This is a genomic window from Mucilaginibacter sp., assembly GCF_025362475.1.
Taxonomy (GTDB): domain Bacteria; phylum Bacteroidota; class Bacteroidia; order Sphingobacteriales; family Sphingobacteriaceae; genus Mucilaginibacter.
In genome coordinates, this window is sequence record NZ_JANYGH010000058.1 from 115,343 (window position 1) to 173,013 (window position 57,671).

At 42.3% G+C, this 57,671-nt stretch carries 34 protein-coding genes (2 of these 34 running past the window's edge); 10 read left to right on the top strand and 24 right to left on the bottom strand.

The features are described 5' to 3' along the window. The 3 genes from glpK to Q0R88_RS19230 all read left to right on the top strand — a co-directional run. Positions 1–558 carry the 3' end of a glycerol kinase GlpK gene (gene glpK, locus Q0R88_RS19220; RefSeq protein ID WP_295719265.1) on the top strand. 957 nt of this gene lie to the left of the window's left edge, so only the last 558 of its 1,515 coding nucleotides appear in the window; the start codon falls outside the window, past its left edge; the stop codon is at positions 556–558. A 32-nt stretch (positions 559–590) separates the two neighbouring features. Next, positions 591–1,319 (top strand): MIP/aquaporin family protein, encoded by a 729-nt coding sequence (locus tag Q0R88_RS19225; protein WP_295719268.1) that lies wholly within the window; start codon positions 591–593, stop codon positions 1,317–1,319. 217 nt (positions 1,320–1,536) lie between these two features. Further along, entirely contained in the window at positions 1,537–3,117 is a 1,581-nt protein-coding gene (locus Q0R88_RS19230) for a glycoside hydrolase (protein ID WP_295719270.1), read from the top strand. Positions 3,118–3,653: 536 nt separating this feature from the next. Here the strand turns inward: Q0R88_RS19230 and Q0R88_RS19235 are convergent. Beyond that, entirely contained in the window at positions 3,654–6,023 is a 2,370-nt protein-coding gene (locus tag Q0R88_RS19235) for an ABC transporter permease (protein ID WP_295719273.1), read from the bottom strand. Between the two features lie 344 nt (positions 6,024–6,367). Here Q0R88_RS19235 and Q0R88_RS19240 point away from each other — a divergent pair, with 344 nt between their 5' ends. From Q0R88_RS19240 to Q0R88_RS19250, 3 genes are all read left to right on the top strand, one after another. Continuing rightward, a complete protein-coding gene (locus Q0R88_RS19240) occupies positions 6,368–6,751 on the top strand; it encodes a LiaF domain-containing protein (RefSeq protein ID WP_295719275.1) in 384 nt (127 codons plus the stop codon). Between the two features lie 284 nt (positions 6,752–7,035). After that, a complete protein-coding gene (locus Q0R88_RS19245) occupies positions 7,036–8,598 on the top strand; it encodes a M20/M25/M40 family metallo-hydrolase (RefSeq protein ID WP_295719277.1) in 1,563 nt (520 codons plus the stop codon). Positions 8,599–8,742: 144 nt separating this feature from the next. Continuing rightward, on the top strand, positions 8,743–9,267 hold the full coding sequence (locus tag Q0R88_RS19250) for a hypothetical protein (protein ID WP_295719280.1): 525 nt from the start codon (positions 8,743–8,745) through the stop codon (positions 9,265–9,267). Between the two features lie 110 nt (positions 9,268–9,377). Here the strand turns inward: Q0R88_RS19250 and Q0R88_RS19255 are convergent, their stop codons facing one another. From Q0R88_RS19255 to Q0R88_RS19295, 9 genes are all read right to left on the bottom strand, one after another. Then, positions 9,378–11,672 carry a GH92 family glycosyl hydrolase gene (locus Q0R88_RS19255; protein WP_295719283.1) on the bottom strand — a complete coding sequence of 765 codons (2,295 nt, stop codon included), beginning with the start codon at positions 11,670–11,672 and terminating at the stop codon, positions 9,378–9,380. 135 nt (positions 11,673–11,807) lie between these two features. Further along, positions 11,808–12,665 (bottom strand): DNA-binding domain-containing protein, encoded by an 858-nt coding sequence (locus Q0R88_RS19260; protein ID WP_295719286.1) that lies wholly within the window; start codon positions 12,663–12,665, stop codon positions 11,808–11,810. Further along, positions 12,658–13,578, bottom strand: coding sequence for a DUF692 domain-containing protein (locus Q0R88_RS19265; protein WP_295719289.1), 921 nt, complete (start codon positions 13,576–13,578; stop codon positions 12,658–12,660). The genes Q0R88_RS19260 and Q0R88_RS19265 overlap by 8 nt, the downstream gene beginning before the upstream one ends. 14 nt (positions 13,579–13,592) lie before the next feature. Then, on the bottom strand, positions 13,593–15,692 hold the full coding sequence (locus tag Q0R88_RS19270; protein ID WP_295719291.1) for a ferritin-like domain-containing protein: 2,100 nt from the start codon (positions 15,690–15,692) through the stop codon (positions 13,593–13,595). Between the two features lie 27 nt (positions 15,693–15,719). Next, a complete protein-coding gene (locus Q0R88_RS19275; RefSeq protein WP_295719293.1) occupies positions 15,720–17,282 on the bottom strand; it encodes a hypothetical protein in 1,563 nt (520 codons plus the stop codon). Positions 17,283–17,330: 48 nt separating this feature from the next. Then, complete coding sequence (locus Q0R88_RS19280) at positions 17,331–17,981, bottom strand: hypothetical protein (RefSeq protein WP_295719294.1); 651 nt, start codon at positions 17,979–17,981, stop codon at positions 17,331–17,333. A gap of 160 nt (positions 17,982–18,141) precedes the next feature. Next, positions 18,142–19,050, bottom strand: a complete 909-nt coding sequence (locus Q0R88_RS19285; protein WP_295719296.1) for a PorP/SprF family type IX secretion system membrane protein — start codon at positions 19,048–19,050, stop codon at positions 18,142–18,144. Between the two features lie 367 nt (positions 19,051–19,417). Then, positions 19,418–26,557, bottom strand: coding sequence for a cadherin-like beta sandwich domain-containing protein (locus Q0R88_RS19290; protein ID WP_295719297.1), 7,140 nt, complete (start codon positions 26,555–26,557; stop codon positions 19,418–19,420). A gap of 234 nt (positions 26,558–26,791) precedes the next feature. Further along, on the bottom strand, positions 26,792–27,325 hold the full coding sequence (locus tag Q0R88_RS19295; protein WP_295719299.1) for a tail fiber protein: 534 nt from the start codon (positions 27,323–27,325) through the stop codon (positions 26,792–26,794). 453 nt (positions 27,326–27,778) lie between these two features. On the opposite strand from Q0R88_RS19295, the gene Q0R88_RS19300 reads away from it, so the two are divergent. From Q0R88_RS19300 to Q0R88_RS19315, 4 genes are read left to right on the top strand one after another with little or no spacing between them, the layout of a single operon-like run. Next, on the top strand, positions 27,779–28,375 hold the full coding sequence (locus tag Q0R88_RS19300) for a hypothetical protein (protein ID WP_295719301.1): 597 nt from the start codon (positions 27,779–27,781) through the stop codon (positions 28,373–28,375). Between the two features lie 14 nt (positions 28,376–28,389). After that, positions 28,390–29,046 carry a hypothetical protein gene (locus tag Q0R88_RS19305; RefSeq protein ID WP_295719303.1) on the top strand — a complete coding sequence of 219 codons (657 nt, stop codon included), beginning with the start codon at positions 28,390–28,392 and terminating at the stop codon, positions 29,044–29,046. Then, entirely contained in the window at positions 29,013–29,801 is a 789-nt protein-coding gene (locus tag Q0R88_RS19310; RefSeq protein ID WP_295719306.1) for an ATP-binding protein, read from the top strand. Before Q0R88_RS19305 ends, Q0R88_RS19310 begins: the two co-directional genes overlap by 34 nt. Positions 29,802–29,807: 6 nt before the next feature. Next, the gene (locus Q0R88_RS19315; RefSeq protein ID WP_295719308.1) at positions 29,808–30,461 is read left to right on the top strand and encodes a response regulator transcription factor; all 654 of its coding nucleotides are present in this window, start codon (positions 29,808–29,810) and stop codon (positions 30,459–30,461) included. A 139-nt stretch (positions 30,462–30,600) separates the two neighbouring features. Here Q0R88_RS19315 and Q0R88_RS19320 read toward each other — a convergent pair whose 3' ends face one another. The 14 genes from Q0R88_RS19320 to Q0R88_RS19385 all read right to left on the bottom strand — a co-directional run. Beyond that, positions 30,601–33,411 carry an outer membrane beta-barrel family protein gene (locus Q0R88_RS19320; RefSeq protein ID WP_295719311.1) on the bottom strand — a complete coding sequence of 937 codons (2,811 nt, stop codon included), beginning with the start codon at positions 33,409–33,411 and terminating at the stop codon, positions 30,601–30,603. A gap of 201 nt (positions 33,412–33,612) precedes the next feature. Beyond that, a complete protein-coding gene (locus tag Q0R88_RS19325) occupies positions 33,613–35,820 on the bottom strand; it encodes an alpha-galactosidase (protein WP_295719312.1) in 2,208 nt (735 codons plus the stop codon). Between the two features lie 13 nt (positions 35,821–35,833). Continuing rightward, positions 35,834–37,876 (bottom strand): alpha-galactosidase, encoded by a 2,043-nt coding sequence (locus Q0R88_RS19330; protein ID WP_295719313.1) that lies wholly within the window; start codon positions 37,874–37,876, stop codon positions 35,834–35,836. A 444-nt stretch (positions 37,877–38,320) separates the two neighbouring features. Then, positions 38,321–40,657 (bottom strand): glycoside hydrolase family 95 protein, encoded by a 2,337-nt coding sequence (locus Q0R88_RS19335; protein ID WP_295719315.1) that lies wholly within the window; start codon positions 40,655–40,657, stop codon positions 38,321–38,323. A gap of 9 nt (positions 40,658–40,666) precedes the next feature. Then, positions 40,667–41,980 carry an alpha-L-fucosidase gene (locus Q0R88_RS19340; protein ID WP_295719317.1) on the bottom strand — a complete coding sequence of 438 codons (1,314 nt, stop codon included), beginning with the start codon at positions 41,978–41,980 and terminating at the stop codon, positions 40,667–40,669. 27 nt (positions 41,981–42,007) lie between these two features. Beyond that, positions 42,008–43,945: an SGNH/GDSL hydrolase family protein gene (locus tag Q0R88_RS19345; protein ID WP_295719318.1), complete on the bottom strand. Its 1,938-nt coding sequence runs from the start codon at positions 43,943–43,945 to the stop codon at positions 42,008–42,010. A 379-nt stretch (positions 43,946–44,324) separates the two neighbouring features. Beyond that, the gene (locus Q0R88_RS19350) at positions 44,325–46,607 is read right to left on the bottom strand and encodes a glycoside hydrolase family 95 protein (RefSeq protein WP_295719320.1); all 2,283 of its coding nucleotides are present in this window, start codon (positions 46,605–46,607) and stop codon (positions 44,325–44,327) included. Positions 46,608–46,728: 121 nt separating this feature from the next. Then, entirely contained in the window at positions 46,729–47,889 is a 1,161-nt protein-coding gene (locus Q0R88_RS19355) for a glycoside hydrolase family protein (protein WP_295719322.1), read from the bottom strand. Between the two features lie 225 nt (positions 47,890–48,114). Further along, positions 48,115–49,326, bottom strand: coding sequence for a DUF4998 domain-containing protein (locus Q0R88_RS19360; RefSeq protein ID WP_295719325.1), 1,212 nt, complete (start codon positions 49,324–49,326; stop codon positions 48,115–48,117). A gap of 45 nt (positions 49,327–49,371) precedes the next feature. Continuing rightward, entirely contained in the window at positions 49,372–50,601 is a 1,230-nt protein-coding gene (locus Q0R88_RS19365; protein WP_295719327.1) for a DUF4959 domain-containing protein, read from the bottom strand. Between the two features lie 39 nt (positions 50,602–50,640). Continuing rightward, entirely contained in the window at positions 50,641–52,566 is a 1,926-nt protein-coding gene (locus Q0R88_RS19370) for a RagB/SusD family nutrient uptake outer membrane protein (RefSeq protein WP_295719328.1), read from the bottom strand. 26 nt (positions 52,567–52,592) lie between these two features. Next, positions 52,593–55,889, bottom strand: coding sequence for a TonB-dependent receptor (locus tag Q0R88_RS19375; protein ID WP_295719330.1), 3,297 nt, complete (start codon positions 55,887–55,889; stop codon positions 52,593–52,595). Positions 55,890–56,605: 716 nt separating this feature from the next. Next, complete coding sequence (locus Q0R88_RS19380) at positions 56,606–57,073, bottom strand: L-rhamnose mutarotase (protein ID WP_295719332.1); 468 nt, start codon at positions 57,071–57,073, stop codon at positions 56,606–56,608. Positions 57,074–57,084: 11 nt separating this feature from the next. Then, a protein-coding gene (locus tag Q0R88_RS19385) for a sodium:solute symporter (protein WP_295719334.1) crosses the window boundary here: on the bottom strand, positions 57,085–57,671 show its 3' portion. It continues 1,069 nt past the right edge of the window; only the last 587 of its 1,656 coding nucleotides appear in the window; its start codon lies off the right edge, out of view; it ends in the stop codon at positions 57,085–57,087.

Consider the following 57,671-nt stretch of genomic DNA (forward strand, 5'->3'; position numbering starts at 1 on the left):
ATTATTAAAACATCGGCAGATGTTGAACGGCTGGCCATGAGTGTTAAAGATACCGGTGGTGTATTTTTTGTACCTGCATTTGCCGGCTTAGGTGCCCCCTATTGGGACCCTGAAGCAAGGGGAACTATCGTTGGCCTTACACGGGGTACAACGGCCGGCCATTTGGCCCGGGCAGCGCTGGCTTCTATAGCATACCAAACTATGGATGTATTGAATGCCATGGAAGCGGATGCAGGCATGCAAATAAAAGAGTTACGTGTGGATGGCGGCGCAACGGCAAATGATTTACTGATGCAGTTTCAGGCTGATGTTTTAAGTTGCAAGGTTATAAGGCCAAGCATTGTTGAAACAACTGCATTGGGTGCTGCATACCTTGCCGGTTTAGCAGTTGGTTTTTGGAAGGATGTAGCCGAGATACAACAGCTTTGGCAATCTGAAAAGGAATTTACGCCCGGAGACGATCTGCAGGATATTAAAACAGATATTGAAGGGTGGAAAAGGGCTATCCATGCCGCGCAGAGCTGGTCTGATGCCGGGCAGGCAGTTCAAACGATCTAAGTAAATTATTCAAACCTATAAAATCTATTATCATGTCTCCATTTATTGCCGAGTTGCTTGGCACTATGTTACTTATACTTTTGGGCGATGGCGTAGTAGCCAACGTGGTATTAAAAGATACCAAGGGAAATAACAGCGGCTGGATAGTTATTACCACGGCCTGGGGGCTGGCCGTATTTGTTGGGGTTGTAGTCGCGGGGCCATATAGCGGCGCGCATCTTAACCCGGCGGTTACCATAGCATTGGCAATAGCCGGTAAATTTCCATGGGCAAATGTTCCGCTTTATATTGCTGCACAATTTTTAGGAGCGATGATAGGCTCATTCCTGGTGTGGGCTATGTATTATGATCATTTTAAACGCACAAATGAGCCTGGTGCTATACTTGCTGTATTTTGTACCGGTCCGGCGGTTCGTAACTATGTATCAAATATTACCAGCGAAATTATTGGCGCTTTTGTACTGCTGTTTACTATATTTTATATTTCGGGAGGCGAGATCACCCCTACTAAAACGCCCGTGGGCCTCGGCTCTGTTGGCGCTATACCGGTAGCTTTATTGGTTTGGGTTATAGGTTTATCACTGGGCGGCACAACGGGTTATGCTATTAACCCCTGCCGGGATCTGGGACCACGTTTTATGCATATGATATTACCTATCAAAAATAAAGGCACCAGCGACTGGGCCTACGCATGGATACCCGTTTTTGGCCCGATAGTAGGAGCATCTATAGCCGCGGGCTTATATTTACTGGTGAAGTAAAATAATTGCCTACACTTTTTTAAATTGTTATTTGCCTGACGAAGACTAATCAAAGTTAAAAAGTGGACGTCGAGCCGAATTTATTTCGGCATCCCACAGGATATTCACGCCTGTCAGGTTTGCGACTTAAAGCGACATAAAAAAGCATTTATTTTTATGTCGCTTTTTTATGTAAAAACGACATTTAAACTTTATTTTCATCCATTGAATAATCCGTATGAAAAACCTCTTCCTTAAATCAACACGCCTTTTCTTTTTCTTAAGTTTCCTGGCTACCAATGTAAAAGCCATCCAGGCGACCGACACCGTGTTCACTTTACATATCGATTTGAGCAAAACGGCACAGACGATCGATAATTTCGGAGCTTCTGGTTGTTGGTTTTCTGAAGGGATTGGTAAGTATTGGCCCGCCGAAAAAAAAGAAACTATTGCCCGGCTGCTATTCAGCAAACAAAAAGATAAACAGGGAAACCCGGAAGGGATAGGCCTATCCGCCTGGAGGTTTAATATAGGAGCCGGCACTACCGAACAGGGCGACAGCAGCGGTATAAAGGATTTCAGAAAAAGGACAGAATGCTTTTTAAGTCCTGCCGGCAGTTATGATTGGAACAAACAGGCTGGTTACCAATTCTTCCTGAAAAAAGCGCATGACTATGGTGTTGAAACCCTGATCGCTTTTTCAAACAGCCCACCGGTTCAATTTACACGCAACGGCCTTGGATATAAAACAGAAAAGGACTATACCAGTAATTTGCGGGCAGATGCGTATGATGCCTACGCGCAATTTTTAGCACAGGTAATTAAGCATTTTGATGGCGAGGGAATCCATTTCAACTATATCAGCCCGGTTAACGAGCCGCAATGGGACTGGGCACATGCATATAAAGACGCTGACCAGGAAGGCTCTCCCTGGAAGAATGAAGATATTTATAAAGTTGTAGAAAAGCTAAACCAGGCCTTAAACAAAGAACAAATCAGCAGTAATATTTTAATTAGCGAAGCAGGCATGTTAAGCTCTTTATACTCGGGTACCGAAAATCATTCAAGTCAGATTCAACATTTTTTTGACCCCAAAAGCCCGCTATCAGTCAACAAATTCAATCATGTGCCGGCAACCATTGCAGGCCATAGCTATTTTACCGAAAACAATGATAAAGCCTTGCTTACTACCCGCAGCCGCCTGGCAGATACTGCCAGCAAATACAAGGTTAACTTTTGGCAATCTGAATACAGCATGCTGGCCGATGGTTATAAAGAAGGAGCAAAAGGCAAAATAAGCGCCATAGATTGTGCTTTATTTTTGGCTAAAGTGATACATACCGACCTGACAACAGCCAACGCAACGGCCTGGCAGTTCTGGAACTCCTATGAGCCCGGCAATGCCGATTTTGATACCCGTTACTACCTTATCGCTTTAAATCCCAAACCCGATTTTAAAGACGGGGAATTTACGGCCACCAAAAATTTATGGGCTTTAGGACATTACAGTCTATTTATCCGCCCCGGTATGCAACGGGTTGCCATCAATACTCCTGACACAACAACAGGTAAGCATGATTTACTGATCTCTGCCTGGAAAGATAAAAACAATCAATTGGTAATTGTAGGCATTAATCATGGCACCAGGAATGCCCGGATCAGGCTCGCCTTAAAGGGCGACCGCATCAAATATAAAACAATTGTAACCTATTTAACAGACGGGGAGCAAGCTGATAATATGAAAGCATCGCCAGGCAAGAAATTTTCACCTGATGTTATCCTTCCAGCCCGTTCTATCTCTACATTAGTATTAAATTAAGGCTCAGGAGATAAGAATCAAATCATAAGAGGCTGTCTAAAAATAGATTGACTGCGCGTCAATTGCGAGTTGTAAAATTTCGCGAAACACTGAGGGGAGATGACGTTTTAAAAGGTTTGTCATCCTGAGTTGTAAAATTTCGTGAAACTCTAAAGGAGAAATAACGTAACAAAAATGGCTGTCATCCTGAGCCTGTCGAAGGATAGTGGGCAAAGGCCTCTCCGCGCGAGTCTTCGACAGGCTCAGACTGACAGGCCCACACGTCTCAAAATCCAATACGTCATGGGTAGGAACGAAGGATCTATTCGCCGGCTGTACAGGGCGAAGAAGCATGGCGAACAACAGATCCTTCACTGCGTTCAGGATGACAAAAAGTTTTTTTTTGCAACAACGTCATGGGTTGGCACGAAGCAACGACGCGCAGATATGTACTTCATTAGAAGTATGAAAAAATTAATAAATCAAATTTAGACAGCCTCCAAAACACATCTTTTTATTTCTTGATTCTTGATTCTTAACTCTTGATTCTCTTCCCCCTACTCGCTCCTTAAACTTTTTACAGGGTTGGTCATTGCTGCCTTAATGGCCTGGAAGCTTACAGTTAAAAGCGTTATTATGATGATAGATGAGCCTGCAATAAAAAACACCCCCACGCCCATGTTAATACGATAAACAAAGCCTTGCAGCCATTGGTTCATTCCCCACCATGCCAGGGGGAAAGCGATAACTACGGCGATACACACCAGCTTCAGGAAATCCTGGGTTAGCATAATGGTTATACTATTTACCGATGCGCCGATTACTTTACGGATGCCTATTTCTTTTTGCCGTTTTTGTGCCGTGAATGCTACCAATCCAAACAAACCAAGGCAGGAGATAAGAATAGCGAGGAAGGAGAAATATTTAGTTAAAGTTGAAACCCTTACTTCGGTTTCATATTGTTTTTGATAAGCCTGATCTAAAAAGCTATAAGTGAACGGGAAGCCCGGATTATAAGATTCATAAAGATGCTGTATCTGCCCGATGGTTTCTTTCTGCTGCGCTCCTTTAATCCTGATCATCATTTTAAAATATGGGCTGGCTCCCTGGGCAAGCAGTATAAACGATGGCCGTACCACTTCATGTAATGATTCAAAGTGAAAATCTTTTACCACCCCGATAACCTGGAAATTACCTCCTAAAACTTTAACAATTCTACCTATAGGATTTTGAAGATGCATAGCCTTTACAGCAGTTTCGTTTAATATAACCTTAGCGCCTTCGGTTCCATAGTTTTTTGAAAAAGCCCTGCCTGTGGCCATTTTCATGGCCATGGTTTCAATAAAATTATATCCGCCAAAAAAGCCTTCAAAATAAACATCTTTATTAGCTTCTTTGCCATCCCAGCTGAGGCCAGTAGTGCCAAAGTTGCGCCCTACAATATTATGCTGGGTAAAACTCGCATTTACAACGCCGGGAATTTTCTTTAATTCGGCAGCAAATACTTCCTCTGTACCGGCAAGTTTCCCTTCCGAATCAAACCTGATCATATTATCTTTATTATAACCCGGCGTAGTATTTTGGATAAACTGAATCTGCCTGTAAACTACCAGTACTGCAACAATCAGCATCACCGAAAGTGTGAATTGAAAAACTACAAGGCCCTTACGCGCAACCAGCTCTGCAAAAGATGAGTTAAGCTTTCCTTTCAATATCGCTAAAGGGTTAAATTTTGATAAGTATAAAGCCGGGTAACTGCCCGAAACCAGGCCGGTAAACAGCGTGATGCCAATTAAGATTTTGATCAGCTGAAAATCGAAATTCAATTTAATTTCCTTCCCGGTTAACTGGTTAAACTGCGGCAGTAATAACCAGGCAATGATAATTGCGAGTATCATGGTAAATACAGCCATCAGCAATGATTCTGACAGGAATTGGATGATTAGCTGGCTCCGGGCCGCACCTACCACCTTCTTAATCCCTACCTCCTTCATCCTGCCTGATGCCTTCGCTGTTGAAAGATTCATAAAATTGATACAGGCAATCAGCAGTATAAATATGGCTATAAGCGAAAACAGCTTAATATACTCATCCCTGCCGCCTACCCTTGCCCCATGATTAAAGGTGTTACGCAAATAATTCTCTGAAAACCGCATGGCAAAAGCCCGTCTTGTGGTATCGCCGCTATTCTTTGTGACCAGGTTGGTGATTTTTTTATTGAATGCATCCACATCTGTTCCTTTTTTCAGCATCACAAAATTATGCGGACCGCCATTACTCCAGGTTTTAACCCAACCCTGCACATCGGCCAGGTAATCAAACGATAATACAAAATCAAATTGCTGGGAAGAATGTATCGGCAATTTTTCAAACACACCCGAAACAGCAAACTCCTTATCGTGCTGAAATCTAATGGATTTACCTATCGCATTATCTACCGTATTAAAAAGCTTTTTTGCAAGCTCATCAGAAATAACTATATTGTTTTTAGCGGCAAGTACTTTCCCCCGTTCGCCCTGCAGCATTTTAAACGAAAAAATATTAAAATAGTCCTTACCTACATACTGCCCTGTAGCCTTAATGTTTTTATCGCCTACGGTAAGGGTAAATTTTTGCCACCAATCTGCAGGGGCAACTGCTGCCGCATATTCAACATCCTCCGGAGCCTGAACCTTTAAAAGGTCACTAACAAGCCCCGATGATTCATCGGTAAGCGATTGGCTTCCGCCACCTATGCGGGTCTCCATCACCTGGTAAACCTGGTTATCATGTTCAAAAAACTTATCGTAGCTTAACTCATCATGCACCCATAAATAAATCAATAAAGTACAGGCCAATCCTGCAGAAAGACCCATCATATTCAGAAAAGTAAATTGCTTATCTTTTTTCAGGTTGCGAAACGCTATCTTTAAGTAGTTCTTTATCATGGCTTTAGGATTAATAATTACAGCGAACATCAACTATAATTAAAAACCATGCCTCACATGTAAACATTTGATTATTAATAAATTAACATCAAAACCACATTTATCACTGTATCAAAAACGAACAGCATCCGTTCGTTTTCGTGAATGATAAATTCAGATAAAATTTACGTTTGCGGATATTGATATTTTTTAACTTTTATCGTGCTCTTAAGGCCCTGCAATATTTATGAATTATTTTCACCGACATAATCCCCGCATTTACCGACAACTTTAAACCTTCTGCGGGGATTAACTTTCTCCGGATAGGCAATTGCCTATTTTTGAATAACAATAAAGTCAAGAGTATGAATATTTTATCAGGAACCATCACACAAAATACGGACCATAGCCTCAACACTACAGCTATTTTCGGCGAGATAAAAAGAACAGTACTTTCAAAAGATTTTAAAGGTGGCATCGTCAGAAATGTATTCGGCAATACCGAGTTGGATTTCACCCAGGCCGACCTTACAGGTGTAGCCACTCTTGATATTTCACAGGCATTTGGCCAGGTAACCATAGCCATACCTATTGACTGGCGCGTTGAAACAGAAATTACGCACATTGCTTCGGAAATGGATGATGACCGGAGCTATTTAATCCGCACAGCAAAGTCAAATAAAGTATTAGTTCTTAAAGGCCTATCCGTATTTGCAGCTGTAGAAATAGTGAATTTCCTGGAAGAATAACCTGCACTTTACTAATTATAAATAAGTAAATCGTCATTGCGAGGTACGAAGCAATCTCCAAGCTATACAGAGCGGCTCTACAAGGCCGATCTACCTGTGTAGAGATTGCTTCGTACCTCGCAATGACGATCTTTTTCTCTATTTTTATACAGTCTCTAACAATCACGCCAACATTCTAATGTAAGTCGGGTTAAAACCCCTTTTACAATTCTGCTTTCTGTAACAATTATTCTACCTGCAACCTGTTTCAGCCAAACCTCCCTCCTTTTTTATAAATTAGGTTCATGAAACACATTAACCCAAATTTCAGTAATAGCATGTGGCGGAAAACAAGGCCATTTTTATTTGGCATGATGCTTTGCAGCGGCATCGCTAATGCACAATCAACAAATCCTATTATTAATAATATCATGACCGAGGAAACCAGCAACTCGCAGCTGGAAAAACTGGCGCATGAACTTTTTGATGGTATTGGCCCCCGTTTGGTAGGCACACCACAAATGAAACAGGCCAATGATTGGGCCGTAGCCAAATATAAAAGCTGGGATATCCAGGCTCATAACGAAAAATGGGGCGAATGGCGCGGCTGGGAACGTGGAGTTTCGCATATTGATATGATCTCTCCGCGGGTAAAATCATTGGAGGGCACCCAACTGGCCTGGAGCCCGGGCATGGGCAATAAAACCGTTACTGCCGAAGTAATTATTCTTGCTGACGTAACAGACTCTGTTGCTTTTCAACAATGGCTGCCAAAAGTAAAAGGTAAATTAGTGATGATTTCCATGTGCCAGCCAACCGGCAGGCCCGATTATAACTGGACGGAATTTGCCACTAAGGAATCATTCGATAAAATGAAGGCAGCCCGCACCGCTCAAACCGATGCCTGGAAAAAACGGATCAGCAAAACCGGTTTTACCAATAAAACATTGCCTGTTGCACTTGAAAATGCGGGTGCTGTAGGTATCATTACCAATAACTGGTCGGCAGGTTTTGGGGTTGATAAAATATTTGGAGCCAACACCAAAATAGTACCTACAGTTGATATCGCGCTGGAAGATTATGGCATGCTTTATCGCCTAACCGAATCAGGCAACAGCCCAAAGATCAGCATTCATTGCGAATCAAAAGAACTGGGTGTGGTACCTACCTTTAATACCATTGCCGAAATAAAAGGAACCGAAAAACCCGATGAATATGTAATGCTTTCGGCACACTTTGACTCATGGGATGGTGGCACTGGCGCTACAGATAACGGCACAGGTACTCTTACCATGATGGAGGCTATGCGTTTACTTAAAAAATATTATCCTCACCCAAAACGCACCATATTAGTAGGCCACTGGGGCAGCGAAGAAGAAGGATTGAATGGTTCACGGGCCTTTGTAGAGGATCACCCGGAGATAGTAAAAAACCTGCAGGCGCTGTTTAACCAGGATAACGGTACCGGCCGCGTTGTTAACTTAAGCGGACAAGGCTTTGTAGAAGCAAAAGATTATTTGGGCAGATGGCTTGCTGCCGTGCCCGATACACTTAAGAACAGAATCAAAACAACTTTCCCTGGCCAGCCGGGTGGTGGTGGGTCCGACTTTGCTTCATTTGTAGCAGTAGGCGCTCCTGGTTTTTCGTTAAGCTCGCTTAACTGGTCATATGGCTCATACACCTGGCATACCAACCGCGACACCTACGACAAAGTTGTATTTGATGACCTGCGGAACAACGCCATGGTGGCAGCTATTATGGCTTATATGGCCAGCGAGGATCCGGCTAAAACAACAAACACCAAAACTGAGGGGGTTAAATGGCCGGTTCAAACGATGTCAAACCGACACGGAGGATTGGATAAGTAACACCTATTGCTTTGTATTTTTGAAAGCCTTTCAGCAAATACTGAAAGGCTTTTTGGTTTATAAATATGCTGCCCGCAATCTATATTTAAACAAAACATTTTACGCTTTTGGCGCTTAATAGTTTATAAACCAATATCAAAAATCATGAAACACGCATTCATCTTCGGGACCACCATTTTCCTGAGTACACAACGCACGCTTACAGTAAATGATGACGACAAAAACACGGAGTTTTTAAAGATTTTATCTTTTTATAATGAAAGAAAAAACAATGAAAGCCTGGTGCTTAATATCGATGCAAACATCTCAACGTTAGACGGTCGTCCTTTAAGCATTGTAAGCAATACCGTTGCCGACAGGCCAGACATCCGTTTAGTGATCACCAAATCCCGTATTAAGGTGTACCAAACAGGCCAGGAAGAACCCGTACTTGATGTTTACCAGTTTGATGAACATGAATATGCCGGTTTATCAAGCCATATACTTAATGAAATACATGCCCAGAACCCAGATAGAGTGTTAACCATTAAAGGCAATTTTAAAGTTGGCAACACACATTTCCTGATAGAGAATGAGAAAATGTTTGTGGACACCAACGGATATGCCAATGGAGTAGTGAATGCACATCATGGTATTATACTTTCGCCTGCCAATCATGATTTTAATTAGTCAATAATAAAAACGAGCCTACACAAAATTGTATAGACTCGTTTTTTTGTTTTAAGCAGTTAATCCCGTAAAATTAAAGCCGGTGATTGAACGCCTTTTGCCTTCAGCATTTAATAACCCCAGCCAAGCGGTGCATCTGCAGGTTTAATACCCCAGGCTTTGTTAGGTTTTGATCCCATTACAAATTCAAGTTTGCCTCCGTTTACTATATCATTTTGGGTAATATAGGTTTTGGTATAGGTTTTACCGTTCAGTTTTAATGATTGAATATAGCCGTTTTGTTTACCTGCGTTTTTCACATCAACGGTAAAAAATTTGCCACCTGCCACACTGATCTGTGCGTGTTTTAAAACCGGCGAACCAATGGCATAAACACCATTTGCAGGGTTAACCGGGTAAAAGCCCATCGCACTAAAAATATACCATGATGACATCTGCCCGCAATCTTCATTGCCAGAGTAGCCCGATGATGAATTATTATACAATTCGTTTAAAACTTTAGCTACATACATTTGAGTTTTCCAGGGTTGGCCTGCATAATCATATAAATAGGCTACGTGATGGCTTGGCTCGTTACCATGGGCATACTGGCCTATAAAGCCAGATGCATTACCATTAACTTCACCGGGTTTATCTTTGGTGGAGAAAAACTGATCAAGCTTTTGGGCAAAAGCACTGTTACCGCCAACAAGATTTATAAGGCCGGATACGTTTTGAGGCACATACCAAAAATATTGCCATGCATTCCCTTCGGTATAGGGGCTGCCGCCGTTACCGCCATAGGCCAACGGATCAAAAGGTTCCATCCAGTTACCATCCTTCTTTTTGGCCTGGAAAAAGCCGGTTTTGGTATTGTACAAATTCCTGTAAAATTCAGATCGTTTCATGAAGTGCTCATAATCCTCCGTTTTATTCAGCTTTTTGGCTAATTGAGCTACACACCAGTCATCATAGGCCATTTCCAGCGTTACCGATACTGATTGTGATTCCACATCTTCGGGAATATATTGGTATTTCTCCAGTGATGTAAAGGGTGATCCGGGATGGTCTGTTACCGAAGAACCTTTGATAGCTTCATAAGCTTTTTCATAGTTGAAGCCTTTTATATTCTTTAAAGCGGCATCAACAATAACCGGGATAGCATGATTACCAATCATGCAATAGTTTTCATCGCCCCATAATTGCCATATAGGCAGGTAACCATAGGTATCATACTGGCGCATCATACTATTGATAAAGCCGGCCGTTTTCTCTGGCTGGATCAAAGTATAAAGTGGGTGTGCCGCCCGGTAAGTATCCCATAACGAAAAAGTAGAGTAATGGGTTTTGTCGGGCGCGTTGGCAATGGTAAGATCGGTAGCCTGGTAATCGCCATTTACATCGGCCATATTGTTGGGCTGGGTAAAGGCATGATACATACCCGTATAAAAGATCTGTTTTTGCTCCAGCGTTCCTTCAACCTTGATCTTTTCCAGTTCATGCTCCCACTGCAGGCTGCTTTGTTTGCTGGTATTATCAAAATCCCAGTCGGGCAGTTCGGCCTTCATGTTCATCCGGGCATTCTCGGTGCTAACAGGCGAGAGGCCAACTTTTACCAACACCTGTTCCTTATCTTTAGTATTAAAGTTTAAGGCTGCTTTCAGGTTTGTTCCGTTAATGATAGTAAGATCAGTATACCTGCGGCTGCCACTTGCCAAAACACTGCTGGTAAACGGCTTTGAAAACTCGGCATGAAAGTAAACCTTACGTAATTTAGCCCAGCCACTTAAAATGCGGTAACCCTCAATGGTATGGTCATCAACAATTTTTAACTGTGCGCTAATAATTTTGCAAGCCCAATAACCCCGCTTTTTATCAAGGGTATGATCCATATCGATAATAATATGTGATTCCTCGTTTTTTGGAAAAGTATAACGGTGAAGCCCCACATGTGATGTTGAAGTAAGCTCGGCATTTATGCTATAATCTTTTAACATTACCTGGTAATATCCGGGTTTAGCTACCTCCTCTTTATGCGAAAAAGATGAGCTATAACCACTGCCTGGTTTACCGGCGCTGCCCGGCACCAAATTAATTGCACCGGTAGTAGGCATCATTAATACATCAAACAAATCTGATACGCCTGTACCACTCAAGTGGGTATGACTAAAGCCAATAATGGTTTTATCGTTGTAATCATAACCGGAAGCCGGATCATCAGGAGCCTCGCGGGTATCAGGACTTGGCTGTACAAAGCCAAAAGGAACAGTTGAACCCGGAAAGTTACTTCCCGATAAACTGTTTTTATCTACAGCTCCTGTGCCGATAAAAGGGTTAACGTATTGAACCAGGTTATCCGGGGTATTTTTTTGTGCAAATACCATCGAACTAAAACAAACAAAGCCAATGCTTAAAATTTTTTTCATTAAATTAATTAGAAAGATCAATTGATGCCGCGAATATAGCGCACACAAAATAGCTTTTATATGTATCTACATATATTTTACACAGATGGAACCATTATGTAATTAAGGTTGATCCCGCAGAAGAGCCAGAACCCTTCAGGCCCAATCCATCAATCCGTTTTTCTGAAATAGCGGCATCCAAAGGCATACATCTGCTAAAAGCACCGATGCCGATACCTTACACCTTAATGCTGTGGCCGTTATAGCATCATACAGGTTAGGTTCTGTTTGGCATATCGCGAGCAAAAAGTATTGTATTTCGGTAAGCTCTGTCATGGTTACCTTAAAGTTTTTGCGGCTCACCGCCATAAAAGTTTTTTTGGGCGATGGTAATTCATAATCCAAATCGCGGTAAACGGATGTGAAAAATTGGATCATCGAAAATTCCAGTTCCAGCAATTGCAAACAGCCGGGCGTGAATACTTTAACAACATTAAAAAAAACATTCTGGATACTTATTTCCTCATCCCTATGTACGTTGCCTTCCGTTCCGGGAGCACGCATAGCCTCCTGCCGGGCCCTTTCCAGCTTCGTTAGGGCTATAGGCAGATCCATGAAATCATCCATCTCGTCGTTGTCACCAGGCATAACCGGCGGCTTTGTTTTAGCTAAAAATGAAGGAAAAGCTTTCCCCAGGTCATATAAGGTAAATGAAGTGGATGGATGATAAAGTAAGTAGGCCTTTGCAAAACTATCAAACACCTCATCGCCCATAAATTTTTTACTGATGGCGTAATCGGCATACATGCAATCCAGCAGGCGCAGCAAATAGCCCGAGCTATACACATTTAAACGGGCATATACAGATGCCTTACCCTGGTCGGCTACCACATCTGTTTCGCTCAAACCATAAAGTTGTTTTGCACGTCCCAGTTTTTGAGGTATATAACCGGGTGTCATCACTACAGCTTTGAGCCAGTTTTGCAGTAATATGAGTTTTTGATCTTTAACCATTTGCCGCCTGCAATTGAAAATCAACCGGGTTTGACACCGGATTACTCCCCGATTTGTTAACCTCCTGAACCGGGATATTACCCTTTAATACTTCACGAGCCTTATACAACTCTATCAACAGATCGGGATAATCAGGTATTTTAGCATCCCATTCAAGCAATGTGCTTACACCGCCGGTTAGTTTTTGCGCCTGGGCGTAAAGATTCCAAACTTCGGATGGTACGGGCTGGTCATGGGTATCTATCAGCAAATCGCCGCAATCTGTTGGGCCTGCAATATGCATTTGTACAATATGCTCATGTGGCAGGCAGTTTATATAATTTGGCGCATCATAACCATGGTTTGTGGCCGATACAAAAACATTGTTTACATCAAGTAACAGGCCGCAGCCTGTTGTTGTGGCCAGAGATGACAGGAAGCCCCATTCTGAAATGGTTGATGCCTTAAACTGCAGATAGGTTGAAGGGTTTTCCAATATCAACGGTCGTTTTAAATAATCCTGGATCCGCATCACCCGATCGCTAACGTGGTTAAGACTTTCGGTAGTCATGGGCATAGGCATCAAATCGTGCGTGTTGGTATAAGCAACACCTGTCCAGCATAAATGATCCGAGATCCATGCTGGTTCAATTGCTTCGGCAAGCGCCTTAAGCTTTTCCAGGTATTTATAGTTGATAGGATCGGTACTGCCAACAGAGAGTGATACCCCATGCATTACCACGGGTACCTCTTTCCGTACATGCATCAGCACATGGCGGGCAAAGCCAAAATCATCCATAAAATTTTCGCTGATGATCTCAAACCAGTCAACCTGCGGCGGGTTGCTGAGCAGGTAGTTGAAATGTTTATTTCGTAAACCAACGCCCAGGCCCAAATTTGGGAGGCCCAGGCGCGGTAAAATATTGGTATCCATACAGGTTGTTTTATTTAGGTTGATGGAGGAAAGGCCAAACGCAAGTCGCTTGGTTTAGGCTTTTCAGGCACCGGCAGGCCTCTTTTTTCTAAAACCTTACGGTAAGCTTTCCATGCTACATCATAAACCAATTCTCCTTTATCGTAATACATGGTAGCAAGCGGCTCTGATTTAAAATCAGGTTTCGGACCAAAATCATACAGCTGCATGCGGTACACATCACTTTCTTTGGGCAGTTCGGGATACATTTGCGATGCTGAGATAGGCACGGCGCAACCACCTAAACCTCCGCAGGCGTTATCAGATGGCGCACTAAAAAACTGGTCGCTTGAATCTGCATTTACAGGAGGCGCTTTATAAAAGGTAAAAGCAGCAGATGCGCCACAGCCTGTTCCTCCGTGCGTTGACTGCACAAAGCCACATCCGCCCTCCGCTCTGCAATCGTTTGATCCCTTGCAGGTATGAAACAACTCGGAAGGAGCGCAACTATTAGGATCGCTTTTCAAAGTATCATCCAGGTTCATTCCCTGGCAGGCATGATACAAGTGTTCGTCGCGGTTTACCGGCGGATCAAGCGGAGATACTATCCCCAGTGAAAGATCGGGGGCTTTACCAAATATAGCCCAGCAAATAGACATCCTATCGCCCGAGCCACCCATCGAAGGATATGGAAAAGCTGCCCCTTTTGTTTTAAAATAAGTATTAAGCACTTTAGTAACACCGGCAATTGCGCCTGTTGAAGTACGGCTAAACAGATCAAAATTGCTTTGTTCGGCGGTATCATTCAATTTTAAGCGATTTAATGCCGCGGCTATATCGCCAGAGGCCGGTAATTTTGGATTTTGAGCCGGGTCATAGGCGGGAGTTTGCAACAATTCCGCTGTCCATGAATTTCCTTGTTGGTGCCATTGATCCCAAGTGGTTATTTCCCCATCTTTAATAAGGTCAAGCACATAGGCAAAAGTTTCAAAGTGATCCATCGCCCCATAATGATGACGGGCCTCGGCTTTGGCAGAGGGCGCATCGGCACCGGTAGCGGTAAATGACGGGTATTTATTACGCAAAACCGGGCAGCTGGGTCTAAACTGATCCTGAACCGCGGTAAGGTTTGCATGATGATCGGCTGTTTTATTTTTATTGGCTTTATCAAGAATGGCCTTTATCACGCCCCCGCCTTCGCCCTGGTCGGTAATACCGTTTATCATGTTCATTACATCCTTAAGCGCTGCTTCCGATTCAATATGCTGAATACTGGTAGCAATACCCGGATACTCGTCCAAACTCTTGCCATCATCAATCGGCTGAGGATTAAGCCTATCCGGATTGAACACCTCCTGTTGTACGGCAGGTTCTTCGCCACCAGGGTTTGCTTTGGCTTTACCTTTTGCAAAAACAATATCCCATAAGGTTACTCCATCTGCATAAGTGATAGAAATGTAGTTCCACAATTGCAGATACATATTGCCTATTGAGCCAAACCAGGGCAAATCTGTACCCGGTTTCCAATTATCAAAAGGTGCTTTTTCGCTGTACTTTTCTATTTTGTTAGGGTCAAGTACTTTTTCGGCATCGCTCTCTGTTTGCTCAATTGCCAGGAACAGGTGCATCTGCTCTATATTCATGGCACCGGTTTTCACCCTTATTTTATTATACGGGGCAATAGTATCCTTAAAATCAAGAATGTGCGGTAGTATAGTTTTGTCATCCCCATAGCATTTCCAGGCGTATGTCTTCTCATCCTGCAAAGGTTCGCAGGTAAATTTAGGATCGTAGCCAATTACCTTAGCCAGGTTTGAAATAATTTGCAGGTGTAGCATTTCGGCCACAAACACACTAAAAACAGCGTTGAATGCTTTATCATTCCCGGTTTTAGGTTTTGCAGTAGCAGCCATGCCCGGCCAAACACGACCTTCATAAAAATTATTGCCTTTGCTGTTTATCTCGTGCATACCCTGCAACGAGTATAAAGAGGTCATGTACAAAGGGATGGTAAATAGCTCCACGTTAACCGCGGCCTGCACTATGGCATGCAAGGCCTGCTCATCTACCTCTTTGAAAGAGACGGGGCGGTTTTTCAGCCGGTCGTCATGTGTAAATAATAGTGTACTTTTCATGGTTTGGGTATGTTGATTTAAATGTGATCAATGCAAAGTAGGTAATGTGCCGTTCGCTATATTTTCAAGCCCGGCTATTCCCGGTAAAAACAAATACAGGCTGCCATCGGTACGGATAAAGCGTTCAATGCCGGTTATTCGTTTATAAGGCTGGTCTGTTGCTCCATCGGGCAGATAGTCAAACTCATTAAATTGCGGTATTGTGCTTTTTGGCGGACCAAAAAGCGGATCGAACCCACTCAAATTCGGACTATTATCAGCACCCGGCCTAAAGTTGTTCATGTTGATCCATGATTGCATAATAAACAGGAACTGCTCGGTTAAATTGGCGCATATAAATAAGCCAACCAATCCCCGCTGTATCCCCGCGGGTTCTTTTTCGGTATACTCAGGTCCGTAGGGGCCTGCCCTGCGCATAATCCGTTTGGCCTGCGCGTTGGCTGCTGTACCATCGGGATTAGTATTCCCTTTTACTTTTCCATCATCGCGCGGGTTGGTTCGGCGAATGTGGGAGGCATAAGGACAAAGTTGTGCCAGATCATCATTTTGACGTATACCTTGCTGATTTTCTGTGGGATTGATGTAATTAAAATTAGTAAAGTCAAAATCCTTTAAGTTTGGATCCGGCTTTTCGGGCGATATAACTAACGGCGTACCATCAAACCAGCGCCCGCACATTTTAGCGGCCACCAGATCGGGGCTTGCGCCATTTTTGGGATTATTGATAAACTTATTGAATGCCTTTACATCCTGGTAAAGCAACCGGAACGCGGCAAAGGTTCCATTTTGCAGTAAGGGATGTGAATTATAGGTTGGCCCGCTGGGGCTTCTTGGGCTGATAACAAAATGATAAGGCGGTACAATGGGTCTGTCATCAACAGTGCTTTTGCCCAACAGCAAACGTCCCTGGGTTGTATTCCATGGCACCTTACTTAATCTTGGCTGCGAAAAGCTATCCTTATACCCAAAGTGAATAAAATCATCCCCTTGCGGCAATGGTTCAGAATCCTTCATAAAAACCGGCATCATTGATGGGCCATTGGCACTTGCGGGAATCATGCCAAGCAAGGTTTGATAGTGCAATTCAAGACTATCATGATCATGTGCAAAAAGGCTTACCTGCACATCCAGATCAGAACCATCTTTAGCCGGATTAGTGGGTGACTGCCAACCGTCGGAACGTTTCCACCATAAAGCGGGAGCGCTATCGTCGGTATCACCAACCAGGTCAGCGTTGTCCGGGTATGCCGCGCCATTTTTAAAAAGCTGAAAAAGCTCATAGCTTTTATTAGCTACCGCTTTATACTGAGTTTCGGTGATAAATTTTTTAAGACCAAAAACGGTAAAACCCACATTTAAACAATAAGCAGGTTTCTGTCCATTTTGCCAGGGTGTTGCGGTGGTTACAGTGAGCGGCTCATTACTGCCGGGAAGTATTTTCTTGCAAAATCCGCGTGCTCCCTCAACGTCTTTTATGGTAAAAATAATGTAACGTACGTACGGCAAATTATATCCGCGTAATATTAAACCTTGTATATCGCTAAGCTGTGGAACAGGCTCGGCGTTGGTGTCATTAAAATTGTTATTCATGGGTTCGGCTTTTAAATAAGCCCCGCATTTGGGCGGGGCTTACAATTATTAACAACTTGGTTTTACCGATGGATCAAAAGTAATTGGCGCCGCAGGCGAAGGCCACAGGCTTTGCGCATCCGGATACTTTTGTAGTATTCTGCCCACTGTTAAACCAGGGAAGGTTGAACCTAATACATATTTTTGGTTTGGCGCAGAAGAAATTGCCGCCGGTATAGTTGGATCGGCAAAGTTATACCGCATTAATAAGCAGTTAAACGCGCCCGGATTTGACTGAACACCACCATTAGCCAAAATATAAACTGCCGAGGTGGGATCTTCAGGATCAATAAGGCCGGTTTCATCCATACCTGCCAACACTGCGTTAAGGCCAAATGCTATTATAGGATGTTCAACAAATGAACTAATGTATGGTGCAAAATCAGCATCATAAATAGATTGTACCACAAATAAGCCCCTGTCATCCAGCGCCTGGAAACTTGGGATAGGAAGCCCTGCATTTTTACCTGCAGCTAAGTGATAAAACATAAAAAAGTGTACCCCTGTAGATGCTCTGATATCATTATTAGGCAATACAGCTTGTTTAAGAGATGTTAACGCCTCGTTTACACTATCTGCCGATCCTTTTTTTACCGGAATGAACAGGAAAAGCATGTGCTGTTGTTCTGAAGGGGTTAGTTCTGTAATAGGAGAAGTCATGATTATTTTGTTTAGGTTTATTTTACACCTACTCTTTTAAGGCTTTTCGGTATCCGCCTGTTGTATAAAATTGCTATATGTTAGGCCAAAGCTTATCCCTTTAGCCATTTTTTAGATGCTATTAATTTACACTCAAATATCCCGCTGACTTATTTTTCCTCTATAATAACTTACTTTCAGTTACATTTCCAAACCTGTAACTTATACTAACTTCATGCGTGGTAATATTTACCCCACCCAAATTATTGGATGATGTGCCAAACTGGTAACTATACCCTACCCTGAAAGCTTTGCCTATTACAGATAGCATAGCCGCCGCTTTTTTATCTGTGCGATAATTTAGCCCCAGCCCCAGCTGCTCCTTCAGATATAATGTACCTGACATATTTGCAACAACAGGAGATCCATTTACATAGGAAATCAAGGTAGCCGGTTTAAACTTTACATCATCACTTACATCGGCCAGGTACGCGCCGGTAAAGTAATAATGCGTGCGCAGATAATTGGCTTGCTGCTCAGAAGCGTTGCCCAGGCTACGGATAGTAAACTCAGGTACCGAAAGACCGAGATAGTAATTGGGGCTATATAGCATCACTCCAAAACCAATATTGGGTTTTGTTTCGCGCACATCATTCATAAACTGCGGATCTGAGGCATCCAGCTGAGAATAATTACCAACATAGTTACGAACCCCCAGGTTTAATGCAACTGCAAGGTAATTGGTTTCGGTTAGTTGTATCCCTTTAGCAAAAAATGCGTTAAATTCTATTTGATGTTCAACAGCCGCCTGGTCATTAAGTACATAAATTCCTGCTGCCCCATTAATTGATTCAATAGGAAAATTCGCGTTCAGCATCACACTGCTCGGAGCGCCGTCTATCCCAATAAACTGCTTGCGTCCCAGCACACTTACCGAGCCGGCTTTATCAAGCATTGAATAAGCAGGGTTTACCGCTGTAAGATTATCGGCATATTGGCTGTAACTATAAATCTGTTGCTGTGCAGAAACCTTGAAGCTGATTGATACCAGCAAAAAACTTAGAGCTATAATTGTTTTTTTGGTGAACATGAGTATTAATTGTGATGGCGCGTTTTATCAGGTATTTGTATTTTAAAGCTTTGGTACCTGGTTTCTACATGTAAATTCCGGCATCGTAAAACTTACGTAATGATAGACTGAATTATTGAGTTACTGAAAGTGTATATTCACCTAAATTGTATTTTTTCACAAGCTGATTTCACCCTTTTTTATGGCATAAAATAAGGTTGAAATGAGTATTAGGCAATCAATAATTAGCAGCCCCTTACTTTCATCAATCATATTTTTAACCCCGGCATTTTGTTTCCGCCGAGCTAACTGCAAAGGATATCTTTTACAAATAATCCCGACTGCTGATTAATGACAGATCAGCGGCCGGGACTAATTTTGTTATATTTTAATATTTAAGTACAATGTACCCGGTTTTACGTTTGGTTTCGGCACCATCCTTATACTCCAGCGAGTAATAGTAAGTACCTGGTTTTTGCAGTGACCCACTTTTGTTGGAGTGCCCATCAAACAGGTTGCCATTGCTGCCATAACCTTTTACATCATATACCAACGCGCCGGCTGCATTCATGATAGACAGGTGATTGTCGGCGTATTTCTCTATGCCTTCAATGTTCAGGTAATCATTCAATCCGTCGCCATTTGGTGATACGGCCTGGTGAACTATGATATCATAGGAATTGGTGATGTTATTTGATTTTTTGGCTATACCCGCACTATTATCATCATAAAGCGTGTGCAAAGCCAGCGTAAGTGGTGCATTGGATGACGTAACCTTGTTTATAACTACAGTGTATGTTCTTGTAGTTACTCCATCTTCGGCTGTTACTACAGTTGTAACAGTTGTTGCACCGGCATCAATTGTTACGGGTATTGCAACCCCCGCGTTTGCTGCTGTACCATTAACTGTAACAGTTGCATTGCTATCACTCAATGTTACTGTTTGCTGGATACTTGTAACTCCGGAATCTATCGATGTTGTGTAATCGTCTGTGGTGCCCACCCTGGTCAATACAGCACCGCTGACAGCTATCAAGGTAAGGGCTGCATCTGATGATTTCTTCTTAGTCACCGTTACGGTGTATGTACGGGTGGCAATCCCATCTTCGGCGGTTACTACAGTATTAATATCCGTGGCACCTGTGGCGTTAAGCGCCACTGTTGTAGCTGCCCCTGACGTTGCCGCTATATTATTTACCGTAAAAGTGGCGTGACTCTCACTCAGCGTTGCTCGCTGTTGTATACTGGTTACAGAAGAGCTTACAGATGTTGTGTAATGATCTGTCGTGCCCACCCGGGTCAATACAGCACCGCTGACTGCTATCAAGGTAAGGGCTGCATCTGATGATTTCTTCTTAGTCACCGTTACGGTGTATGTACGGGTGGCAATCCCATCTTCGGCAGTTACTACATTATTAATATCCGTGGTACCTGTGGCGTTAAGCGCCACTGTTGTAGCTGTCCCTGATGTTGCCGCTATATTATTCACTGTAAAAGTGGCATGACTCTCGCTCAACGTTGCACTCTGTTGTATACTGGTTACAGAAGAACTTACAGATGTTGTGTAATGATCTGTGGTGCCCACCCGGGTCAATACAGCGCCGCTGACTGCTATCAAGGTAAGGGCTGCATCTGATGATTTCTTCTTACTCACGGTTACGGTGTATGTACGGGTGGCAATCCCATCTTCGGCAGTTACTGCAATAGCAATATTATTTGCACCTGCATTTATCGGGATATCAATTGTTCCGGTTACGCCATCAGGTGCGGTGCCATTTACTAACACTGTAGCGTTGGGCTCATTTGAAAAGGCCGAAAGTGTTATACTGCTTACACTGCTACCTACAACAGCAGTATAGCTGGTTGTACCTGCGGTAAATACCGGGCTAATCGTTGTGGCATTTATGCCGAGGCTGGCTAATGTAGCATCGGCAGATGCAGCAGCCCTGTTAACCGTTAAAGTATAAGTTTTGGTTGTGCTGCCATCTTCGGCGGTTACTACAACGGGGATAGCATTGCTACCCTGGTTTAAAGCCACACTTAAACCAGACCCGGAAACAACGGCCAGCCCCCTTACCGTAATTACGGCATTTGCATTGGTAGTGGCCGGAGTTACAGTAATTGAACCTGTTGCATAATTTACGTTGGCGGTGTAGGTATCTGTACTGCTGCTAAACACCGGGCTAAGGGTGCCGGTACTAAGGTTAAGGCCTGCAAGAGTTGCATCGGCAGATGGAACTGTCCTGGTTATAGTTACTGTATATGTTTTGGTAGTACTGCCATCCTGTGAGGTTATGTTTGTGGTTACTGTGTTTGCACCCGCATTTAACGGTATTAATACTGATGGCGTACCGGCATTGATGGTGGTTGTGTTACCTGCGTTGGTCACAGTAATGGTAGCGTTGGCTTCGGCCGTTGCCGGGGTAAAGTTCACAGACGAAACATTACCCGCAACTGTAGCCGTATAATTTACGGTGTTTCGGGAAAACGCGGGCGAAATAGCTCCGCTGCTCAAAACAATATTACCAAGGTAAGCCTGGTTTACAGACGGGCGAAGCACATTTAAAGCATAAGTTGTAAAATTCACGCCATCGGGTGCTGTTACCCTGACAGGGATGCGTTGGTTGCCTTCAAACAACGCACTGTTGGTGTACGAAGGAGTTGAAGCATCAATGGTTTGTCCGCCTGCTGTTACTGTTACCCCTGCTGCCGAAGCCACCGGCGTAACAGTAATAGCGTTGTCGCTGTTGGCTACCACTACTGTATAACTTGTTGTGCCCGGTGAAAAAGCGGGTGCAAGTACGCCTTTATCTACCGTTAACGAACTGAGCGTAACATCGGTAAACGGCAGCCTTATAGCATGTACGGTATAATATTGTGTATTAGAATTATCTGCTGCGGTAATACCTACAGTAAATACGTTATCACCTACGGCAAGTGGCAAGCTACCAGATGCACCACCAGATATAGCATATCCATTTACCGTAATAACCGTACCGCCTGGATCAGACGCGTTGGGGATAAGACTGATTGCCGTTACATTGTTAGGAATAGTAGCAGTAAGGTTATTATTGGTCTGGTTAATGATAGCCGAATACTGTGCATTACCTGAAAGTATAACATTGATCAAACCTGCATTTGATGAATATGCCCGATTGATGGTAATATTATAGGTATTGTTACCGCCACCGAATGAGAGCACATTTACGGGTATAACGTTGACGCCCCCCTGTAAGGCTACAAATCTTGATGCTCCTACATTCACGAGCGCTCCGCCCACCCTTACTTCGGCATGGCTATCCTGTGCCACGGGCGCAATTACAATACCGGTTACATTGGGATCGCTAATGACCATCGTATAATCATTCGTTGCCGGATCAAATACAGGGATTAGCGGTGTTATTGTCCCATTGATGTTCATCGTTAAGCTTTGCAGCAAATTATTTGTCGAGAAATTCCTGGTTACATTTACGGTGTATGTTTTTTGAGTTGTTCCATCGCCGGCAGTAACCACGATCACCATAGGTTCAACTGCCGAAAAGTATTGGAGCGTGATGGCATTGCCGTTAGCAGTATTTAAAGCCGCCCCGTTAATGGTTATCGTCGAGCCATCGTTTGTAGCAATTGGCTTTAGGATGAAGGCCGTTACATCGCCGGTTACCGTAGTGTTATAGGTATAAGTACCACTGTCGAAAGGCACATCCAATCCCGAATTGGTGGTAATTATCCCCAGACCGGCAAGTGTAGCGTCTGTTGATGCGACACGCTGTACATTTACGTTATACGTGTTTGACGCACCATTTTGAGCAACTACAGTTATTGGTACAGCGTTATCGCCCACTGCAAGCGGAGTGGTTAAAGCTATGCCCGAAGGTGCGGAATACCCATTTATTGATGCCAATGCAGTAACGTCATAAGCAGGTGTGATATCGATAGAGGTGGTTGCATTGCTTACCTGAACGGTATAGTTATTGACGCCGCTGCCGAAAGCCGGACTAAGTGAACCTGTACTTACTGCCAGGCTGCTTAGCAAGTTATTTGACGAGAAGGCGCGGTTAATAACGAGGCCATAATAATTTTGCGTTGTGCCATCTTGCGCGGTGATCACTACATTGTAGGTGTTATCGCCTAAGCTGAGCGGAAGAGTTACCGGCGTGCCCGAGTTAAATGGTGTACCATTGACCGTTAATGTGGCATTTGATTCGTGCACTATTGCTGTAAGATCAAAGCTGGTAAGTGTATTGCCCACACTTGTCCTATATACATTGTAAATATCAGGTGATGGGAGTGTGCCAGTACTGATGCTAAAGCTGTTTAATGTTGCATCTGATGACGGCAAACGGGTTACCGTAATATTATAAGGATTTGTGGTGGTACCATCCTGCGCGGTTACATTTACCGGGATAATGTTGGGGCCAACGTTTAAAGAGATGGCGCCCGATGACGCGCCGGATGTTACCTGGTTACCATTAACCGTTACTCCCGCGTTAACATCTGATAAGGTTGGTGTTAACGTTAAAGAAGTAACACCTGTTGCAACCGTTGCAGTATAATTATTAGTGCCTGATGCAAACGAAGGAGATAAACTACCCTGGCTGATAGATAAGCTGCTCAGGTTACCATTGGTTGATAAGAATATTGAAAATGCCGAAGCATTTGAAGCATCCTGCGCAATGTTATAATTAGCCGAGCTTAATCCCGAGCCGTTGATGGCATACGTGCCGACCGGCGTACTTAATGTTACCGCTGTGCTAAAGCTAAGCGTACCTGTAGTAGCTGATGCCTGGGTATCGCCGTTTAAAAAGCCCGTTATGGTACCTGTTACTGATGGGTTTGCCGTATTAAATGCGCGACTTGCCGGGGTGGCAACATAGCTTAAGGTATTTTTGGCGATGGTTAAGGCCGTATTGTTGGCAGCAGCGGCAATTAAATTATAGTTGGCTGCCGTTACTCCGCTTAATGTTATGGGGTAACCGCCAACACTGCTGGTTGTGGTAGCTGTGGTATTATAAACCGGCGTACCTGCCAGGGCAGTAGCGGCGGTTTCATTGTTGACATAGCCGGTTATGGCACCGCTTAGCGAAGGATTTGCCTCACCGTAATGCTTGGAGGCGGCCTGCGCCGTAAACGTTAAATTAGCCTTGGTTATGGTAAATATAGTGGTGTTGGAGGCTGCAGGCGTAAAAGTGTAGTTGAGCGCATCCAATCCATTAACCGTTACAGGGTAACTGCCTATGGGGCTACTTTCAGTAGCTGTAGTGGCATAGGCAAATGAAAAGGCAACCTGGTCAATAGTCTGGCCGTTGGCTAAACCCGTAAATACTACGTTAAACAATGGGTTTGCAGCTCCATATACCTTGGTTGCGGGCTGTGCCGTATAAGTGATAACGATCTTATTAAGCGTTAAGGCCGTACTATTTGCCGTGGCCTGTACAAAACTATAATTGGCTGCGCTTAGGCCGCTCCCGGTTATCGGGTACTTGATCACTTTTGTATTGTCGGTGGTTACCGGACTGGTGGCATTAGCGGTTGAGGTAAAAACCATCGTACCTGTTGTGGCCGTTGCCTTGCTATCACCGTTTACAAAACCGCTTACCGAACCCGTAAAAGTTGGATTGGCTGCGCCGTAATCGCGCGATGCGGCATCGGCAGTATAGGTTAATACTGCTTTATTAACCGTTAATTGCTGGCTTACATTTGTTGCTGCCAAATAAGTAGTATTACCCGCCTGCGATGCAGTGATATTTACAGTACCCACGCCTACAATGTGTACAAGGCCGGCGCTGGTTACTGTAGCAACATTGGCATTATCGCTGGTGTAGGATACGGGCAGCGTACTGGCCGCTACCGCGCCTAAAGTAAAATCTGCTGCCCCGTAAGTAACTGCCGGAATACTATTAAAGGTGATGGCTTGGGGCGTTTTATCCTTGGTAATAGTGGTAGTATATATTTTGGTGGTGATGCCATCCTGCGCTGTTACCACGGTTGTGATGATATTACTACCCGGATTTAAACTGAGCGCCCCTGATGCAGAACCCGAGGCCACAGTTGTGTTGTTAACTTTTACGGTAGCATTGGCCTGTGCTATTACAGGAGTAAGGGTTATTGATGTTACGTTATAGGTTACATTTGCCGTGTACGCATTTGTAATGCCCGAGAATACCGGACTTAATGTGCCTGAACTTAGTGCCAAACTCGTAAGATAGGCATTATTGGACAACGTTGTAAAGCTTTTTACATCTCCATATGACGTACCGGCCGCACTGGTTGCGTAAGCTCTGGCATAGTACAAGGTAACAGGACTAAGCCCGTTTAGCCCTCCCGAAAATGAACCTGTACCTGACCCTATAGCCTGTTTCTGATCTGTACCAATAACCGGTAGTGTATTTGTACTGCTATACACTATCCCTGTTTCTGTAACTGCAATATCACTGTAGGTTACGCTACCTCCCATGGTTACGGTAGTCGAGGATATATTGCTTACCGTTGCGGTTGAAAGCCTTGCAAGATCTGGTGCCCACAAGCCCGTTACTATAGCCGGAAATGCCGGAATTCTTGATCCATCCAACAGCGTGCTTACTGCCCCTGTTGTAAGATCGACGCTATTTATACTGCGGGTGGTTATACTGCCACCCGGATTGCCATCGGCATAGTAGATTTTATTATGACCAAAGTCCGCGGCCATACAATAGCTGGGCTGGGCAGATACTTTAGATTTAACGGTTGTTTGTCCTGTACCGTCCGGGTGAACTTTAAATAACGCGTCGTTATCCCCTAATGCCGCAGTATTCTCCGATGTCAGCATATAAATATAATCCGTTACGGGGTCATACGCGCAGTCAACACCCACCAAAGGTCCAGATGCCGCAACAGTAGGTATAGTACGGGTTACCGAGTTGTCTGCCAGGTTAATTACAACCAAACTATGGTCGGCAAAAAGGTTTTCGTATACAAATGCTCGGTTGTTTTTTGGATCAAGCGCCAGGAATGTTGGATTTTTACAAAAACCAGATACTAACGATGTTGAACCAGTGCCATCCGGCTTTACGCGCCAAAGGGCATCATTAGTGCCCGCGACGCTGGTTGTTGCATCCTGCGTTACATAGTAAATATAGTCATTTACCGGATCGTATCTTATCGACTGAATCCTCACAGGAATTGTTAGCGTAATAAATTTTATAATTGCGCCTGTTGTTAAATTCACAACCTTTATACCTATACCGTTTGGTGGCGTTGTAGTATAAGCTTCATAAATAAAAGCCCTGTTATGTTGCAGGTCCACCTGTAACAGTATAGGCGAAGGCGTAAAATTAGACGCAAAGTCTGTTTTATTGCCTCCCTGATAGTCTAAACTATGGATTCCGTCATCTGCTGACTGAGCGGTACCTTTACCATCATTTGTTACATAATATACTTGCGCATTACTATTAAACCCAGCAAGCAACATCGCCCCAAACAGCAATAAAGCCATCAATGTGTGCAGATTAACTTTAAACAGGTTAATTAAAAGAGGTAAAAGTTTTTTCATTTTTGAGGTTTAGGGAACTTGTCTGTTGAATATCGGCTTGATATTATATTTTAATTTTAAGGTATTATCCTTAAGTTGTTAAAGCATAATTCAAACCTGCTGCTTGCTATGTTCGTAATTTGACATTACTTGGTATAGCGTTGCCCCTGCCTTATTTATGGTTAAATAAGGCAGGGGTAACACTTTATTTTTTACCCTTGCAAATTGTATATCAGCATTGGGTAGCGTTAATGATTATGGTCTTGATGGATATATGCCTTCAAGGGCAATAATGAAGTTTATGGCCAAAACAGGTTGAACTAAATTTACCGCGGTTGCACCACCAACGGTTGATACCGAACCTGGATTTAAAGTAACATCAGGTGCAACATCTGAATAAAGGTTTTTACTTTCGCCAGAAACTGAATCAATAAGGGCTGATGGGTAAAAATTGGTAGGTAAAACCTGGTTTGCACCGGTTGAATTGGCCTTAATAAGGTGTGTGTGTGCTGGCATCTGATCTGTTGAAAGTACAACAGATTCTTTACCGATTGCCTGGCCCAGGTTGTACGCTGATAAATCTTTACCCTGCCCTTGTTGAATTGGTGCACGGCCACGCAAATCAGGCAAGGCAAAATTCGACATGCCATCACCGCCATAATAAGTCTGGATTATTGAAAACAATGCCTGCCATTGGCTAATTTGTAATAAACTTCCGTCGCAAAGCGCCCATCCACGTGGGGCAAAATCGCCCGCAAACATTTTGATCTCACCAATGTAAGGTTCCATAGTTAATAAAGTTTAGGTTTTAGTTAATAAGTTAAATATTTGATTTAAAATTGGTTAATTCGTCGGTAAATATATATTAATATGTGTAATATAAAATTTATTCGCTGCCGGTATTTTATAATTTAAAGCTATAAACACCAGTCTAATTATCAACACTTTATAAAAGCAATCGTCTGGTTAATTTTATTACCAATTAAGAATACTACCGCCCTTGTAAAGCATTTTTTTTACCAAAAACATAGTATTTAACAATACGTTTTAATATGTAAAAAAAATGCTACTGTGATTTTATTTGCTTTTGTATTACATTTCAAATCTCTGCTTTAATTAAAAGGCAGCACAGGGTATAATCAGCTTTTTTAAAAGTGTTTTTAAGGGTAAAAAAAGGCTTAATATAGATGTTGTGTTTCTACACATAATTGAGCACTTTCGGTAAACTCAAATAACAACATCATGATCAAAAAGATTACCCTAATTTCCCTGGCTTTTGCCACAATTGGTTTTAGCTCGTGCCAGCAAAAGCAGCAAGCCGATGTCAGCACTAATAAAATCGGCATTAACATTGATACGTTAAGCCTTCAAACGGCGCTGAGGTACGTAAAAAACTATAAAAAAAATGCCGGCACGGTTGATTCAGCCTTCTCTGATGCGCAAGCCGTGGAGAGGACCTATAAAGGATCAAACACCAGGTGCATTTGGTTTAGTGTTGATAGGCTACAGGCTCTTGTTGATTCTATAAAAAAGGAGAAGGGCGATGGCATTCGTTTTTACCTGGCTACTTACGACAAATCTTACTCCGAAGATTTTAAGGGCGGCCATAAACCTGAGAAACAATACTGGGGTTATAATACACTGGTAATGGTATCAACAAAACCAGACAGTACTACAGGCACTCTAATCCACCAGGATTACTATGGCAAAAAATCACAGGCGGGCCAAAATGGTGGCCAGCAAGGTTTTATTGTTGGCTCCACCCCCGAAAATCGCGGCGAACAATGCCCGCCACCGGCTACCTGTAAAGGTGCAACCCTATTGCTATTAGGCAACTAAATCAATTAAAACAAATGATGTTCATCACCATAAATACCGGGTGTGAATTTATATGCTTCCTGGCTGCTCTTATCTTTTTATTAAAAGATAAGAGTACAGCCTGGAAGCTGTTTATCCCATACCTGCTGCTAACCTGCCTTGTTGAAATGACCGGCGTATACTTGCGTAAAATAGCACATGTGCCTAACTACGCCCTGTACAATGCTTTTTTATTGTTTGAATGCGGCGTTACAGGCTACGCGTTTTACAGTTTATACAGGCCATTTAAAAATACCGGTAAATGGCTTATTGCCTGGTATATTATTTTCACCGCCATATACGTGGCAGAGCTGGTTATGAATCATTTTAAAACATTTGTATCCATAACCGCTACCGTAATGTCGGTTGTATTTGTACTGGCAAGCCTGTATTACTACTACCTTAAACTGATGGACGAAAACTTTGAGCGGCTTGCATTTTCAGCACCGTTCTGGTGGGTAAGCGGCGCGTTATTTTTTTACTTCGGCAGTACAACCTGTAACATATTTTTCGATTATCTTTCCAGCTTAAAACCTATCAATAACCAGCTTTCCATACGGTACTATATTTTTATTTTACTAAACATAACACTATACTCTTTTTGGTCATACGCTTTTTTATGCAGATATCTTCGCAGGAAATCATCTTCCTGATAGGGCTTACATCCCTAATTTTTTTGATCGCCCCGCTTTTCCTCATTATCTATGTAGTTTCCTACAATCGCAAAAAAAAGAAACATCATGAGGAAAAGTTGCTGCTGCAAAAAACATTTGAAAATGAACTGCTTAAAACCCAGATAGAAGTACAGGAGCAAACCCTTAAAACCATCGCCTACGATTTGCACGATAACATCGGGCAGTTGTTGAGTATCACAACTATCACTTTAAGTTCTATCGATTTGGACAATAAAGACAAAACGGCTCAGAAACTGGCTTTTGTTGAAGACCTCACAATCCGATCCATCAAAGAAGTAAAAGCCTTATCGCGCCTGCTGCACGGCGAAGAACTGGTAAACCGCGGATTGGCAGCAGCTATTGAATTTGAACTGGAATGGCTACAACGATCAGACAAATTTAAAATCAATTTTGATAAGCGAAATTTCAACACATTTAATGCCGATAGCGGAAAAGAAACCATCCTGTTCCGGCTGTTCCAGGAGATTATAAATAACATTATCCAGCATGCCAAAGCAACCGAAATATTTATAACTTTAGAGCAGATTGAAAATTCATTTAAGTTAACAATCCGCGATAACGGGAAAGGTTTTAATGTAGAAGAAACACTAAAACGCAAAAACGGGATGGGCCTGCACAACATCACCAAACGGGCGGCCATGATAAATGGCACAGCCTCCATCAACTCGGTAGCCGGAAGCGGATCTGAAATTATTGTAACCATACCCTACTAAATATTAATGTACGCTGATAAAATAGATATAGCCATTGTTGATGACCACACCCTTTTTCGCCAGGGCCTGGTAAGTTTGCTTACCGATTCGGGCAAAGTTAACGTGATCTTTGACGCCGAGAACGGCCAGGATATGATCAAAAAACTACCACGCCAACCCCTGCCCGAAGTGATCCTGATGGATATTACCATGCCACAGATGGATGGCTATGAAAGTACCAAATGGATTAAGGAAAACCACCCTCATATAAAAGTACTGGCTTTAAGCATGTTTGAAGAAGACAAACCCATCATAGGGATGCTTAAAAGCGGTGCCGGCGGCTACATGCTTAAACAATCAAGATCATCCGATCTGCTTGATGCCATTACCAGTATTGCTAAACAATCCTATTACATTAATGACTTGGTAAGCGGCAAGCTATTACGCAACATTCAGGACAATCAGGCTATAAAAACACAGCAGGTAGAAGTAAACACAAACGAGCTGAGGTTTTTAGAGCTATGCTGCAGCGATCTTACCTACAAACAAATTGCCGATATGATGAACCTGAGTCCTCATACTATCGATAATTATCGCGAAGCCTTGTTTCAAAAATTTGGAACAAAATCAAGAACAGGATTAGTGATAGCGGCTTTGAAGCAGGATTTAATAAAGATATAGGGGAACCGTTATATCTTTACCAACCAGTCATGCCGAACTTGTTTCGTCACCCCACGGGACAGGTGGACTTCATGCTGTAAACCTTGCATGTGGGTTGCCGAAACAAGCATGACTTTATTCTCCTGAAAAGGCTGCCCCCCTACTCAATAAAACTTCCGTCCCCTCTTCTCTTCATCCTTTGTCCATGGCGCATGGGCGTACCGGTCCATTTTTGAAGGTTCAGCTTGGCGCTAAACATAAAGTATCGGCTTTGCGCATTGCTGAGCGTGTTAGTTACCGAGTTTTCGTTAGTAACCTGGCTAACAAAATTATTTTGCTTCAAAATATCAAATACCTGGAAAGTGAGCGTTAGGTTTCTACGTTTAAAAAACTGCTGTTCAATATAAGCGTTAATTACCAGCGGGTTACGGGTTAGGTTTTTAGACACGCCTTCAACAAAATTTTTGCTCGCGCTGTATCCAAAATTAGCTGTGCGACCTTCGAGAAAATAAAATTTACCGTCAATAGCAAGGGCAGTTGTGCTGATATTGGTATTTACCGAATTTGGCAGCGTGAAGAAGGATTTTGCAACATCATATGATACATAAGGGTTAACTTCTATTGATTCGTTTGGATTGATCTGTGGACCAAAACGTTCATTAAAATGCCAGGTGGTTGTATAGTTTTGAAAGCCCTCACTCATGGATACACCATGGCCATAATTGATAGTTCCGTTGAGCGAAAGGTTATACTTACGATCATCCAGTTGTTTTGATATATTGTAGTTGCCACCAATAGCATAGCTGCCGTTTAAATTGATGTAGTGCGTTTCGTTTTTTTTTGAGTCGAGAGCATCGGGTATTAGCACGGTATTGGTAACTATTTGGTTTTTAATAAAACTTACATTGCCATTTGCCGATACATTGAACTTTGAATCAACAATATAATTATTGTATTGCAGATTGATAGAATTCCTGAATGATGGTTTCAGATTGGGGTTACCTACAACCGGGTTTTGCGGGTTAGATTCATCGCGCACCGGCTGAATCTGGTTAAATGTTGGTTCCTGCGGACTGCCCGAATAGTTAACAGAAAATCGCTCCTGTTTTGACCATACGTACTGGAAACGCGCTATCGGGATTAAATTGAAGTTATTACGGTGAGTACTTACAATACCATCGCTAATTTTTGTCCCATCCAACACGGTAGGCACAGCCGTAACACCTAATGAAACATTATATTTTTTTTGGTTTAAGCGGTAATTGAGCGCTATGCGTGTTTCTGTAAATGAGTATTTAAAAACATTGCTCAATGAATCCACCAGTGGCCGGTTTCCTAAGGAATCTATGTTATAAGTGTATGCCTTATTATCGTAGCTGCGTGCATTTAGCTGAGCATTAAACTCCAGCTGTGATACATCGCTCAATGGTTCAACAAAAGTAAAACTGGTTCTGAAATTATTACTCAGGTTAGTACGACTGATGTAACGATGCACTAATGAATCTTTTAGCATGGTACTTGTTGAACCCTGGTAATAAATAATATTATTATCCTGATTATTAGCCGTTTCATTATTTGATCGGTTATAACTCACCTGCAGGGAAAGATTACGTTTGGGCTTTTTAAACAAATGCTGATAAAACACGATACCACCGTATGCAGGTACTGTATTATTACTGCCGGTTAATCCCGAAATATCCTGGTGAATTAACCCCGTTTTAAAATTTTGGGAAACATTTGAGGAACTTGAACCCGAGTAACTAAAATTTGGCGTAATTTTTAAATAGTTGGCACTATCAATATTATACTCCAGCTCCAGGTTAACGTTATGGGTTTTATTATTGTTTTGCGCGTTGTTATTCCTGATAAAATTGGTTGTACCCAGTTTGCTGAACTGTTGCCCATCGCTATGATTTATGGAATTTACATCTCTAAAATTATAGTTATAGCTGGTATTGATCTGGATTTTTTTGGTAAGATAACTGCGGTAACTGACATTAGGCCCGCCTGTTTTTGTAGTACCACCACTCCCACCGCCTCCGCTCCCCGAAACGCCGTTCACTGTATTTACAAAACTGCCTATCACGCCTATCTGCTCATTGCCATTCAAGCGCTGAAAAAAAAGGCGGTTATCATAACGTTCATCACTGCCAGCACCAGCATTTAAGCGACCAACATTCCCTACAGATCTATCGGGCCTGGTGGTAATGTTGAGCACTTTTTGAGGGTCGCCATCTTTAATGCCCGTACGGGCAGCCTGGTCGCCGTAATCATCAATGATCTGTATTTTTTCCACAATGTCGGCAGGCAGGTTTTTAATGGCCTGCGCCACGTCGCCGCCTATATAATCTTTGCCATTCAGTCTGGCTTTTACAACAGCCTGCCCCTGGTGTGTTACCGTACCGTCTTTGGCAACTTCAACACCTTCCATTTTTTTTATCAGTTCATCAACAGTGGCATTTGGGCGCAGTTTATAGTCGCTGGCACGATATTCCACTGTGTCTGTTTTATAGGAAATGCTCGGGCCACCATTCACAACCACCTCCCCAAGCATATGTGATTGCTGTTTTAAAACAAAAGGATCAAGCGATATGCTGCGCGATTCATCATTATTCAGCATCTTCCTGATAACAGGTTGATAACCAATACTGGTAACCGTTATCACAAACGTAGCCGATTTAACTTTCCTGAATGCAAACTTACCGGTTGGGCCGGTACTGGTAACCGCGCTATCTGTAGCCGATACCAGTTTTACAGTTGCACCTTCCATCTTTTTATCAGCGGTATCCTTAACAACCCCTATAACTTCCCTGAAAGGTAATGGACCTTTTTGCTCCTTTGATCTCCGTTGCTGAAAATTATCATTATTGCCATTATTACCGTTGTTTCCATTCCCGCCTCCCCGGCGGCCCTGGGCATAGGTTATACTGACAAATACAATCATCAATAACAGAAGTAAAGGTTTTTTCATAGTAAGGCAGCTATTGCAATTGTTTAGGCAGTCTTGGTTCTACAGCTATCAGTTTTAGCCAAAAGATGAATAAATAACCTTTTGACTGTATACTAACTACTTTAGACTGTATGCTTGACAGTAATTAAACTAATGGGCTAAAATACAAAGGCTGCAACAGTTTATTTTAAACTGTTGCAGCCTTGTTACATAACAACCTTGTTACTTAACTTCGTCGAGCTGCAAAACAACACTTGTTCTGCCACTGTTAACATCGGGGTTGATGCCAACGGTCATTAAAAAATCGCCGGTAAGCGTCAAATCATTACCTATAGTTGAATTGGTGCCGGGATAAAGATTGATCTCTTTAACCTGGTATTTTTTCTGCGGATCGAGGCCTTTTAAACGGATAGGCACTTTAGTACCCGCATTATAACGGTTATTAACCAAATAGTTAAATACCACCGCTTTTGATTTGGCATCATTTACATACATAATAGATGCGGCATCATTATCCCAAGGGCTTTGAAGGCGGTATTGATCGCCGTGCCAGATGGCTTCTTTCAGGTAATCATAATTTTTAAGCGCGCCATGAACATATGAAAGATCCTGCTCGCTTAGTTTACTTACCACAATGTCAAAACCTAATTTGCCCATCATAGCCACATCTGTACGGAATTTTAATGGCTGTTTGCCCCAATCTGTTACGTGGTTTGAGCTGGTGATAGCCGGGTAGAAGAACGAGTACTCCCATTGAATGAAAACACGCTCCAACGGTTCGGTATTATCGCTTGGCCAAAACTCTGTAAAGTATTTAAGCGCGCCATAATCAACACGACCGCCGCCACCAGAACATAGCATTAAAGGAACCTTTGGATACTTCGCCCTTACGCGTTCAAGTACTTTATATAGCCCCCGAACATAATCAATATACAAATGTGATTGATCTTTTTTCAAATAAGCCGAATACGCATTATAGATCACTGCGTTACAATCCCATTTAATATAAGCCAGATCTGGATTTTTAGTAAACAGGTTATCAACTATCCCATAAACAAAATCCTGCACCTGCGGATTGGAAAGATCCAATACCAACTGGTTACGGAAATATTTTTCGGGGCGATTAGGTTGCTTAATTACCCAATCCGGGTGTTTGGTATACAATTCACTGGCTGGGTTAACCATTTCCGGCTCTATCCAGATACCAAATTTTACGCCATCTGCCTGCGCTTCTTTAACCAGCGAACTGATGCCGTTTGGCAGCTTCAGTTTATTCTCCTGCCAATCCCCAAGTCCGGCAACATCACCGTTACGGGGGAATTTATTACCAAACCAGCCATCATCCAGCAAAAATAATTCGACACCTAATTTTTTGGTATCTTTTAATAATTGAGCCAGTTTGGTTTCGTTAAAATCAAAATAAGTTGATTCCCAGTTGTTCAGCAGGGTAAGTCTTTCGCCTTCGCCATCAACAATTTTATATTTGCGGGCCCAGCGTTGTAATTTACGGCTGGCATCCCCCTTGCCATGGTTTGAATAGGTATAAACCAATGCCGGGGTAGTAAATTCTTCGGCAGGTTTAAGGTGATATTCTGATGCGGCATTGTTTATACCGGCAATCACCCTCAAATTATTAGAAACATCCAATTCCAGATCGATCTTAAAATTACCCGACCATTCCAGCGCACCAAGCATTACTTTACCTTCGTCCTCGGTAGCGGGTTTATCCATAGATACCATGAACATCGATGGCTCATATAAATTGGCACGGGTGCCCAATTTGCTATCGATGGTTTTAATACCGTGAGTCAGTTTTGCTTCTTCGGGCTGCATTTCAGAAGCCCAGTTGCCATGGTATTGTTTGAGCCAAAAGCCATCACCCTTTAAATTTAAATTTGCAGAAGCAAATTTATTAAGCGTTACCGTCCCCTTTTCGCCATGTTTTATAACCGACCATTGTTCAGTTACATCTTCTTTAAAATAAGTTTTATAATACAGGGTAACTTCAAAAGGATAAGCAGGATCTTTCAGCTTTACGGTTAATAAGCTGACATCTTCATCAATTTTAGTAACAGTGTGGCTTACATAAACCAGGTTGAGTGATTTATTGCCATCTGCGTGTGTAACCGTTATAGCAGGCTCGGCAAGACTCGCCGAACCGGATGGCATATAAGCATCATTAAGAACACCCGAATCATCAGCCTGGTGATACATTTTCAGGATCTGTTCGTACTCTTTGGCATTACTCAATTTTGTGCCGAAATAAACCATTTTAAGGTTTTTCTCGGCATCGGTTTGCAACACCAATGCGTTATTTTGTGTTTCTACAGGGATAGTTACCGTTTGAGCGAAACTTGCTGTCGCTGCAGATAACAAACTTGCCAGCGTAAGGCAAACAGGTACCAGGAATGTTTTTTGTGTTCTTCTCATTTTATGATTTTGGTTATTTTTTGATCTCAAATTTATACAATGCCGCGTCGCTTCCGCCCAGTTTAAAGCTTGTTTTTGGGTTTATGGTGTTACCTTGCAGCAGTTCATGAACTTCATATGATGCGGTTGGGTTTAATCCTAAACGTTTGTTATCAAAAGCAAACGTTTTGGGTTCATTGCCATAATTAAACAAGGCAATATAGATACAATTCCCGATTTTTTGGGTAAACATTTCAGAGGCATTTTCACCGGTATTACCTTCAACTGGTTTAAAAGTTTTACCATTTTTTATCACGGTTAATATTTCGGGATTTTGATACCATGCAATGGCTCTCTTGCTCCACTGCCCATGTACCGAAAAATCATCACCTGTAATAAACGTACCGGTTATCATCGCCGATAACATCCGCGCGCGGTTAGTACCTTCACTTTCTGTTGCTAATACCACATGATCTGCATCAACGTAATTGTATAAATAGGTTTGCCACCAGCCGTAACTTACACTATTTAAGGTGTATTGGGTGTTATCGATACTTTTAAAAGCATCGCAGGCAATTCTGCGGGTATGCACGTATCTTCCTGTAGCCAGTGTGGGCGATATAGCGGCGTAGATAAGCATCTGGTCGCCGAGTTTATTGATGAGGTACTCCATCCCTTTACGGTAAGCCTGCATACCGGTAGTTACCGTGGGATCATAAAAATGGGTTGATTCGGCAGTGGCATGGCCCAGGAAATCAATCTTGATCATCTTAAAACCGCATTCCTTTAGTTTGCCAATAACCAGGTCGATGTGTTGCAGCGTACCTGGGTGCGTGGGGTCAACGGCCCTTGCGCCGTCAATTTCATGAAAGCCTTTACCAACTTTTGTCCAGGTTTCCCCATAAGTATAATTTGATCCGGCTACTTTTCTGTTGGGACCATCTTTCCAGCCCCAGTCTGTAAACGGCGCCCAGTATACACCGGGCTGCAGACCTTTGCTTTTGCAGTAATCGGCAAACTCTTTCAGCTTACTGTAATCGCCTTCCAAACCGCCTTTTAACATAAAATCCCAATAGGAATCAAGATCGATAAAAGCCGTGTTGCCTGTACGGAACGCAGCCAGGCTATCAGCAAAAAAGTCGGTTACTTTGGTGGCCTTTTCATAGTTCAGTTTTTCCTGCATTACGCCCCAGCTATTCCAGCCAACGGGTGTTGGATTTGTCCAGTTAAAAACAACAGGGGGTTCGGCAATGCGGTTGGCTTTGGCATATTCTTCCATGCCGGTACGCCAATCATCAAAGTAGCCTACAAAAATCTTAGGCGATTTTACAACCTCACCTTTAACATCGCCGTGATCGGTGTGATCGCGGGTTACATTTACATCGGTATAGCCGCTCCAAACCAGCAACCTGTTGCCGCTATCATTTTTTGATGTAGTACGAATACCGGTTTTCCATACTTCGTGCTCAATGGAGCCGGCAATGTAACCATTGCGCGAAGTGTTATCATATACGGCACCAACTTCGGCGCTGGTATTGCTGAACGGAGCCTTAAACTCTTTTGCATTATAGCGAATAAAAGTATCGTTATCAAAAGGAACAAAGATGCTGCGGACGTCGCCGGTAACAACAGGTATATTGGCAGAGAAAGGCATGATGGAATTGCTGCTCAGGTTTTTTCCTGACAATACTATCTGTGTAAGGAAAAACTCTTTACCGGGATAGGTATAAAAGACTTGCTCAATTTTAGCAAGGTTATTTCCGGTTATGGTTATTACATGCTTTTCGCCTTTACCAAAACCATCATTGATAGCCGCTGTAGTATATTTCCGCGACAGAGCATCGGTAGTAGAAACCGCGACATCCTTTATTTTAAAGGTTGAACTGATATTGGAGAATATTGCCACTTTACCGTGATAAACGTTATAATTGCCGGTTTTAAGATCATAAACAATGGTATTGCCTTTGCCGTAGGGCATAGTGATATTTGAAGTTTGCTTATGGATGGATGCCTGTGCAATAACGGGCAATACAACCGTCAATAATAAAGCTGTAGTTAGCTTATAAAGTATCTTCATTAATTCCTTTTAAGAGACCGTTTAAATTTTATTAATAACTCTTTTTATGCTTTAAGAATAGTTCATTTCCGCGTCATTGCGAGGCACGTATTTGCTAAAACCCCTTTTGTCATCCTGAGTTTTGAAATCCGTTTTGGCCTCTGAAGAAAAAAATGACGTAACAAAAATGGGTGTCATCCTGAGCCTGTCGAAGGATAGCGGGCAGAGGCCTCTCCGCGCGAGTCTTCGACAGGCTCAGACTGACAGGCCCACACGTCTCAAAATCCAATACGTCATGGGTAGGAACGAAGGATCTACTCTCCACCATACTTCTTCGCCCTGTACAGTCTGCGAATAGATCCTTCGTCCCTCAGGATGACAAACCTTTTTAACGTCATTTCCCCTTCAGTGTCCCCCGAATTTTACCACTCGCGATGACGAGCTGTTTATTAAAACAGATGAAGCTTAAAACTTCACTGCCATTACTTCCTTCATTATTCCGTTAACCTTTATTTTCACCTTGCGTGGTGTGGTTGATGTAACGCGGTAGCTGATTACTTTACCATCTTTCCATTTAAAATCAACTGTAAAATTACCGCGTGCCCGTAAGCCCTTTACTTCGCCCATTGCTTTCCAGCTATCGGGGATGGCGGGGATCAGGTTGATATAACCTTCATGGCTTTGGATCAGCATTTCGGCAATACCAGCAGTTGTACCCAAATTACCATCTATCTGGAAGGGCGGCCCGGCAGATAAAAGGTTTGGATAAATACCACCACCTGCACCATAGTTGATGCCTGTACTTGTGGTTGGTTTCATAATCTCGGTAAAGAGTTTATAGGCACGGTTACCATCATGTAATCTCGCCCAAAACAATAACTTATAAGCGATAGACCAGCTTGGACCATCGTCGCCGCGTACGTTAAGGGTTTTCTTTGCGGCTTCTGCCAGTTCAGGTGTGCCATCTGCCGTGATCTCCGATGCCGGATAGATACCGTACAGATGGGAAATATGCCTGTGCTGTGGTTCGGTCTCTTTATAATCTTCCAGCCATTCCTGGATACGGCCATCTTTACTGATGATACCTGCAGGCGGAATTTCTTTAAGCCTTTTTTTCAGCTGGGCGCGAAAATCTGCGTCAACACCTAAAGTTTCTGATGCGGTAATTACGTTGGTAAATAGCTCACGCATGATCTGGTTATCAAAGGTGGCGCCAATGCAGATACTCGCATGCTGGCCGCTGCCATCGGGCATCATAAAACTATTTTCGGGAGATGAGGATGGGGCGGTCACCATGTAACCGCTTTTAGGATCTTTAACCAGGATGCTGTTATAAAACTGAGCCGATCCTTTTAAAATTGGATAAACGCTTTTCAAAAAGTTTTTATCGTTGGTAAAAGCATAATGATCCCAAATATTGCTGCACAACCAGCCCGAACCTCCTTTGGTTACGCCCCATGAGGCGCTTTCGCCGGGTTCTGTCCATCCCCAAACGTTGGTAATTACGTGGGCCACCCAGCCATCTGCGTTGTAATAAGCTTTTGCAGTGCGCTCGCCATTTTTAACCATGCCGCGCACCAACTCAACCAATGGCAGGTTTAATTCTGATAAATTGGAAACCTCTACCGGGAAGTGGTTCATCTGCACATTTACATCCAGGTGGTAATCACCATTCCAGGGGGTATGTACTTCATTGGCCCACAAACCCTGCAAATTGGGTGGTAATAAACCAATGCGGGTGCTGCAAATACTCAGGTAACGACCAAACTGGTAAAATAAAACCGGCAGACCTTTATCGTCCGCAGGTGCTTTGTGAAAGCTGATCAGGCGCTGATCAGTAGTTTCGGTTGAATTACCTTCGCCTAAATTGATGCTTACCCTGTTAAACAGTTTTTGAAATTTGGCTATATGCTGCTGTTTTTGCAATGCATAACTCGTTTTCATGGCGGCGGCTAAATGCTGCTCCATTTTTGCTTTAAAGGCTGGATCTTTAAAATCAGTAGTTGCAGAAACATAAATGATCACCTCGGTTGCATTTTTTACTACAAGGCTGTTTGCTGTATGGGTTAAAGTACCGCCAATAAGCTTTGTTTTAACGTTGGCAATATATTGCATGCCGTTACCGTCAGTACCATTATCCAATCTACCTGCCATTTGCAGGGTGTTGCCATCTGTTGTTGTAACTGATCTTTCCGGACGATTGATATCAATACTAAAATTTAGCTGACCAGGTTTATTGGCCGTTAAGCGGATCATATCCACATCATCGCCGAAACTGGTAAAGTACTCACGCTTGTAAGTAACGCCATTAACCGTATAAGTACTTTTGGCTATGGCATTATCAAGGGAAAGTTCCCTTTCATAGTTGGTGAATTTTGAAGCATCGGCGCCTTTATAATCAAACTCCAGGTTCAAATTACCAAGGGTTTGAAAACACCCCCATTGCTTACCGCCCGAACCGGGACCTTTACAAACAAAATCCTTATCTATCAAAGCCTGCGCCTCTACATTTTTACCTGCTAATAAAAGCTCCTTTATTTGTGGCAGCTTTTTATAGGCATCGTAGTTATTGGCATCCTGCGGCGAGCCGGACCATAAGGTAATATCATTTAGTACAATATTTTCTTTAGCAACTCCTCCATCCGGCATCATCCCAAGCCGACCGTTGCCCAATGCAAGCGTTTCTTCCCACCTTGACGCTGGCTTATCGTAATGCAAAGTAAGCGGCTTTTGCTGTGCAAAAGTGATGGTTGATATTAATAAGAGCGCTGTTGCGCCCGGTATAATAAATTTTAAATTCATCAGGTTTTGTTATGATTTTATTACGGGAATATCTATTGCATTTACATCCAGCTCCAACACTACTACAGAGCAGTTTTCATCGGGCAAGGTGGCTGGCAACTCTATCCTATATCCTCTTCTATCAGATTTGATAGCTACCGCATTACCGTTAAGGAAATATGATTTTAGTATTTTAACATTAGGCAATAAGGGGATATTCAATGTACTATCCTTGTGTTGAAAAATGTTGATGTATATTTTATTGCCAAAACGCGTGGAACCGTATTCGGCAGTTGGCACATATGGCCCTCCATGTGTACCGTAAATTGCTTCGCCGTTCTGTTTTAGCCAGTTACCCATCTCTTTTAAACGGGCTACCTGCCGGGCCTCCATGTGGCCATCCATAGCCGGGCCAACGTTAAACAGCAGGTTACCGTTGCCCGATGCTGATGTTACTAAAGTTTGGATGCACTGTTTAAGAGATTTCATCCCGTCGTTAGGTTTCCAGGCCCATTGGTTACAAATGGTGATGCAGCTTTCCCATGGCTCATCCATGTTTAATTTTCCTATAGTTTGTTCGGGTGTTAAAAAGTCACCCACCGCATCGCCGTCCAGCTTATCGCTTATTTTTCCAAGCCTGTTGTTTACAATAACATTGGCATCAACACTTTTAATGTAGCTGTAAATTTCTTTGCCATCTTCTGTTGTCCATGGTTTTTCCCAATAACCATCAAACCAAAGCATAAACGGGTGGTATTTGGTGATCACTTCTTTCAACTCGTTTTTCATGCGGGTTTTAAAAGCGGTCATATCCCCTTTCCTCGCATTTATTTCGGGGTGATGAGGATTATCTATCGGGTAATCCTTGTCGTGCCAATCAAGCACGGTCATATAGATACAAAAAATTATACCTTGTTTTTTACATGCCCTGGCAAGTTCACCAACGATGTCTCTTTTAAAAGGTGATTTGGAAACGTTGTAATCAGAAAAAGCACTTGGCCATAACAGGAAACCGTCATGATGTTTGGCGGTGATGGTTAAATATTTCATCCCGGCATCCTTTGCAGCTTTCACCCAGGCATCGGCATTAAATAATGTTGGGTTAAATTCATGGTACAGGTTGTCGTAATCTTCTTCGGGTACCTGGTCATTGCGGCTCCAGCCTATTTCGGTACCACGCTGGGTAACCGGGCCAAAGTGGATAAACATGCCAAAACGTTTATCCATAAACTGATCCATAACCGCCTTGGGCGTTTTAAGCGGTGCAGCGTTTTTTACCTGTTGGGCAATTGAAACACATGTACTTAACACAAAAGCTATGATGAGCCCTGCTTTTTTCTCCATGGTATAGTTTTAATTAATTAGGTTGTACTATTTATTATTTACAAAAAAGTTAACAATCCGGCAGGCGTTGCCCTTGCTCGAATTATTTTTTTTGTCTCTGATCTTTATTTTTAATATATGGTTACCGTTACTCAGGTTATCGCCAAGCAGATGATAAACACCAAGGTGGATCCAGCTGTAGAACTCGGTTAACAGGTCAAGTTCTTTGTAAGCTCCATTATCAACCGAGTAGGATATAATACCGGCATCGGGCCCGGCCACAACGGCAACACCAACGGCTGTGCCTTTAAAAGGCAGGGTTAGTTCGCTGCCAGGCTCAGTCGAGATCAGCATCGGCACATCAACAAAACCGGGGCGAGTGGAAAGGCCATCCTTTGGATTCCAGTTTGGGTTGATAGCCCAGCCCTTATCCAGTTTGGCATTGGCGATATTGTAATAGCTTCCGTTATTATAATTTGCCTTATCAATTGGTTTGGGTAAAGCAGCTTTAAAAGGTTGTTTATACTCGGCCAAAATACTGGCTTGTAACAACGCCTTGATGCTTTCAAAATAGATCTCCTGCCCATGGTACCATGGATGGATATCTTTAAAATCATCGGCCCAGGTTAATTCCTTGTTTTTTATCTTATCATTAACTTCAAGCGCCAGGTTAACATAGGGCAGGTTGTAATGCGTGGCAACCATCTGGTGGTTCAATAACTCGGGCGATACCTTGCCTTTGGCATAATTGTCCATTTTTTGAGGATCGACAAATGCCATAAAAATTACATCCATCATCGGGTTAGTCAGCTTTGCATGCCTCACTATTCCTTCTAAAGCGCGTACTTGTGTAGTACTATCGGTGCCTCTGTCGTTTACGGCTGCTTCCACAAAAAGCAGGTCGGTTTTACCAGAATCAAGAATATCTCTTTGAACCCTGAAAGCGTGCGGAAGACTGCCTAATGACGGGATGCCCGCAGCTATAAAATGAAAATCAGTTTCGGGATAGGTTTCTTTAAGGTACTTGCACACCTTATCGCGCCAGCCCGGATTAAAGGTGATAGAGCCTCCCAAAAAAGATACGGTGGCCTTTTTCTTTACCGTTGCTGCGTAATAAAAGTTATTTAACCCGCCTGCAACCTTAACATAATCACTATATGGCAGTATTTTTTGTACCGGGTATGAGTTATTGAAAATAAAATCAGCATAATAAGCCGGGCGATCAACCTTAAAGTGATGCCCCTGCAATTCCATTGGTCCCTGTGTTACAGGATGGATACTGATAGGGCCTCCCAATGCGATATAGCGCTTCGCCAAAACATCGCTATTCTCTGCCGGCGGGGCTAACTTATCATCAAGACCTATAGTATGCAAAACAGGCACCCTGAACGATGCCAGGCCTTCCAGGTTATCAATAGGGTTATCATTATAGGCAATGGCCTGTTCCTCGGTAAAATGATATACCCGTTTTAATTCATTCCAGGCGTTTGCATCTCCTGCCCCTTTTAGTTTACCGCCGGGCCAGCTTTTAATATCGCAAACAGGGGTTTCGGCGTAAATACAGGTTACTTTATCGGGGTTGCGCTTAGCCCAGGCATAAGCATATAAACCGCCCCTGCTTACGGCTTCGAGGGCCACCTTTGGCGCAAAGGCCTGCTGTTTGGTGAGGTAGGTGTAAAACACATCATAAAACTTCATGGCCTCGGGGCCGCCATACTGGTTATCTACATTGATAAAAGCAACATAAAATCCTTTTGCCAGCAGGATACTATCCATTTGGGTATGCCAATCGGGGAATGATGTACGCCACACCCATGGATTACCCGGCAATGGATGGGCAGGTTTTACGTAATATGCATCGTAACCTCCAAATTTCAGTTGTACTTTTTCAAAACCCTGCCACAGATTAGTTTTATCCTGTGCTTTTAAGGCCGAAAAAGCAGTGATTGAAAGTAACAGGGTAATTAAATATTTAAGTTTTAGCATTGACTCTTCAGCTTTATTGTATTATTCAATGGTTATATCTCTTAATGTTTGAACAGACAAATTATTTTCAACTGATCCAAAGCCGGGCTTTGTACCTGTATTAAAATATGCTGCATTTGTTTGAATTTGTTTTATTGGTCAGGGGTAAATGTATCGGGTTATTGCATTTCAAAAAATGGATAAACCTTTGAAAAAGATGGATAATCCACTTGTTAAACCGGGTTTAGCCTTGCATTCACATATATTATTCGGTAATAGAGCATTTATAATCAACACGATAAAAAAAGAAGGGATACATCCATACCAGCAAATCAGCTTTGTATCAATTTTGTGATCTAAGAAAATCCAATCTGCCCCAAAAGTTATATAATTGATTCTTTTAATTTACTGCCGAGAAACTATACAACTGGCCCACTTGCGTTTTAAAACTATATTTAAAGTCGGCATTTTCCTGACTACCCGTTAAGCCTGCAATATTGTTTTTTAAAGCATTAGGCGATCTTAAATTACAAACACCGCCTGCCAATGATTTAATTGTAAGCTTTGCAATTTTGCCATTTCTCCATTCCATATTGGTGATCTCGAAATCGCCGCGGGCACGCAAGCCCTGTACATTACCGCTCCACCATGCCTTGGGTAAGGCAGGTAATAGCTGAATTTCGTTTGTTTGGCTTTGCACAAGCATTTCTGTAACGCCAGCGGTGTAACCAAAATTACCATCTATCTGAAAAGGCGGATGCGCGCAGAAAAGGTTGGCGTAAACTCCCCCACCCTCGTTGTAATTAACACCTGAGCCACCTGCCAGCGTTATAAAGTTGTTCAGGATTTTATAGGCATGATCACCATCCTGCAGTCGTGCCCAAAAGTTCATTTTCCAGGCCATTGACCAGCCTGTTGATACATCGCCGCGAGCCAATAAACTCACTTTAGCTGCTTGTGCCAGTTCTGGTGTTTTGATTGTGCTGATGCGCCTGCCGGGGTGCAAGCCAAAAAGGTTTGATGAGTGCCGGTGCGTATCTTTCGGATCATCACGATCTGTTTCCCATTCCTGTAACTGCCCCCATTTACCAATTTTAGGTTTTAGTAAATGTTCTTTCATATCATCTACATGATCGCGATAGGTTTTATCGGCGCCCAAAACATCCGCGGCTTCAATATAATTGGTAAACAGGTCATAAATTATTTCCTGATCATAAGTTACACCGTCTTCCGTTGGACCATGTTCTGGCGACCAGCCCAAAGGCGATACAAGTGTACCATCGGGCCTGTGTTTTAAATGATCATCCCAAAACTCAACTATCTCCTTAAGAACAGGGTAAGCAAAGCTTTGTAAATATTGTTTATCTCTTGTAAAAGCATAATGTTCCCAAATGCCCTGCGCATACCATGCGCTGCCGGGAGTGTTCCACAAAAAGCTTGAGCCGCCAAAGATGTTATTTTCGGTTTTCACTGTCCAGCCGCGCACACCGGGGTATTCTTTTTGAGTGCTTTCCTTTTTAACCTCGCGCATGCTGTTGATATAATCCAGGTAAGGAATATGGCATTCAGAAAGGTTTGTGGGCTCGGCAAGCCAGTAGTTCATCTGGATGTTGATATTGGAGTGGTAATCGCTGCGCCATGGCGGGTTATTGCTCTCGTTCCAAAGCCCCTGCAGGTTGGCAGGCAACCCGCCTTTCCTTGATGAACTGATCAGCAAATAACGTCCATATTGATAAAGCAGCGCTTCCAGTTGCGGATCGGCAGCTTTTTTATAATCAATAACACGTTTATAGGTTGGTTCGGCAGCTATTGGCGCAGGTGTTGTACCCAGGTTTATAGCTACCCTGCCAAACAAACTTTTATAATCCAGCAAATGGTTATTAAATAATTGCAGGAATGTTTTAGCTGATGCGGCATCAAGGTTTTGTTTTACTTTGATACCCGGCGCTTCACCCCGCCAATGTTGCTCGCGTTTGTTGCTGTAATCTGTTGCTGCCGAAAGCAAAACAGTAAAACCATTAGCTTGGTTGATGTTAAGCTGTGTACCACCTTTGCCATCACTTTCAACAGTGGCTGTACCTCCTTCTGTTTTTACAACGATGGATGCATTATAGGCTAAGCCATTTTCCAGTTTACCTTCTATTTGCAGCGCCGTACCATTGGCAGTAACTTTTGACCCATGGGCATCTTTAAGGCCGATGATGGCAGAGTAAGCTCCCTTTTTATCGGCAGTAAAATGCAATACCATTACCTTATCCGGAAAGCTGCAAAAGTATTCGCGCTTGTAAGCTACTCCTCCATCAGCATAAGCTATCTGCTGAATAGCTTTGCTGATATCCAGTTGCCTGCGATAGTTAGCAGGTATAGCCATACTGGTATCTTTACCTTTAAAATTAACAAACAAGTCGCCAAAAGCCTGGTAAGCCCCGGTTTCAGATTCATCGCCCGTCCATAGGCTGATCTCGTTGAACTGGATATGTTCCTGCGCCAGGCCGCCAAAAACCATCCCGCCAAAACGGCCGTTACCCATTGGGTAGGCTTCAGTCATCCATGTTTTCGCGGGTTTATCATCCCAGATTATTAAAGGGTCTGATTTTTTTTCAGCTCTTTTTTGCGCGTTTACAGTCTTCGCCGATATTATGCTGAGCGCTACAAGGACAATATAAATTATCTTTTTATTCATGTTTGGTTTAAAATAGGATGAGCTAAATATCTAAATAAAACAACCGTTGCCAACCATCAATCTTAGCAAATTATTGTGTTATTAAAGCATTAACATAATTGTTACCCACGCCATAGCTTTATCAATTCCCATTATCCCAATTTATTTTAAAAACGTACGATTCCGAAACCTTGCCACCGGTAATATTAACGTCGGCTGCACTGTAAAAATACGCAGGTTTGCCATTTAGGATAAGCACGGCCGGCCGCTCAAGTTTACCGCTTTGATCGCGCTGAAAGTGGCCCGGTGTGGCTAATAATTTCTGATGATCTTCTTCTGTTCCCCAATAATCAAACAGGTTGCCCATAGCAATTTTTGAGTCGGCCAGTTTAAACGATAAGCCTGTTTTTGATTCCCAAAGTGAAATATAGCCGTAAATACCGGTGTTGCCTCCCAAATTATCGGTTGTTAACAGGTAATATTTGCCATTGGTTTTAAAAGCTTGGGCATCCTCCAGGTACGATACATTATCGGTTATAGGTTTATCGCACATTACATACGGCCCTTCCAGATTATCGGCAACGGCATAGCCATATTTTGACTCCATTTGATGCGGCGTGCCAGATTTGAAATAGATGTAATATTTTTTGTCTATTTTCATAAAGGCAGGGTTATCGGTACCTATATCGCCATGATAGGTCCAATGCTGCGGGTCATTAGACTCTTGTATTACGATGCCGCCCTTTTCACCTGCAAATTTCCAGGGGCCATTTAAATTATCAGCTATCATCATGCCGATACGCTGTTTAGTTTCCTTAGATGGATTTTGGCAGATGTAAAGTAAAATGTACTTACCATCTACAGCTTCCAATCGTGGGTTATGCGGCCCCCACATAGTACGTTTGTCCGGGAACAGGGACGATTTCATAACGGTAGCGACATATTTAAATGGCCCTTCGGGCTTGTCACTCACAAAGTGCGCTATCTCGGCATTCGGGCCAGTCCAGCCTTCCATCCCTTCGGCGGCCGGCCAGCGGCTGCCGAAAATATGAATTTTGCCATCCTTACCCTGTATCGGCGAAACGCACCAATTATACCAATTCGGGTTGCCAATAGCAACGCCCACCAGCTTTGCCGTTAACGCCATATGCGAATACGGAACCTTTGTAGGCTTGCCCTTTGCCGTAGGTAATTCTTTGGTTATTGTAGCTGTATTGGGTATTTGTGCATGCAGGTTATACTGCGTTGTAATTAACAACAGGCCGGTTGTGATTTTAGCTATTGTTTTTACGTAAATCTTCATTATTTAGAAGCGGTTAATATTTTGTTTTATAATTGGTAAAAGACGGGAAGGCCTATTTTGATTTGGGCAAATTAATGGTAAAAAATCGAGGCCGAAATGGATAATGCCTACTTAATAATGGATAATTTCTTTGAAATGTATGGTCTGTTGCGTGTTAAAAAATTTATAAAAAAACCTCCCGGGTGGTATACCCGCGAGGTTTCCATATTCAAATTCAACCAATTATTATTGTCTATTCCAGAAGGTCATTTCGCTCATGTTGCTGTATCCAGAATTTAATACGGTATGTAATACCCTGATACGGATATACCTTATTGGTGGAGGATTACTTAACAGATCAACTTTTAAAGCAGCCTGCCCGTCATCAGACCGGGTAACCGATTTAAGCAGTATCCACCCTTTGGCAATTGCTTCAGCTTTCCAGCCAGAGTTATCGGCCCTTAAAGTGGTAGTTGCTCCGGTTAAGTCATTAATACCCCATACTTCAAACTGATCAGGATTATTACAGCAATTTCTGCCTACTTCTTCCAGCTGCGATAAGCTGTTATAGGATTTTCCCATATCGAAAGTTAACACGTGGGGAATATAAGATCCATCACTGTGGAAGATATTTGGATATCCCTGGGGGCCATTACTTCCATCCCAAAGCTTGCTGATACTTGTTCCCGATTCATAAGTGCTTACATCCTGCGGAAGGTGCACTTCGGTGAATAGCGCTTTATTACATTGAGCAATCACGAATATATCCGGGAATTGATCGGCCTTGGTAACGGTAAATGCATCAATTGCGTTTGAATCCGGGTAATAAGAAGACTGAAAGGTAACCTTCCCACCCGATTGGTAACTTGGAAGTGTTACAACACTATCTTTACCCAAAAGCGTTGCTTTAGATATTACTCCCGCTGCATTATTATAATTAATTATGGTGTTGCCATTAACAACAGAAGTATCGGCACCTTTAAAATTCAATGTTACCGAACCATCATTATGAACAACGTATGGATTAGCTGCATTGTAAGCTCTGTTCAAAAGCGTACTGGCATACACAGATCCGTAAACTTTAACATTATTTACCTCCCTGGCGATAGAATTATTTCCCTTTGCATCATAAGAATATATGGTGAAAGAGTAAACAAACTCCTGAAGCCCTGTTATAGTGGTTTTTATGCTGTCCGTTTTGGTGGACACGCTAATTACCTGTGAGTCGGCTTTGTTATTCCAGTATATTACATATTTAGTAATACTTGGGTCCGAGCTTGATTTCCATTTAAGGCCTACTCTAAGGTTCCCGGGTTGTGTTACCACATTACCAACGGCGCCTGTATAAATAAGTTCCTTACCATTCTGGAACTTTTTAAACTCCGTTTGGGATTTATTACAGCTATATACTACAAGTAGTAATACACAGCTTAATGTTATATATATGAGCTTTTTCATATGTTTATTTTAATAGTAGTTATTTTGTTTGTACAGGTTGCTCTGTTATTCAGGTTTACCATAAAATGATAACTCAAGAACGTGTGCAAGCGTACCACCTTCCCATGTTCTGGCTATAGATAAGCGCATATATTTAACCGAAGGCGCATTAAACGGAACATTAAACTCGGCACCGAGGTCAAAAAACGCCTTATCACTTGCATTGGGTGTTGTTGGAGGTAAGCCGGATGGCGGCGGTGGCCAATGGAAATTACCCATATTTGTCCAATCACCTATTACAGTTCCTTCGGGAGCAGTTAAAGGCAATACAGCATCAGCAGGTAGGGTTTTGTTTGAACCCCAGATACTGAAATCTTTCGGGTTACCGTGGCCATACTCATAACCCTGCCTGCCATAAATTGTAAACCGGCTTAATTTATAGGTTTTTCCTACATAGAAAGAACAGGTAAACGGAGGGACTGAATTGGAAAAGGTGTGCCAGCCGGGATCATTTAGCTTACCATCCCAAAGGTTATTAACTGTCCATCCACCGCCTTCATAAAGTGCATCATCGCTTGGTAAAGTGTAGGTTTCAAATTTACTTTTATCCAGCAACTCTTCATATAAAGGATTCAAAGTCACCTTCAACGTATCGGAGATATTTCCCCATTCGTCAGTTATATACACGCCAAAATTCCTTGCGGTTGTAGTATACCCCCGTAATGAAAAATCAATAGTATCCGTTTTTGTAAAATGCTGCTCCTGAACCTCCATAGATTTGGTTACATCATCAAACGCGGTTACTATAACGCCAATATTCCTTCTTAACGGGTTTAGTGCTTTAACGTTAACCCCGCCAAAGTCGGCAGAAATTGCAGCGGACGGCCTCACCAATTCATATACAGGCGTTAATGGATGTACGGTTACCGTAACCGCATCAGACATTACGTTTGCACGGCTTACAACATACAACGTAACCTGGTAATCCTGCGATTTTGCAAAACCATTAACAACAACTGTATCCTTGTAATATGATGATTTAGTTTCTCTTGTCACCTTATCCCTGATACTGTATTTTGCTACTACATACAGCAGGTTATCGGAGTTAGGAAGATCATAGGTAATATTTGCCCCACCGTTAAAGTTGTCTACTTTAACATTGGTAATAACCCCGGGCTTCGTTTTATCAGTAGAAACAGGCGTATTACTAAAGCCGTCATTCCTTTTACAGGAAATTATGCTCATCATTACCAGGCATATAAGCAGCAGTAATGAATATTTATTTATATTTTTCATAATTTTTCAATTATCTCTTTAAATCTTTTTTATCCCCGCTTACCAATTTGGGTTTTGAACCAAATTATTATTAACAACTAAATCATCTGCCTTTATTGGCCACAGGTAGTTCCTGTTATTGAATACTGGTGTGATGATAGTATGCGGGCGATAATAGTTAACAAAACTTTCCTCAAGAAACGCCCATCCCTGTAATGGTTTGGCCATAACTGACTGCAACTCTTTCCACCTGCGCAGATCCCAGCCGGCTTGTCCTTCAAAAGCCAACTCAATCCTTCTTTCCTGGTGAATTATCTGGCGCAAACCATCCTGTGTTGCATACTTGGTTGGATTTTTTGAATACTTGGTCCATGCTTCCACAACACCTGGTAAACCAGCCCTTGTTCTGATCCTGTCAATATATGGAATAACCTCTGAGGATGCTTTTCCCTGCTCATTCAGTATCTCGGCATATAACAGGTACATACCTGCAACCCTGATCAATGGCATGTGAAAATCTTCCCAGGTCATGGATTTATCGTAAATTGTTAAATAATTTACCAATTTTTTTGGCCAGTAACCTGTTTCATTTAAACGGATATAATCTTTAAAACCTGCAAACGAAGATGGGCCTTTACCTGCTACAAACAATGCATTTTCGCCATTGCCAGTTACGCCGTTACCATACCAAACGCCGCCATCAAAAGCCATATCGGCATAAAACCTTGGTTCACGGTTGAAGTGGGCTTTCACCGTTTCATAACCATTGTGGATGTAAAACCTATTGGCATCATCTCCCGTTTGTTTAGTATAACGGTTGGCATAATCCCATGTGTTATCCTCGGTAATTGGTACTCCTTTATTGGTATAAAAAAGTTCCTGCTGACTAATTGGAGCTGCAATAGTTCCCTGCGCAATTAAACTTCCGGCTGCGCCTGCGGTTAACCTTGGCATGAAATATTCCTGGTTACCATATCCAAAATGCGCATTTAAAGCCCATATCAATTCTGGATTTGTTTCCCATTTATCGGTAATGGTTGTTTGCAGGTTTAATACTTTTTTCAAAGAATCAGTAAGACTTACCGGAATATTTGACGTTAAATCTGTTTGCACGTGCAGCCTTTGACCATTTGCTTCGAAAGTGGTAATAGCGGCAAGACACGCTGCTGCTGCTCTATCCCACTTGGTGGCATCATATGCGGTTTTAAACAATAGCTGACCATCCTTATTTTTTAAAGATGCAAAATCGGGGTTGCCATTAAATAAAGGGCTTGCTGCCGTTGCCAACACTTCTGCCTTTACACAAAGTGCTATTGTTTTTGTTATACGGCCCAGTTCCTGGGTTTGATTCTGTATTACAGGGGGTAAGCCTGGTACGGCTTCATCAATTAGCCTAACTATATAATTCACTACAGAATCTGCCGGAGCCCTTTTTATTCTTACGTCCTCTGCAGAAGCGTTAATAGGCAGGTTTTTATCAACAATAGGAATTGGCCCATACATTCTGTATAAGTAATAGTTGTAATAGGCTTTTAAAAATTTAACCTCCGCTATCCATCTTTCCTTTTCACCTGCTGTAAGATCAATAGGCTTATCAATGTTCTCCAGCATGGTATTACATTTCCTGATTGCCTTAAACATCGCCTGGCCGCCATTTGCCCCGTCCCAGAAATTCAATGTTGGGTTTTGAGAGGTTTGTGTTCCGCGCACCAGGTTGAATCCCTGGGGATCAACCCCCTGGTTGTCCTGAAGATCATTTGGAAAAAGAGTCTCGCCCGAGGTTACAAAACCAGCATTATAGTGTATATCAGCTGTGCTTTGCATCGCATTGTAACATGCAAAAAGATAATTTTCTGCCTCGTTTCGGTTCCTGAAGGCATAATCAATAGTACCAACATTATCAGGGATAACATCAAGGTACTTTTTACATGATACACCCGTCATAGCCAAGGCTATCATGCATAAATATTTGTAATATGATTTCATATTCTTAAACTAATCGTCGGTTAATATTATAAATTAACATTTATACCAATGTTAAACACTTTCTGGATCGGGTAATTAAATCCGTTACCACCCAATTCCGGATCCCACATTTTAAATGGACTCCAGGTAAGGAGGTTTAAGCCGTTAACATAAATACGGGTGTTTTTCACCCCTAAAGCTTTGGCAATTTTGGCAGGAAGTGTGTATCCCAACTCTGCTGATTTTAGCCTTAAGAAGCTTCCATCGCGCATCCACCAGGTACTCTTTTGCCTGTTGTTTTCAATCTGTGCGCCGTTAATACCTAACCTTGGATACAATGCATATAAATTTTGATTATCCTCTGACCAATGGTTATCAGCATACTCCTGGAGCAATTGTGTATTACCATTAAACTGTGTATCAGGGCTCTGTATAAAAGGGCTTGTACGGGCAGGGTCAATAAAGAAAGAAACCTTTGCCTGTCCCTGGAAGAATGCAGAAAGGTCAAATCCTTTCCATCCGCCACTTACACCGAAACCATATACAATTTGTGGAATATTTGGATCGCCCAGGTATGTCTGGTCAGCTCCATCTATTTTACCATCGCCATTTAAATCGCGATATTTAATATCCCCGCCTAAAGGCAAAGTTCCGCCATTACTAAAGCTCTGGGTTGGTGAATTGCGTGCTTCTTCATCGTCAACAAATAAACGATCAGCTATATAACCGTAATCGCGGTTAAGTGGCTGCCCTACCTTAAGCCTGTAAGCTTCATAAGCAGGTTGTTCAAACTGCACATACTTGTTGGCTGTGTAGGTAAAATTGGCCCGCGCTGAAATAAAGCCCGAAGTTCCTATACTTCTTTTACCATCAAGTTGGATATCAATGCCCTTTGATTGAACTTTACCAATATTGGCAGAAATAGGAGCCTCAAGGCCCAGTGTTGATGGTATATTGTCAAGGCTTAGATCTTGCAATACATCATACTTGTCGTTCCGGTAAACCTCAGCAGTTACATTGAAATTTTTAAATATGGTGAATTCTACGCCTAAATTTAACTGTTTCGATTTTTCCCAGGTGATATCGTTATTTTGATAATTATTGATTGCAACTCCATTATGGCTGTAAATATTATTTGTACCAAATGAAGCACCACCGCCGCCATTTAAATTCACATCAGATATATAAAAAAATCTTCGGTTACTGATCTGGTCATTACCAACTAAACCGTAGCTGGCGCGAAGTTTAAACCTGTCAAACACATTGTACAGATCGCCCCAGAATTTCTCGTCAGATATGATCCATGATGCACCAATAGTTGGGAAGAAACCAAACCTGTGGTTATCAGAAAAACGCTCGGTACCATTATAGCCAAAGTTGAATTCCAAAAAGTACCTGCTCTTGTATGAATAGGTTGCACGACCTGCCACAGTTTCGTTACGATAAGGTAAAGAATATTGCAGCGTATAAGGATTCTGATCAGGGTGATTGTCAACAATATCAGGATCTTTGTTGTTAGAATATATTTGTTGCTGACGGGTACCGATCAATGAGCCACTTATGGTATGGTCTTTCCCAAAAGTGCGGCTATAATCCATTACCCCCTGCAGGTAAAGTTGGGTTTGCAGATTATCTGAGTTAACATCCCTGTTGTAGTTAAGGTATTCCTGCGCCTGCCCCGGCAGATTATTAATCCAATTTAACGTATACTGGTTAGCCGCTTTATCATAAGATTTTACTTCATAATAAAAAGGATTATAGTTCATATTAGATTGAAAATATGCGTATCTGTTGGTACTGAAAATACCATGAAATGTTAAACCCTGGGTTACAAAATCCAAATTCTGATTTAACTCCAATTGAGCAAGCAGCCTGGATTCGTTTGAGTTTTTATGTCCCTTTAATAAATCTGCGTATGGGTTACGCGTTTGCGGCGTATTGGTAGACGTACCTGCAGTATTACCGAAAAGAATATGTTTTACATTAACGTTGGCAGAATCCGGCGCATAATAGGCCGGGAATAAAACCGGGCTGGTGTGCGTTGCCTCGTTATAAAGATCTGTTGAAAAACCACCATCAGCAGTTTGCGGACCATTATAGGAGTTAAATGTGCCGGATAAACGAACAACTAATTCTGTTTTATCAGTTACATTAATATTTACGTTTGAGCGTAGCTGGTAGTTGGTAAATTTAACGTTGTTATTGTTGTTGTTCCTGATATCGGTACGTAATATACCGTTATCGTTACTATATGAACCGGCAACATAATAACGTGCGATACCACCACCACCTTGCAGGCTCAAGTCGCCACGTTGGGTACTGGTGTTTTTCTTAAACAACATGCCCAACCAGTCTACAGCAGGATATACATACGAATTGCTTCCCGGATCACCTCTTAATGCGGCCTGGGTATTTGCAATTTTATTAGCAGAAAAAGGGCGCTCCGCTAAAGAATTACGTGTCACGGTAGCTTCATTATAAAGATTCATGTATGTAATAGGATCGGCCAGCTGAATACTTTTCACTGATTGCGACGAAGCGTTTTCAACCCTTACATTAATTTGTGCTTTACCAGCCTTACCTTCTTTGGTTTTAACCAAAATAACGCCATTACCACCTCTTGCGCCATATAAGGCTGTGGCACTCGCATCTTTCAATATCGAAAAGCTTTCAATATCATCTACGTTCAACCTCGCCAAATCTGATGTTGTTAACTCAACGTTATCAATCAGGATCAAGGGGCTTTGCCTGTAACCAAAGGTAGTAACACCCCTGATAAAGAACTGGGCATTATCCTGCCCTGGTTGCCCGCTGGGAGTATAGGCGATAACACCCGCTACCTGCCCTGCTAAAGCATTTGTTAAGTTGCTTGCCGGTATTTTTAAAACACCCGGCTTTACAGATGTTACGGAACCTACTACGGCTTCCCTTGATTGTTTTCTACCATAGGCCGTAATAACTACATCATCAAATTGGCTTTTGGCCTCAGAAAGTACAATTTTCAATACCTTTTGGCTGGATGATATGGTTATTTGCTTGGCTATGTACCCCACATAGCTTATTTTTAAAACTGCTCCAGGTTCAACATCCAATAGGAATTTACCATTCCCATCTGTTGTTGTGCTACTGCCCTTTTTATTTAAAGGCGCAATGTTGGCGCCAATAACCGGCACGCCCAGCGTATCTGTAACGGTACCTATAACAGTAACTTTAGTTTGTGCGGCTGCACGGTTAACAGAACCAAAACCCATAAATACAAAAACAAGCACAAGTAGGGCTGTTAGTGAGTTATAAGGAATTTTCAACACCCAAAGGCGTCTTAATACATCGTAAAATTTTCTCATAAATTGGTTAATTATTGGTTTGCAAATTGATTAAGGAAAAATTGGTGTAATACTTTTTCATAATTTAATGGGGTATCGGCCCCGCGCTTTAGCTGTATTCTTATTTAATGTATATTTTACAGTTTATTTTTTTTTCAGTAAAAAAGGCAAAGCATGCCCGTGCATATAAAAACGCAGTTTTATTCACTGTAGAAATTGAAAGCCTTATGGGATAACACTTTACCTTTTTAGCGTTTATCTAGTAATGCAACTAAACAGGTATGAAAAATTAATTACCCAATGTGGCTTTTGGTAATTAATAACATGATTCAGATGGGTTTTAATTGAAAGTAATTTTCTTGCATACTTCTAAGTTTATTATTTGGTTAAATTGGTTTAGTAAAACTAATTTACCTTAACACTATTTGAAATGGATAAATCTTGAAATTAGATGGATTATACTATCCTTTTTCATTTTTTTTCACACAAAAAATAACTGTACAAATCACACACAAGCGCTATATAGGAGTGTTTTATATTTTTAAAAATGATTTGTACTTGATGGATTATAATAGCACTAATGTGTAATTCAATGATGTGAAATCTTAAATATTGCATTTAACATAAATTATATATTAAACATTTATAAACATGACAGCATTAATGCAAATCCGTTAGGATATAAACAAAACGGGGAGCTGAATTTGAAAGAGTGCCCAAATCCAAATTCAACGCACTTAATTGGTGTGGAACACTTCTTCCATATTTTGCCACTGTTTTTTTTGTGCAGCAGCTTCAGGAAGCGGAATTTGTGTTGGATCTGTTTCTTTCCACCATCGCTGCGTAGTGGTATCAGCAGCCATTTTAGCCATGTCGTCCTTTAAATTGGTGCCGGTATATTCAAAATAGCTAAACAAAAAATATTTATCCTCAATTTTTTGAATGTAGATAGAATAATTATGAATGTTACAGGCCGCAATCTTTTTTAATACTCGTGGCCAGGCATTAGCATGCAGCTTCTTGTAATAGGCCAGCTTCTCGGGTTTTAAACCGGTTATCATACCAAAACGCTGCACTTTCACGTTAGCCGCCTTTGGTGTATCGCCGGGATCTTTATGCTTATTTTGCTGACTCTTCATATATATCCCGAAGCCAATCCAGCTTGTTACTATTAAAATGAGAAGGGGTGCTTTGGGTGAGCTCATATGATTATATTTTATCTGAAAAGGTAAAAAAGCACTGCCATTATACATATCAACAAAGCCGAAAGCACTTTATAATTGCCCAAACCACTCCAGGCAGCTCCCCTCAATGGTTCCCATGGCGATTTCCAGTACAGTGTGGCACTCTCTTTAGTATGCCGAACCGGATACATAAAGGAGAGCGTTATCTGCATCAATAAACAGGTAAGGAAAAGATAAAAGGCCATCATCATAAACGGTATTTGCCCAATGGCACTTAAAGGATACAATTTGCCAACTACAAATACCAATACCCCCACTGCCGAGCCTACCCATAAAGTATATTTTGCAGATATAGCCGAAGCTTTTTCCCAGAATACACCCAATAAAAACACACATGTTATTGGCGGTGCTATGTGAGCAATGATATCGTTTAGTCCATTAAAAATACTTTCGTAATTATTGAGCAGAGGCAGCATCAGCAACGATACAACCAGCGATACACCCGCGGCTATTTTGCCCACGTTCACAAGCTTCTTATCAGTAGCATCGGGTTTATACCTTCTATAAATATCATAGCTTACTATGGTTGATATGGAATTTAAAGCGCCGGAAATCTGGC

Coding starts and splice junctions, on each gene's coding strand:
- Q0R88_RS19275 (WP_295719293.1), bottom strand. CDS start 17,282: ATGAATAACAATTTTAATGACACCAACGCCGAGCCTGTTCCACAGCTT.
- Q0R88_RS19270 (WP_295719291.1), bottom strand. CDS start 15,692: ATGAAAAGTACACTATTATTTACACATGACGACCGGCTGAAAAACCGC.
- Q0R88_RS19340 (WP_295719317.1), bottom strand. CDS start 41,980: ATGGAGAAAAAAGCAGGGCTCATCATAGCTTTTGTGTTAAGTACATGT.
- Q0R88_RS19350 (WP_295719320.1), bottom strand. CDS start 46,607: ATGAATAAAAAGATAATTTATATTGTCCTTGTAGCGCTCAGCATAATA.
- Q0R88_RS19235 (WP_295719273.1), bottom strand. CDS start 6,023: ATGATAAAGAACTACTTAAAGATAGCGTTTCGCAACCTGAAAAAAGAT.
- Q0R88_RS19230 (WP_295719270.1), top strand. CDS start 1,537: ATGAAAAACCTCTTCCTTAAATCAACACGCCTTTTCTTTTTCTTAAGT.
- Q0R88_RS19240 (WP_295719275.1), top strand. CDS start 6,368: ATGAATATTTTATCAGGAACCATCACACAAAATACGGACCATAGCCTC.
- Q0R88_RS19335 (WP_295719315.1), bottom strand. CDS start 40,657: ATGAATTTAAAATTTATTATACCGGGCGCAACAGCGCTCTTATTAATA.
- Q0R88_RS19300 (WP_295719301.1), top strand. CDS start 27,779: ATGATCAAAAAGATTACCCTAATTTCCCTGGCTTTTGCCACAATTGGT.
- Q0R88_RS19260 (WP_295719286.1), bottom strand. CDS start 12,665: ATGGTTAAAGATCAAAAACTCATATTACTGCAAAACTGGCTCAAAGCT.
- Q0R88_RS19320 (WP_295719311.1), bottom strand. CDS start 33,411: ATGAAAAAACCTTTACTTCTGTTATTGATGATTGTATTTGTCAGTATA.
- Q0R88_RS19245 (WP_295719277.1), top strand. CDS start 7,036: ATGAAACACATTAACCCAAATTTCAGTAATAGCATGTGGCGGAAAACA.
- Q0R88_RS19375 (WP_295719330.1), bottom strand. CDS start 55,889: ATGAGAAAATTTTACGATGTATTAAGACGCCTTTGGGTGTTGAAAATT.
- Q0R88_RS19225 (WP_295719268.1), top strand. CDS start 591: ATGTCTCCATTTATTGCCGAGTTGCTTGGCACTATGTTACTTATACTT.
- Q0R88_RS19310 (WP_295719306.1), top strand. CDS start 29,013: ATGCAGATATCTTCGCAGGAAATCATCTTCCTGATAGGGCTTACATCC.
- Q0R88_RS19325 (WP_295719312.1), bottom strand. CDS start 35,820: ATGAGAAGAACACAAAAAACATTCCTGGTACCTGTTTGCCTTACGCTG.
- Q0R88_RS19305 (WP_295719303.1), top strand. CDS start 28,390: ATGATGTTCATCACCATAAATACCGGGTGTGAATTTATATGCTTCCTG.
- Q0R88_RS19285 (WP_295719296.1), bottom strand. CDS start 19,050: ATGTTCACCAAAAAAACAATTATAGCTCTAAGTTTTTTGCTGGTATCA.
- Q0R88_RS19265 (WP_295719289.1), bottom strand. CDS start 13,578: ATGGATACCAATATTTTACCGCGCCTGGGCCTCCCAAATTTGGGCCTG.
- Q0R88_RS19295 (WP_295719299.1), bottom strand. CDS start 27,325: ATGGAACCTTACATTGGTGAGATCAAAATGTTTGCGGGCGATTTTGCC.
- Q0R88_RS19355 (WP_295719322.1), bottom strand. CDS start 47,889: ATGAAGATTTACGTAAAAACAATAGCTAAAATCACAACCGGCCTGTTG.
- Q0R88_RS19290 (WP_295719297.1), bottom strand. CDS start 26,557: ATGAAAAAACTTTTACCTCTTTTAATTAACCTGTTTAAAGTTAATCTG.
- Q0R88_RS19360 (WP_295719325.1), bottom strand. CDS start 49,326: ATGAAAAAGCTCATATATATAACATTAAGCTGTGTATTACTACTTGTA.
- Q0R88_RS19345 (WP_295719318.1), bottom strand. CDS start 43,945: ATGCTAAAACTTAAATATTTAATTACCCTGTTACTTTCAATCACTGCT.
- Q0R88_RS19315 (WP_295719308.1), top strand. CDS start 29,808: ATGTACGCTGATAAAATAGATATAGCCATTGTTGATGACCACACCCTT.
- Q0R88_RS19280 (WP_295719294.1), bottom strand. CDS start 17,981: ATGACTTCTCCTATTACAGAACTAACCCCTTCAGAACAACAGCACATG.
- Q0R88_RS19380 (WP_295719332.1), bottom strand. CDS start 57,073: ATGAGCTCACCCAAAGCACCCCTTCTCATTTTAATAGTAACAAGCTGG.
- Q0R88_RS19250 (WP_295719280.1), top strand. CDS start 8,743: ATGAAACACGCATTCATCTTCGGGACCACCATTTTCCTGAGTACACAA.
- Q0R88_RS19370 (WP_295719328.1), bottom strand. CDS start 52,566: ATGAAATCATATTACAAATATTTATGCATGATAGCCTTGGCTATGACG.
- Q0R88_RS19365 (WP_295719327.1), bottom strand. CDS start 50,601: ATGAAAAATATAAATAAATATTCATTACTGCTGCTTATATGCCTGGTA.
- Q0R88_RS19255 (WP_295719283.1), bottom strand. CDS start 11,672: ATGAAAAAAATTTTAAGCATTGGCTTTGTTTGTTTTAGTTCGATGGTA.
- Q0R88_RS19330 (WP_295719313.1), bottom strand. CDS start 37,876: ATGAAGATACTTTATAAGCTAACTACAGCTTTATTATTGACGGTTGTA.